46 protein-coding genes are annotated in these 48,444 nt (G+C 68.8%); 25 read left to right on the plus strand and 21 right to left on the minus strand.

The genetic code is table 11. The annotated features are described in order from the left end of the window. Window positions 1-124: 124 nt before the first annotated feature. The 4 genes from EJC77_RS08755 to EJC77_RS08770 all read right to left on the minus strand — a co-directional run bounded on the left by EJC77_RS08755 (window position 125) and on the right by EJC77_RS08770 (window position 5,275). Complete coding sequence (locus EJC77_RS08755; RefSeq protein WP_125611693.1) at window positions 125-1,036, minus strand: hypothetical protein; 912 nt, start codon at window positions 1,034-1,036, stop codon at window positions 125-127. Between the two features lie 101 nt (window positions 1,037-1,137). Further along, the gene (locus tag EJC77_RS21025) at window positions 1,138-2,592 is read right to left on the minus strand and encodes a C45 family peptidase (RefSeq protein ID WP_125611695.1); all 1,455 of its coding nucleotides are present in this window, start codon (window positions 2,590-2,592) and stop codon (window positions 1,138-1,140) included. A 9-nt stretch (window positions 2,593-2,601) separates the two neighbouring features. Continuing rightward, window positions 2,602-3,432, minus strand: a complete 831-nt coding sequence (locus tag EJC77_RS08765) for a polysaccharide deacetylase family protein (protein ID WP_125611697.1) — start codon at window positions 3,430-3,432, stop codon at window positions 2,602-2,604. 79 nt (window positions 3,433-3,511) lie between these two features. Next, window positions 3,512-5,275, minus strand: coding sequence for an ABC transporter substrate-binding protein (locus tag EJC77_RS08770; RefSeq protein WP_164520361.1), 1,764 nt, complete (start codon window positions 5,273-5,275; stop codon window positions 3,512-3,514). A 199-nt stretch (window positions 5,276-5,474) separates the two neighbouring features. Here EJC77_RS08770 and EJC77_RS08775 point away from each other — a divergent pair, with 199 nt between their 5' ends. Both EJC77_RS08775 and EJC77_RS08780 read left to right on the plus strand, forming a co-directional pair. Continuing rightward, complete coding sequence (locus tag EJC77_RS08775) at window positions 5,475-5,933, plus strand: SRPBCC family protein (RefSeq protein ID WP_125611701.1); 459 nt, start codon at window positions 5,475-5,477, stop codon at window positions 5,931-5,933. A 44-nt stretch (window positions 5,934-5,977) separates the two neighbouring features. Beyond that, window positions 5,978-6,364, plus strand: a complete 387-nt coding sequence (locus EJC77_RS08780) for a cupin domain-containing protein (RefSeq protein ID WP_125611703.1) — start codon at window positions 5,978-5,980, stop codon at window positions 6,362-6,364. On the opposite strand, the gene EJC77_RS08785 is transcribed toward EJC77_RS08780, so the two are convergent. Beyond that, the gene (locus EJC77_RS08785; protein ID WP_125611705.1) at window positions 6,348-6,953 is read right to left on the minus strand and encodes a dihydrofolate reductase family protein; all 606 of its coding nucleotides are present in this window, start codon (window positions 6,951-6,953) and stop codon (window positions 6,348-6,350) included. The two genes, EJC77_RS08780 and EJC77_RS08785, sit on opposite strands and share 17 nt — an antisense overlap. 242 nt (window positions 6,954-7,195) lie before the next feature. Between EJC77_RS08785 and EJC77_RS20345 the strand changes: the two genes are divergently transcribed. The 3 genes from EJC77_RS20345 to EJC77_RS08805 all read left to right on the plus strand — a co-directional run bounded on the left by EJC77_RS20345 (window position 7,196) and on the right by EJC77_RS08805 (window position 9,864). Beyond that, a complete protein-coding gene (locus tag EJC77_RS20345; RefSeq protein ID WP_164520362.1) occupies window positions 7,196-7,351 on the plus strand; it encodes a hypothetical protein in 156 nt (51 codons plus the stop codon). Window positions 7,352-8,539: 1,188 nt separating this feature from the next. Continuing rightward, window positions 8,540-8,905, plus strand: a complete 366-nt coding sequence (locus EJC77_RS08800; protein ID WP_125611707.1) for a nuclear transport factor 2 family protein — start codon at window positions 8,540-8,542, stop codon at window positions 8,903-8,905. Window positions 8,906-9,246: 341 nt separating this feature from the next. Then, the gene (locus EJC77_RS08805; RefSeq protein ID WP_205787011.1) at window positions 9,247-9,864 is read left to right on the plus strand and encodes a DUF998 domain-containing protein; all 618 of its coding nucleotides are present in this window, start codon (window positions 9,247-9,249) and stop codon (window positions 9,862-9,864) included. 108 nt (window positions 9,865-9,972) lie between these two features. Here the strand turns inward: EJC77_RS08805 and EJC77_RS08810 are convergent, their stop codons facing one another. The 4 genes from EJC77_RS08810 to EJC77_RS08825 all read right to left on the minus strand — a co-directional run bounded on the left by EJC77_RS08810 (window position 9,973) and on the right by EJC77_RS08825 (window position 13,094). Continuing rightward, the gene (locus EJC77_RS08810) at window positions 9,973-11,373 is read right to left on the minus strand and encodes an NAD-dependent succinate-semialdehyde dehydrogenase (protein WP_125611711.1); all 1,401 of its coding nucleotides are present in this window, start codon (window positions 11,371-11,373) and stop codon (window positions 9,973-9,975) included. Between the two features lie 133 nt (window positions 11,374-11,506). Next, window positions 11,507-12,076 carry a dihydrofolate reductase family protein gene (locus EJC77_RS08815; RefSeq protein ID WP_125611713.1) on the minus strand — a complete coding sequence of 190 codons (570 nt, stop codon included), beginning with the start codon at window positions 12,074-12,076 and terminating at the stop codon, window positions 11,507-11,509. Window positions 12,077-12,083: 7 nt separating this feature from the next. Further along, window positions 12,084-12,704, minus strand: coding sequence for an L-threonylcarbamoyladenylate synthase (locus EJC77_RS08820; protein WP_125611715.1), 621 nt, complete (start codon window positions 12,702-12,704; stop codon window positions 12,084-12,086). A gap of 48 nt (window positions 12,705-12,752) precedes the next feature. After that, window positions 12,753-13,094 (minus strand): hypothetical protein, encoded by a 342-nt coding sequence (locus EJC77_RS08825; protein WP_125611717.1) that lies wholly within the window; start codon window positions 13,092-13,094, stop codon window positions 12,753-12,755. 208 nt (window positions 13,095-13,302) lie between these two features. On the opposite strand from EJC77_RS08825, the gene EJC77_RS08830 reads away from it, so the two are divergent. Next, on the plus strand, window positions 13,303-15,498 hold the full coding sequence (locus tag EJC77_RS08830; RefSeq protein WP_125611719.1) for a transglycosylase domain-containing protein: 2,196 nt from the start codon (window positions 13,303-13,305) through the stop codon (window positions 15,496-15,498). Between the two features lie 119 nt (window positions 15,499-15,617). Here the strand turns inward: EJC77_RS08830 and EJC77_RS08835 are convergent, their stop codons facing one another. After that, window positions 15,618-17,354: an MFS transporter gene (locus EJC77_RS08835; protein WP_125611721.1), complete on the minus strand. Its 1,737-nt coding sequence runs from the start codon at window positions 17,352-17,354 to the stop codon at window positions 15,618-15,620. A 154-nt stretch (window positions 17,355-17,508) separates the two neighbouring features. On the opposite strand from EJC77_RS08835, the gene EJC77_RS08840 reads away from it, so the two are divergent. The 11 genes from EJC77_RS08840 to EJC77_RS08890 all read left to right on the plus strand — a co-directional run bounded on the left by EJC77_RS08840 (window position 17,509) and on the right by EJC77_RS08890 (window position 27,417). Then, entirely contained in the window at window positions 17,509-18,432 is a 924-nt protein-coding gene (locus EJC77_RS08840; RefSeq protein ID WP_125611723.1) for an ABC transporter ATP-binding protein, read from the plus strand. Continuing rightward, window positions 18,429-19,940 (plus strand): hypothetical protein, encoded by a 1,512-nt coding sequence (locus tag EJC77_RS08845; RefSeq protein ID WP_125611725.1) that lies wholly within the window; start codon window positions 18,429-18,431, stop codon window positions 19,938-19,940. The genes EJC77_RS08840 and EJC77_RS08845 overlap by 4 nt, the downstream gene beginning before the upstream one ends. A gap of 122 nt (window positions 19,941-20,062) precedes the next feature. After that, window positions 20,063-20,365: an urease subunit gamma gene (locus tag EJC77_RS08850; protein WP_125611727.1), complete on the plus strand. Its 303-nt coding sequence runs from the start codon at window positions 20,063-20,065 to the stop codon at window positions 20,363-20,365. Between the two features lie 32 nt (window positions 20,366-20,397). After that, the gene (locus EJC77_RS08855; protein WP_125611729.1) at window positions 20,398-20,745 is read left to right on the plus strand and encodes an urease subunit beta; all 348 of its coding nucleotides are present in this window, start codon (window positions 20,398-20,400) and stop codon (window positions 20,743-20,745) included. Next, entirely contained in the window at window positions 20,742-22,454 is a 1,713-nt protein-coding gene (gene ureC, locus EJC77_RS08860) for an urease subunit alpha (RefSeq protein WP_125611731.1), read from the plus strand. The genes EJC77_RS08855 and ureC overlap by 4 nt, the downstream gene beginning before the upstream one ends. 16 nt (window positions 22,455-22,470) lie before the next feature. Continuing rightward, window positions 22,471-22,965: an urease accessory protein UreE gene (ureE, locus tag EJC77_RS08865; protein ID WP_125611733.1), complete on the plus strand. Its 495-nt coding sequence runs from the start codon at window positions 22,471-22,473 to the stop codon at window positions 22,963-22,965. Between the two features lies 1 nt (window position 22,966). Beyond that, window positions 22,967-23,683 (plus strand): urease accessory protein UreF, encoded by a 717-nt coding sequence (locus EJC77_RS08870; RefSeq protein ID WP_240630010.1) that lies wholly within the window; start codon window positions 22,967-22,969, stop codon window positions 23,681-23,683. 109 nt (window positions 23,684-23,792) lie between these two features. Then, window positions 23,793-24,407 (plus strand): urease accessory protein UreG, encoded by a 615-nt coding sequence (gene ureG / locus EJC77_RS08875; protein ID WP_125611737.1) that lies wholly within the window; start codon window positions 23,793-23,795, stop codon window positions 24,405-24,407. After that, complete coding sequence (locus tag EJC77_RS08880) at window positions 24,404-25,285, plus strand: urease accessory protein UreD (protein WP_338069469.1); 882 nt, start codon at window positions 24,404-24,406, stop codon at window positions 25,283-25,285. Before ureG ends, EJC77_RS08880 begins: the two co-directional genes overlap by 4 nt. Beyond that, window positions 25,285-26,316, plus strand: a complete 1,032-nt coding sequence (locus EJC77_RS08885) for a HoxN/HupN/NixA family nickel/cobalt transporter (RefSeq protein ID WP_125611739.1) — start codon at window positions 25,285-25,287, stop codon at window positions 26,314-26,316. The genes EJC77_RS08880 and EJC77_RS08885 overlap by 1 nt, the downstream gene beginning before the upstream one ends. A gap of 153 nt (window positions 26,317-26,469) precedes the next feature. Beyond that, window positions 26,470-27,417, plus strand: a complete 948-nt coding sequence (locus EJC77_RS08890; protein WP_125611741.1) for a hypothetical protein — start codon at window positions 26,470-26,472, stop codon at window positions 27,415-27,417. 59 nt (window positions 27,418-27,476) lie between these two features. On the opposite strand, the gene EJC77_RS21340 is transcribed toward EJC77_RS08890, so the two are convergent. Further along, window positions 27,477-29,189, minus strand: coding sequence for a PucR family transcriptional regulator (locus EJC77_RS21340; protein WP_125611744.1), 1,713 nt, complete (start codon window positions 29,187-29,189; stop codon window positions 27,477-27,479). Window positions 29,190-29,317: 128 nt separating this feature from the next. Between EJC77_RS21340 and EJC77_RS08900 the strand changes: the two genes are divergently transcribed. The 5 genes from EJC77_RS08900 (at window position 29,318) to EJC77_RS08920 (ending at window position 36,031) form a co-directional block, all read left to right on the plus strand. Then, window positions 29,318-30,802, plus strand: a complete 1,485-nt coding sequence (locus EJC77_RS08900; RefSeq protein ID WP_125611746.1) for a CoA-acylating methylmalonate-semialdehyde dehydrogenase — start codon at window positions 29,318-29,320, stop codon at window positions 30,800-30,802. A 28-nt stretch (window positions 30,803-30,830) separates the two neighbouring features. Beyond that, entirely contained in the window at window positions 30,831-32,225 is a 1,395-nt protein-coding gene (locus EJC77_RS08905) for an aspartate aminotransferase family protein (protein WP_125611748.1), read from the plus strand. Between the two features lie 167 nt (window positions 32,226-32,392). Beyond that, window positions 32,393-33,832 carry an aminobutyraldehyde dehydrogenase gene (locus tag EJC77_RS08910; protein WP_125611750.1) on the plus strand — a complete coding sequence of 480 codons (1,440 nt, stop codon included), beginning with the start codon at window positions 32,393-32,395 and terminating at the stop codon, window positions 33,830-33,832. A 51-nt stretch (window positions 33,833-33,883) separates the two neighbouring features. Continuing rightward, window positions 33,884-35,551, plus strand: a complete 1,668-nt coding sequence (locus EJC77_RS08915) for an amidohydrolase (protein WP_125611752.1) — start codon at window positions 33,884-33,886, stop codon at window positions 35,549-35,551. A gap of 9 nt (window positions 35,552-35,560) precedes the next feature. Further along, window positions 35,561-36,031, plus strand: a complete 471-nt coding sequence (locus tag EJC77_RS08920) for an Lrp/AsnC family transcriptional regulator (RefSeq protein WP_125611754.1) — start codon at window positions 35,561-35,563, stop codon at window positions 36,029-36,031. 51 nt (window positions 36,032-36,082) lie between these two features. Here EJC77_RS08920 and EJC77_RS08925 read toward each other — a convergent pair whose 3' ends face one another. From EJC77_RS08925 to EJC77_RS08960, 8 genes are all read right to left on the minus strand, one after another. Next, window positions 36,083-36,370, minus strand: coding sequence for a protealysin inhibitor emfourin (locus EJC77_RS08925; protein WP_338069470.1), 288 nt, complete (start codon window positions 36,368-36,370; stop codon window positions 36,083-36,085). Between the two features lie 51 nt (window positions 36,371-36,421). Then, the gene (locus EJC77_RS08930) at window positions 36,422-37,381 is read right to left on the minus strand and encodes a M4 family metallopeptidase (protein ID WP_205787013.1); all 960 of its coding nucleotides are present in this window, start codon (window positions 37,379-37,381) and stop codon (window positions 36,422-36,424) included. A gap of 210 nt (window positions 37,382-37,591) precedes the next feature. Continuing rightward, window positions 37,592-38,515, minus strand: a complete 924-nt coding sequence (locus EJC77_RS08935; protein WP_125611760.1) for an ABC transporter permease — start codon at window positions 38,513-38,515, stop codon at window positions 37,592-37,594. Further along, window positions 38,512-39,447, minus strand: a complete 936-nt coding sequence (locus EJC77_RS08940) for an ABC transporter permease (protein ID WP_125611762.1) — start codon at window positions 39,445-39,447, stop codon at window positions 38,512-38,514. The genes EJC77_RS08935 and EJC77_RS08940 overlap by 4 nt, the downstream gene beginning before the upstream one ends. Next, window positions 39,444-40,619: a polyamine ABC transporter substrate-binding protein gene (locus EJC77_RS08945; protein WP_125611764.1), complete on the minus strand. Its 1,176-nt coding sequence runs from the start codon at window positions 40,617-40,619 to the stop codon at window positions 39,444-39,446. The genes EJC77_RS08940 and EJC77_RS08945 overlap by 4 nt, the downstream gene beginning before the upstream one ends. 1 nt (window position 40,620) lies before the next feature. Further along, window positions 40,621-41,745 (minus strand): ABC transporter ATP-binding protein, encoded by a 1,125-nt coding sequence (locus EJC77_RS08950; protein WP_125611766.1) that lies wholly within the window; start codon window positions 41,743-41,745, stop codon window positions 40,621-40,623. A gap of 17 nt (window positions 41,746-41,762) precedes the next feature. Beyond that, complete coding sequence (locus EJC77_RS08955; protein ID WP_125611768.1) at window positions 41,763-43,217, minus strand: NAD(P)/FAD-dependent oxidoreductase; 1,455 nt, start codon at window positions 43,215-43,217, stop codon at window positions 41,763-41,765. 3 nt (window positions 43,218-43,220) lie between these two features. Beyond that, the gene (locus EJC77_RS08960) at window positions 43,221-44,603 is read right to left on the minus strand and encodes an aspartate aminotransferase family protein (protein WP_125611770.1); all 1,383 of its coding nucleotides are present in this window, start codon (window positions 44,601-44,603) and stop codon (window positions 43,221-43,223) included. Window positions 44,604-44,921: 318 nt separating this feature from the next. On the opposite strand from EJC77_RS08960, the gene EJC77_RS08965 reads away from it, so the two are divergent. Then, window positions 44,922-45,467: an AMIN-like domain-containing (lipo)protein gene (locus tag EJC77_RS08965; RefSeq protein ID WP_125611772.1), complete on the plus strand. Its 546-nt coding sequence runs from the start codon at window positions 44,922-44,924 to the stop codon at window positions 45,465-45,467. A gap of 90 nt (window positions 45,468-45,557) precedes the next feature. On the opposite strand, the gene EJC77_RS08970 is transcribed toward EJC77_RS08965, so the two are convergent. Then, complete coding sequence (locus EJC77_RS08970; protein ID WP_125611774.1) at window positions 45,558-45,992, minus strand: nucleoside deaminase; 435 nt, start codon at window positions 45,990-45,992, stop codon at window positions 45,558-45,560. A gap of 99 nt (window positions 45,993-46,091) precedes the next feature. Here EJC77_RS08970 and EJC77_RS08975 point away from each other — a divergent pair, with 99 nt between their 5' ends. Then, entirely contained in the window at window positions 46,092-46,793 is a 702-nt protein-coding gene (locus EJC77_RS08975; protein WP_125611776.1) for an SDR family NAD(P)-dependent oxidoreductase, read from the plus strand. A gap of 15 nt (window positions 46,794-46,808) precedes the next feature. Here EJC77_RS08975 and EJC77_RS08980 read toward each other — a convergent pair whose 3' ends face one another. Beyond that, window positions 46,809-47,444, minus strand: coding sequence for a uracil-DNA glycosylase family protein (locus tag EJC77_RS08980; RefSeq protein WP_125611784.1), 636 nt, complete (start codon window positions 47,442-47,444; stop codon window positions 46,809-46,811). Window positions 47,445-47,653: 209 nt separating this feature from the next. Here EJC77_RS08980 and EJC77_RS08985 point away from each other — a divergent pair, with 209 nt between their 5' ends. After that, entirely contained in the window at window positions 47,654-48,268 is a 615-nt protein-coding gene (locus EJC77_RS08985) for a TetR/AcrR family transcriptional regulator (RefSeq protein ID WP_240630013.1), read from the plus strand. Window positions 48,269-48,444 lie beyond the last annotated feature (176 nt).

The following is a 48,444-nucleotide window of genomic DNA, read 5'->3' on the forward strand; positions in this document are numbered from 1 at the left end:
GCGGCAACCGCGCCCTGTGCTACAAAATCAGTCGCCCTCTTGTGCCGAACCGACTGCGTGGAAATCCGCGTTAGGGAAAGCATGGGCCCACCAGGAGGGCATGGCAAGCGTTACGGAGGTGGCGTCAGCCGCGTGCTTCCCGGGAGAAGACTTCGCCCAGTTCCGGCGGGACATTGATCGAGGGGCGGTGGGCGTCGTCGAACGCCGTGATGGCAATGATGTCCGTGCGGTCCCACCAGTAGAGGTGCGGGCTGAGGGGTCGCGGTTCCCGCGCATATTGCCGTAGGCTCGCGGCGAGCATCGCGGCTCCGTCGGCCTGGGTGGTCCCGTCCCCGATCAAGTGGATGTTCAGGGCCGTGGACGCCGGCGCGGACAGCAATGCCCCAAAGGGGCCGGGCACGAAGCCCAGCCGCCCAGCGAGTTCATTCGGATAGGCGAGCCAGCTGCCCTGGAACACGGAGTCGGATTCAAGGGCGAAGTACGATCCGCCACCCAGGACCACCTGTTCGGGCCTTCCGGGACCGGATTCCAGCAGGTTTGCCCGGGCCGTGGCCCACAGGACGTCCCGATCGACCCGGGCCACGTCGCTGTCGCGGAGGTACGCCACACTCGTGGACGAGTCAACGACGATGGCCAGGTCAAGGTCCGCCACGGACCTGCGATACGTGAAGTGCTCCTGGGGGCTGTCCGCCATGAGGTCCGGCGGGCACAGCTTCACCTTGCACCGGGCCAGCAGCTCGGCCACCGCCAGTTCGGAGGGGCTCGCTTCCTGCAGGGCAGCCACCATCTGCGCGAAGTGGTCACGGATGACCGTGTGCCACCGCCGTTCGGGTACGGCGGCCAGCCTCCGGTGGACATTGTCGAGACCGAACTCCAGGCCATGACCGTCCTTGAGGACGTCTCCGAACGCCTGCGTGCGAATGCCGTGTCTGGCCAGCGCCTCGACCGAAAGACGGCGCAGGCGCTCGGCCTGCCGGACAGTCAACGACGGGAAGAAAGCGTCATGTTCCTTCGAACGGTTGGAGCGAATTCCCATCGGACAATTCCGTTCCTGTCGGTTGGAGCGATGGTCGGAAGCTGCTAGGCGCCAGTTTAGTAGGCCATGTCAATCACCGGAACGGCCGAACGCGGGGGTCCTCAGCTTTCGAGCTCGAGTTCCGGCGGCGCCCCTTCGTCAGGAAGGCCAGGTACACGGCACCCACGCCGACCTAGACCAGGCCCACCGTGAAGGACTCCGCGGACAGGCTGGTTCACAGCCACCGCGACACCAGGATGAACAGCACCCCGCCGCACCGCGTCACCAACATGATGGTCCGCGGGATGGTCCGCTCCGCGTTCCTCGTCTCCTCCGCCAGCGAGGCGACCGAGTCGAAGCCCAGGAACGAATGGCACAGGATGGCTGCGCCGGCGAAGATCACGCCGGCGCCCGGCCCTGTCCGGCAATCGTGTCAACCAGGCCGAACGGGCGGCCAGGAAGGCCGAGTAGTCGACGGCGTGGCGCTGGACCTGGCAGGGGCTGCCCTCGGTCAGGTGCAGGACGCGGCTCTCCAGGTCCATGACCACAGACATCGCCGTGATCCACTGGGATGCTTCCGGGTGGCGTTCGTCCGGATGGCAGCAGATGGACCCCGGCGCATCCGTATGGTCCCGCAGCGCCGCATCAAGTGACCGAATCGTGGCGGGTGCCGCAGCCTCGACCACCAGGTCCCGCATGCGGCCCAACCGGACGTAGCTGTCCGCCATGGCCACGGGAGCCAGGTCGTGGCCACCGGTGACGGGGCCCAAGAAGTGGTTGGTGTGGGCCAGTGCGCCGCGGTCGGGGATCAGCGGGCTGACGGTCCGGGCGTCGCCCGGGGCGGTCTCGATGTTCAGCACGGCGCCGCCGGGCGCCCCGACCAGGTAGTTGCCCGAGGACGCCCGGCCATGGGCGGACAGCGTCTCGAGCACGTCGTAGACATGGTGGGCGTCGGCGAGGGCCCGGATCATCAGGTGGAACGGCACCCCGCCGGCGCCGCCGTCGAGCGAGCTTACCAGCGTGTTGACGGCCACGCCGACGCCTTCGGCGTTCACCATGGTCTTGGCCAGCAACCCGGCCTCGACGATCGTGACGAAGTTCGGCGCGTCGTCGCGCTCCACCTCCAGCACCACCACCGAGTCCAGGCCGTGCAGCAGCCAGTCCCAGTTCTGACCCACGTAGGTGTTCCCCGATGCGGTCCGGGACGGCATGAGAGCGAACGAGCTGCACTCCCCGCCCGGCGTCGGGGCAACGGCGCCGGCGCGCGCCACGACGGCCGACCACAGGATCTCCGTGCGGCAGTTCATGGCAAAGACGTCGGCAAAGGGCAGCCCCGCGCCCTCCGCGATGCTGCGGATCTCGTCCACCAGCTCCGGGAACGCCGCCTTGGACGCGGCCAGGTGCCGCTCGGCCAGGGCAATGGCCTGCGGCCAGGCGATCCCGGACGCGGCAAAGGACCGCTCGTAGCCGTTGCGGGCATGGTGCACCCGCTCGCGGGCCTGGGCGCCGTATTGGCGGCCACGTTCGCTGGGAGTGCCGCTGACGCGGATGCGGGGAAAAGTCGTCGTGATGTTCATGGGATTCTCCTACTGGCCCTTCGGCTCATTCTCGGGCTCACTCCTGGCCGTGTTCTTGGCTACCAGGCGTGCGGTCTCGCGGGCGGTGCCGATCCACGCCCCGCCGGTGGCGAGTTCGCCCAGCACGGCGTCCAGCATGGCCAGCCGGGACGGGCGGCCGATGATCATCGGATGCATGGTGAGCATGACGTGCCCGCCCAGGGCGGCGATGCCACGGATCTCGGGCAGCCACACGTCCAGCACCTCCCGGGGGGATCGGATGGTCTTCTCCCACGTGTCGTTGGCGAACCAGAAATGCGGGGCGTCATCGAGGATCCAGGACACCGGCAGTTCCACCAGGTCGTGGCCGGCATGCCGGTACGGGACGATGTCGTTGAGCAGGTTGGAGCTGTACTCGAAGCCGCGGGACTGCAGCAGATCGAGGGTGTGCGCGCTGAAGTCCCAGGACGGCGAGCGGTAGCCGACGACGTCGGCGCCCAGCGCGCGCAAGGCGGCCAGGCCGTCGTCGAGCTCGGCCTGTTCCTGCTCCAGGGTGAGCAGCGTCGGGGAGGTGTGCGAGTGGCCGTGGTGGGCGATCTCGTGGCCGGCGGCCAGGATCCGCAACACCGCGGCCGGGTGGCGGGCGGCGTCCCTGCCGCAGGTGAAGAACGTCGCCGTGATGCCGTGCTTCTCGAGCAGATCCAGGATCAGCGGCACGCCCACCTTCGGGCCGTACGCGCCCTGGGACAGGACGCCGGGGCTGTGGGCGTTGGCCGGGTTCTCCCCGATCCACACCTCCTCGGCGTCGAAGTCGAAGCTGACGGTGGCCCCGTGGGTGCGCCCGTCGGGCCATTGGAACATGCCCTCTCCCTCCTGCGGAGGCGCCCCGAACGGGCGCCTGCGGTTGAGAGACCATTCTCCGGGCCGGGACGGCACCGCGTCATGGGTCAAATGGCGTATTCCCCGCTTGCCGGCCCGGGCGCACCCACGGGGGCGTGCGCAGGTGCGCCTCGGCGTAGGGGGCCGGGGCCAGGGCGCGGTGGCGCCCGTCCTGGACCTGCAGCACCAGCTGGGCCTGGCCGAACGACGGGTCGGCCGTCTGGTCCGGGTAGCTCAGCGACGTCTGGTTCCGCGGGGAGAAGATGTAGCTGCCGTTCACGCCGCGGTGCCGCGTCTGGCGCAGCGCGTCCAGGGTCCCGGCAATGTCCCGGGTGTCGGCGGAGGACCGCCACGCCGAGGCCAGGATGTGCGCCATGTCGTACCCCAGCCCGGCCTGCGACAGCCCGGGGGAGCTGCCGTACCGGCGGGCGTACTCCGCCACGAAGTCCTTGCCGAACGAATCCGGGTACGTGCCCGAGACCGTCGACCACACGAGACCCTCGGCGCGCTCGCCGACGAGCTGCTCGAAGACCGGGATGGACGGGGCGTAGATGCAGTAGATGAGCGAGTTGCTGCCGGTGTCCAGCAACTGTCCGAATGCGTCGGCCAGCCGGCGGGGAAGGAATTCGCTGACCACGATCACCGACGGATCGCGGGCCACCACCTGCCGGGCCAGGTCGCCGTACGCACCGGGCGCGTCGGGCGCCGGGTCGACCGAGAGCACCCGCCAGCCGCGCCCGTGCAGGAGGGCGAGCGTGGGATCGTCGGCGACCTGGCCGGCGTCGGCCGGGGTCTCGATGAAGGAGATGGTCCGCGCCGCGCAGAGCTCCGGCTTGTCCGCCTCCAGCAAGTCGAGGAAGCGGACGATGCCCGTCCCGTAGTTGGTTTCCGTGGGCACGCACTGGAACACGTTGCGGTACCGGCCCGGGTTCGCGTCCGTGGCCAGCACCTGCCGCTGGGACGTCATGGTGTGGATGACGGGGATGGCCAGGTGCGCCGCCTCGTCCAGCGCCGTCGCCTCGTCGAACACGTACGACATCATGACGGCGTCGGCGTCCAGTGCCCGGATCCGGGCAAACGTCTCCTGGATGCCGTTCCGGGAGTAGATGTTCGAGTCGACGGTGAACGGATCGATGCGGCGGCCACGGATCCCGCCCCTGCGGTTGAGCTCCTCGACGGCCAGCAGCGCCCCGCGCAGCGACTGCAACCCGTCGTCGGCGGCGGCGCCTGACTGCGGGTACGCCAGCACGAGCCGGATGGGCGAGGCGCCGGTGGCGTCCGGGAGGGCCCGGCCGGTGCCCGGTTCCAGCTCGAGCGCGGCGATGGCCAGCGCCGCGCAGTCCTCTGGTGGCGCGGAGAGGGGCAGCTTCAGCCAGCCGTTCTGGGCGGCCAGGACACTGGCGGCCGTGCGGCTGATGGCACCCAGCTTGGCCCGGATGGTCTCCACCTGGGTCGAGACGGTGCGCGGACTGGTGAACAGGTACCGGGCGATGGCCGGATTCGAATGCCCTGCCGCCAGCAGGGTCAGCACCTCCATCTCGCGGCTGGTCAGCTGGTGCGGGGCGGTTGCGAGCGTGCATTCGACCACGGTCAGCCGGCTGGGCCCGTGGACGTCCTTGGCCAACGTGACCCGGGCCATCCGCCGGCTGGCGGGCAGGTCGAGGAAGAACGACAACCGGTCATTGCCCGTGCCCCACAACCTGTGCGCGTACTCGAGGATCCGGGTGGTGTCCAGCAGCTCCGCGTAGAGCGACGCCGGATCGACGGGTTCCGGCGGCGGCTGCGGGCCGACCACCACGAAACGCACCGCGGTGTTGGGCTCCACCATCACGTCCTTTGCTCGCTATCGACCGTGAGCGGCAGTTGTCCTGCCGCACTGGGGGAATCTTACCGGTCGCGCGGGGACGCGGCGCCTGCCCGGCCATGCGGAGTGGGTAGAGCCGGAGTTTGCCGTGCGGGCGGTTCATCAAGCGCCCGGCATGTGACGACTATCACCCAATCTTTCAATCGCCTACGATGGGCATATGTCAACTTTCTCCGTCACCCGAAACGTCCTGATCCCGGCGCCGGCCGGGGCCGTGTACCGGCTGGTCATTGATTTCCACGAATGGACCAAATGGTCGCCCTGGGAAAATCTCGACAGCACCATGAAGCGTGAATATTCGGGGAGTGAATCGGGCGTCGGTGCCAGGTACTCCTGGAACGGAAACCGCAAGGCCGGTTCCGGGACCATGGAGATCGCCGGCGTCTCGGAGCCCGACCGCATCGACATCCGTCTTGAATTCACAAGGCCCATGAAAGCCGTCAACCCCACCACATTCACTTTTGTCCCCGAGGGGGACGGCACCCGTGTCACGTGGACGATGACCGGGGAATCGAAGGGAATCGGGAGGGTCTTTGCCATGTTCATGAATATGGATAAGATGGTGGGCGGCGATTTCGAGAAGGGCCTGGCGGCGTTGTCTGCGGCGGCCGCGGCGTAGGCATTGCCACCACCCGAACCATCCCAGACCCAGGAGGGCACCGCATGGGCGCCGACATCACCGCATCCAACCATCTGACCCCCGGCCTGCCGCTGGACGTCAATGCGCTGCCACTGCACCATGGGGCCGTTGCCGCCGGCCAGGTCGCCGGCGGTGCGCCGACGACGGCCGCCCTGGAACTGGGGGTTTTCGGCGGTCTGGAGTTCGGCGCGTGGGAGATGGGTGCCGGAGCCATGTTCGACGTCGAGGCAGACGAGGTTTTCATCGTCACCGCGGGCGCGGCAACCGTCCGCATCGAGGCGTTCGGAGATTCGCCGGAAACGACCGTCGTGCTGGCGGCGGGTTCGCTCATGCGCCTGTCCGCCGGCATGCGCACCGAATGGACCGTCACGGACACGCTGCGGAAGCTCTACCTCACCCCGGAACGGTAGGCCTCCGGTACACCAGGTGGGTCACGTGCGGGGTCTGCCGGACAGACACAGGCTCCAGCGTCAGCTGGGGCGACACCGGGAACAGCCGCTCACCGACGCCGACCGTGATCGGCACCACGTGCAGTCGCAGCTCGTCGATGAGCCCGGCGGCCAAGTACTGGTTGATGGTGGACGCACCGCCGGCGATCGCCACGTCCTGGTCGCCGGCCGCGGCGCGCGCCCGCGCCAAGGCGGAGTCGATTCCGTCGGTGACGAACTCGAACGTCGTCCCGCCGTCCATGGCGACGGTGTCCCGAGGGCGGTGCGCCAGCACGAACACCGGGGCGTGGTATGGCGGGTTCGGGCCCCACCAGCCTCGCCAGTCCAGGTCCCAGGCGCTGCGGTCGGGACCGAACATGTTCCGGCCCATGACGTAGGCCCCTGCGGATGTCAGTGCGGCCACTTCAGCGGCGTTCTCATCCGCGTGGTCGAACATCCACGTGTGCAGCCGTCCGTCGATGCCGTCACCGAATGGCTTCTCGCGGGTCTGGTTGGGGCCGGCGGCGAAGCCGTCCAGCGAAATGGCGATACCTGCGGTCACGATGCCCATGGGTTTCCGCCTTCCGTCCCCTGAAGTGAACAGCGCCCACGCTAGCAATGCACGGCTTCGCCGCACAAGGGTTCCGCCGGACCGAGTGGGCCGGATTCCCACCGGGCACTTTCCCACCGCCGTCGCAGGAGCATGATGGAACCACCGGTCGCCGCCGCCTTCTACACCGAACTGTTCGGGTGGGACATTGTCGACGCCGGAGAGGAGGTGGGCATCGGTCCGAAGCCCGAGGGCCCGGATCTATGCCGTCGACCTGGAGCACCCACCTGTTCGTTGACAGCGCCTCCGACAGCCCGTTCGGGCGCATGGCCATCATCGCGGCACCGCAGGGGGAGATTCTCGGCCTGCTGCAGCCGCCGGAAACCCCGATGCCCGTGATCGCCACCGGGCGCCGGTAGAACCGGGAGGCCGACGACGACGGCGACCCGCCTGCGCGACGTGGGTCGCCGTCGTCGGGTCTCACGCATTGGTGGGGCTTGCGCCGTCCACGATCCTATTCTGAGAATGACTGGGGGCCGCCCGCGCCATCGGTTGGCAGGCGACAGTCCCCGCTCTACCGAGTCGTCTCGGCGGCTCGGTAATCGGTGAGTGGCCAGCCGGCCCAACGTGGTCAATGCAACAAGTGTCCCCGGGCACAGTACGGGCCAGCGCCTGACGCAAATTTGGGGGGGGATCGCCGATGCAGAATCGTGGGCCTCTGCGTGGTTCACCACGCCGTACCGACGAGTCGTGTATGTGGGTGGAACGGGAATGTCGCCGCAGTGGCAGGCTGAACAGGTCAGGGCCATGGCCGACGGTGGGGGCCTATTCAAACCTCTCGCGGCATTTCTTTCCGTTGAGCGTTCCCGCTTCGTGTGACTGCGCGCGCGGGGGACCTATGCGGACTTGAGCCAGGCTTGAAGTGCTTCGCGGACTACTTTACTGCGCTACTTTACTGCGGGTTGAATGCTCCTTTTCGGCACGCTGAGAGAGGGCGGCGCTAAGTTCCGGGTCCAACCGGATCGCTGCAATCTCAGCAATTTCAGAACCAATTCGGGGACGCCCGCGTTTCTTGAGGGCCGCCACGTCATACCCGGCCGCGGCCTCGTCGACTCACCGGCCGATCTGCGCGTCAGTGACCGGCTTGCCGTTCATCATTTCGTTTTCACTCATTGCTGCTGCTCCTCTCATGGCAGTAAGTCCAGATACTCGGCCTGTGCCTTCATTGCGTGGATGACCAGTTCCCTCCCGCTGTCGAAGGTGAGAACCACCGTCTCCAGCAGCTGGCCTGTGTTGTTGAATCCGAATCGTTGCTGAATCCCAATCGTGGTTCCCGTCCGGGGTTTTCCACGTCCAAATCACGTCCAAGTCAATGGCTACCAGGTACTCGGTCGCCGCCAGCATCGCGTCTTCGGCGCGACTGCCCGGCGTCCTCGGGGTGGGCGAGGAGGGTATTGAGATGCCGGCGGCCACCGCACACCTCCAACGTGAGGTTGATCGGGCAACCCGAGCGCCAAGAGTATAGTCCAGGTACCCGCAACTACGGCGTTGGAGGAAATCATGAGTCGGGCAAACCTCATCCCGGAGCCATCCCAGGAGGCCACGTGATGTCAGAGAACAAGAAAACGGTCGAGAGGTACATCGACGGTTTCAACAAGTCCGATCACGGGCAGGTCCTGTCGTGTCTGACCGACGACATCCAGTGGACGGTGTTCGGGGCCTACCGGCTCAGCGGCAAGGAAGCCTACGACAACGAAATCGAGAACCCGGCCTTCGCCGGCAGCCCCGCGCTCACCATCACGCGGATGGTTGAAGAGAACGGCGTCGTGATGGCGGAACTGACCGGCGAGGTACGCCGCGCCAGCGGTGAACTCATGAAGATGGCCATGGGCGAAGTCTTCATCATGCGCGACGCCAAGATCGCTGAACGCCGCGCCTACGTCATCGAGCTCAAGGAGAACGACTACATGTGACCACACCACGGGTTCGGCCGCCGGGGCCCAGTTGCACCGGCAGGACGGCGTCGATCACGGCAAGACCGGCGGGAGCCGAGCCTCGGGCCGGGTACGGATGGCAAGTACCCATCCAGGATGGCACTGCGTGGGATAATCGGTGTGGGCCGCGTCGGGATTCTTCGGATCGCGCCGCGGGCCGGAAGAGAGCCGTGATGGCCGACAATCATCCACATCCCAAGGAACCGAGCCGCCACGGTGTGACGTCGGGCCCGTCCCTACCGGCCGCCGCCCGGGCCTCGCCGGAACGCGGCGGATTCGATGGCGCGTCCCGTTCCCCGGGGATTGTGCGGCTGCTGGCCGTGATCGCCGTCGCCGAACTGGCGTTCACCGCCGCGTACTGGATCGAGGGCTTCACCCGGCCTGGCTACAACTGGCCGGCGGAGTCCATGAGCCTGCTCAGTCTCGGCCCGGGCGGATGGATGATGCAAATCAACTGCGTGGCACTGGGGGTGCTGAGCCTGGGGGCGGCTCTCGTGTGGCGGAGGATTCTGCGGCCCGGACGAGCGGCGGCGGCCTTCCCGATCTGCCAGGCGCTGCTCGGGATCGGCCTGCTCGGCATCGGGCTCTTCTCCCAAGACCCGACAGCGGCGTATCCACCCGGCGGCCAGGTGCCGGTCATCCCCAGCCTGCACGGCGATCTGCACAATGTGTTCGCCGGAATCGCGGTCACGGCCATCGCGGTGTCGGCTTTCGCACTGGCCAGGCGCCTCGCGGTCGAACCCGGTTGGGGCGCACCCTGGGCGGCCTATGCGGTGGCCACCGGGATCATGACCGTCGGCTTCATGACCGGCTTTGGGGTAGCAGGTGGCCAGGGCGGGTTCGCCGGCCTGTTCGAGCGTCTGGCCATCGGCGTTGGCCTCCCGCTGCTCGGCGCCGTCGTCACCGCCCGACTGCTCTGGCAGGCCCGCGGCCGTTGACGCGCACGGGCCCACGCCCCCCGGTCGAGCTGGAACGGTTCCCGGGTGCCGGATGAAGGCCCCAACCTGGACAGGGGCCTTCATCCGGCAAGTGGGACGGCGTGGGGATTACTCGCCGATGTAGAACAGGCGCTTGTTGACGAACTCGTCCATGCCCAGCGGGCCCAGCTCGCGGCCGAAACCGGAGCGCTTGACACCGCCGAACGGCATGTCGGCGCCCTCGCCGGCGTACGCGTTCACGTTAGACATGCCCGTTTCCAGGCGCTCGGCCACCTTGCGGGCGCGTGCCTCGTCGGTGCTGAACACGGCGCCGCCGAGCCCGTAGGGGGTGTCGTTGGCCAACGCGAGCGCCTCGTCGTCGCTGGTCACCTTGTAGACCACGGCAACCGGGCCGAACAGCTCCTCGTAGTAGGCGCGCATCTCCTTGGTGACCCCGGAGAGCACGGCCGGCTCGATATATGCGGCCGGGCCGTCCATCAGGCGGCCACCGGCGTGCAGCGTGGCGCCCTTGTCAACGGCGTCCTGCAGCTGGGCGGCCAGGCCCTCGGCCGCGACCCGCGAGGACAGCGGGGCGAACGTGCCCTCCGCCTCCTCGGACGGGCTGCCCGGGACCAGGCCCTGGGCCTGGTTCGCGAGCTCGCCGACGAACTCGTCGAAGATGTCGTCCATGACGATCATGCGCTTGTTGGAGTTGCAGGCCTGGCCGGTGTTCTCCATGCGCACGCCCCACGCGTCGGCCGCGGCGGCCTTCACGTCGGCGGCATCGAGGATCACGTACGGGTCGGAGCCGCCCAGTTCCAGCACGGCCTTCTTCAGGTTGCGTCCGGCGATCTCACCGATCTTCGACCCGGCCCGCTCGGAGCCGGTCAGCGACACGCCCTGGAGGCGCGGGTCGGCGATGATGTCGGCGATCTGGTCGTGCGTGGCGAACAGGTTGATGTAGGTGCCGGCCGGCACGCCGGCGTCGTCCATGATCGACTGGATGGCCAGTGCGGACTTCGGGCACGACTCGGCGTGCTTGAGGATGATGGTGTTGCCCAGCATCAGGTTGGGCGCGGCAAAGCGGGCCACCTGGTAGTACGGGTAGTTCCACGGCATGATGCCCAGCAGCGGCCCGACCGGAAGCTTCTGGATCACGGCCCGGCCGCCGCCGATCGGCGTGATCGGCTGGTCCGCGGCCAACTCGGGGCCGTTCGTGGCAAAGTACTCGAAGATGTCCTCGCAGAACTCGGCCTCACCCTTGGCCTGGGAGGCCGGCTTGCCCATCTCCTCGGTGATGATGGCGCCCAGCTCGGCGGCACGTTCGCCGAAGAGCTGGCCGACGCGTGCGACGATCTTGGCGCGGTCGGCGATCGGCACTTCCTTCCACAGTGCATAGGCCTGGTGGGAGGACTCCAATGCGGCCTGGATCTCCGCGTCGGTGGCGGTGGGGAACGTCTGCACAACTTCGCCGGTGGCAGGGTTCAACACGCGGTAGCCCAATGGCTGAGATGCGGCGGTGGTGGTCACGGCCGTGCTCCTTACGTGGTCGTCGGATCGGCGGACGCTCAGTGTCGCGCCGGTTACACCCTCATCATGTCGCGAAGTTGCCCCAGCATGAAATCACCACGCGGAAATTGGTGTTCCGCGCGGATTCCACCGGTCAGTGCCGCCGCTCCCCGCCCAATCCGTAGTGCAGGTGGACAGTTCCGTTGGAAAAACGTTGTTCATCGAACAGTTGCAAATTCAGCCGGACACCCTGCGGCAGCCACGGCGTGCCGCCGCCGACGATGACGGGACAGACGAATACATGCACGTCGTCCACCAGGCCGGCCGCGAGCGCCTGTCCGGCGAGCCCCGGCCCGCTGACGGACACGTTCGCCGCCGCGGACTCCACGAGGCCGGCGACGAGAGCCGGGTCGAAGCGCCGCTCCAGGCGGGTGCGAGCCGTGGCCACGGACGGCAGCGTCGTCGAGAACACCACCTTGTCGGCGGCGCGCCAGATCCGCCCGAAGTCCCGCGCGACCGCCGGCTGCCCGTCGTCGTCCATCGTCTCCCAGGCGCTCATCACCTGGTACATGCGCCGACCGTACAGGTGCGTGCCGATGCCGCGTACCAGGTCGTTGACGAACGCGTGCACCTGCGCGTCGGGGGCGCTCCAGTCGAAGCTGCCGTCAGCGTCCGCGACGTAGCCGTCCAGCGACGTGATGGCCGCGTACACGAGCCTGCCCATGGCGCCCCTATTCAAACCGGGACGGGTCGCCGGCGCCGCGGCGAACCACCTCGGCCTCGCCGCTGGAAAAGTCGACGACGGTGGTCGGCTCGGTGCCGCAGTCACCGGAATCGACGACGGCGTCAACCACGTGGTCAAGCCGCTCCTTGATCTCCCAGCCCTGCGTCAACGGCTCCTCCTCGTCGGGCAGCAGCAGCGTGCTGGAGAGCAGCGGCTCACCGAGTTCGGCCAGCAGCGCCTGCGTGGTGCGGTGGTCGGGGATGCGCACGCCGACGGTCTTCTTCTTCGGGTGCAGCATGCGCCGCGGCACCTCGCGGGTGGCGGGCAGGATGAACGTGTAGCTGCCGGGCGTGACCGCCTTGATGGCGCGGAACACGTCGTTGTCGACCATGACGAACTGGCCCAACTGGGCGAAGTCGCGGCACACCAGGGTGAAGTGGTGCTTGTCCGTCAGTGCCCTGATGCCGCGAATCCGGTCCAGCGCGTCCCGGTTGCCCATTTGCGCCCCGAGTGCGTAGCACGAGTCCGTCGGGTAGGCGACCAGGCCGCCGGCGCGGATCAGCTCGACGACCTTGCCGATGGTGCGCGGCTGCGGGTCGTGCGGATGGACATCGAAAAACCTGGCCATGTGGCCTCCTTGCGCTCACGCCGCCGGGCCGGCACGCCCGGTGCCGGGCTATTCGTGGTGGACGAGTTCGTGATGCACGGCGGACAAATAGACCTCATTGCCCTCCACCCGTTCCACGTCGGCCAGGCTCACATACCTGGCGCCACGGCCCGTCACGCGCAGGTAGCCGTGCCGGAACAGGCGCAGGGCCACCACCTCGGGGACCTTCGGGCTCGGCCCGAAGATGGCATTCAACGTGAGGTTGATGACGTCCTGTGGCGACGCCGCCGCGCGCTCCTCGAAGGCCGCGGCCCGCGGGTTCGCCGGCTCCACCTGGCTCACCTGGCCGACCGGGTTTCCGTGCGCGTCCAACACCCGCATGCCCTTGGTGACGCTCTCGAAATTGATCATCGTGCCAACCTCCTCGTGCCTGATAAATGCACTATAGCCACCCATCCCGAAAAACACTCAAGACTTGCCGGGAACGGCGAACCGGTGGCCGCTCGGTGGCGTCCGCGCATCCAGCACCCAGCTTTCTCCCAAGCTCGTTTGGCATAGTCCAACACGGCACCGCCGACGGCAGACGGGCCAACGCGAGTTGAAGGGTGCTATTTCGATCATGGCGGACAGATCCACAGGACCACTCGGGTTGGGCGCCACGGCGCGCCGGTTCCTGCAGCTTTTCGCCGTTTGCGGCCTGTGCGGGGTACTGGTAGCGGCGCTCTTCGTGCCAGCCGTTGCCGTGGTCGGCGTGACGGCCTCGGACACCTCGAACCTGCTCAACACCCTGCCGGACACTTTGACCGTCACGCCGCCCGCCCAGGCGACGAAGGTGCTGGCGAACGACGGCTCGGTCATTGCGTCGTTCTATTCGCAGAACCGCCAGGAAATACAGCTGGCGGACATGTCCCCGTACATCAAGAACGGGATCGTCGCCATCGAGGACGCCCGGTTCTATGAACACGGCGGCATCGACCCGACGGGCATCCTGCGCGCGCTGGCCGCCACGGTGAGCGGCGGCCGCGAGGGCGCCTCCACCATCACCCAGCAGTACGTGAACAACGTCATCATCGAACAGCTCGTCGCCGAGGGCAAGGGCGACCAGGCGAAGCTCGGCAGCCAGAAGACCCTCGTGGACAAGCTGAAGGAGATGAAGCTGGCCATCGGGATGGAGCAGAAATACTCGAAGGACCAGATCCTGCAGGGTTACCTGAACATCATCTACTTCGGCAACGGCGCCTACGGCATCCAGGCGGCCGCCAAACTGTACTTCAACGTCTCCGCCAAGGACCTCACCCTGCCCCAGGCAGCCGCCCTGGCCGGCGTGGTGAACAGCCCCGGCTACTACGACCCGTTGACGCAGCCGGCGCACGTGATCGCCCGGCGCAACGACGTCCTGGCGAAGATGCTCCAGCAGGGCAAGATCACCACGGCCCAGGAGAAGCAGGCCGCCGCCGCGCCGCTGGCCCTGCACGTGAACAAGCAGGCCCAGGGCTGCGTGGCCGCCAGCACGGCCCCGTACTTCTGCGACTACATCCAGCAGCTGGTCCTCAACGACCCGGCCTACGGTGCCACGGTCGATGCCCGCACCAAGTTCCTGTACCAGGGCGGGCTGACCATCCGGACCACGCTGGACCCAAAACTGCAGGCCGTGGCGCAGCAGCAGGTCGATTCGACCATGGGCGCCACCGACCCGCTGCAGCGCGGCGCCGCCCTGGTCAGCGTCCAGCCGGGCACCGGCAAGGTGCTCACCATGGCGCAGAACACGAAATACAACCCGGCCGCGGCGCCCGGGAACTACATGGGCAACTTCGCGCTGCCGGTCAATGACGTCAACGGGCAGCCGCTGCACGGATCCGGCGGGTTCCAGATCGGGTCCACGTTCAAACCGTTCGTGTTCGCCGAATGGCTCAGGACAGGGCACTCGATGATGACGCCCATCAATGGCGCCGTGCGGCTCTACCCGTGGGGATACCCGTGGCAGAACTCCTGCGGCGTGACCACCGGCGCGTACGATCCGGCGCTGCCCGACTCGCACCTGCTGCCCAATGACGAGCCGAACTACTACTTCGAGCAGAGCGCCATGGAAGGCCTGTACAACTCGATCAACACGGTCACCTTCCAGACGGCCACCCAGCTGGACTTCTGCAACATCCAAAAGATGGCCACGGCCGCCGGGATCCTGGACGGCAAAACGAACAAGCCCTATGACCTGTCCGCAATCGCCAACCTGATCGGCACGCAGGATGTGGCCCCCATCAACATGGCCACGGCGTTCGCCACCTTCGCCAGCGGCGGCATCCGGTGCGAGCCGATCGCCCTGGCATCCATCACGGACGGCACCGGCAAGTCCTACCCGGTGCCGAGTGCGAACTGCCAGCGCACCATGAGCCAGGACGTGGCCGCCGGGGTCACCTACGCGCTGAAGAATGTGCTGACGCGCGGCTCCGGGTACAAGATCCCGGTGGACAAGTCCACCGACATCTTCGCCAAGACCGGGACCAGTGACGGGAACATCGAGACCTGGACGGTTGGCGCGACGTCGGGCATCGCCACGGCCTCCTGGTTCGGTAGCTACCAGGGCAACGACGCCAACTGGGTCAACCAGGACATCATGATCAACGGCCGGTTCTACACGGTGGTTGACGGCGCCGACCTGGCCGGCGGGCAGTGGGCAGCCCTCATGAACGCCGCGGGCGGCACCTACCCGGGCCAGTCGTTCGCGCAACCGCCAGCGTCCATGCTGGCCAACACCCCGCCGCTGGTCGCGTCCCCGAACGGGCCGACCCCGGTCCAGTCGAGCCCCGGCGGATAGGCCGATCCCGGCCCGGTGATTGAGCCCGTCGAAATCCCGGTGATTGAGCGCGTCGAAATCACCTCGGGTCTCGACAAGCTCGACCACCGACAAGCTCGACCACCGCACCCGAGAACTCGCTATTTGGCACCCGCCGACTTGCCGTCGTCGTACGCATACTTGCCGCCGCGCAGGGCGGAGGCGACGGCGGCGACCAGACAGGCCAGGATGGCGAAGCCGAACGCGACGGCCAACCCGTCGGCGAACGGGCCGGAGATCAGGGTGGGGAAGAACCCACGTCCGGTCAGGTACGCCGCGTCGGACGGCGGCAGGCCCGCCAGCACCTGCGGCCCCAGCAGCGTCTGGACCGGGTTGTAGCCCAGCAGCGAGGCGAACAGCACCGCCACGGGCGGCAGCGCGGCCACGCGGCCGGCGTCGGCGGGGGAGACCCCGTGGGCGGTCAGGCCCGTCATGAGCGTGTGCGGCAGCGTCGCGGCCAGGCCCGTGAGCATGAGCGAGAAGAAGATGCCGATCGAGAGCACCATGGCCGAGTTCTGGAACGTGGTGCTCATGCCCGCCCCCACACCGCGCCGGTCCGGCGGCAGCGAATTCATGATGCCGGCCCGGTTCGGCGCCGCGAACAGGCCCATGCCCAGGCCGTTGAGCAGCAGCGCCAGCGCGAACGTCCAGAACTCGAAGTCGACCGGCAGCAGCAACAGCCAGCCGAAGCTGAGCGCCGCGACGACCATGCCCCCGGTGGCCAGCAGGCGGGTCCCGTGCCGGTCCGACAGCCAGCCGGAGAGCGGCCCGGCCACCAGGAACCCCAGCGTCAGCGGCAGCATGTAGATCCCGGCCCACAGCGGCGTCGACGCGAAATCGTAGCCGTGCCGCGGCAGCCAGATGCCCTGCAGCCAGATGATCAGGATGAACATCAGCCCGCCGCGCCCGATCCCCGACAGCAGGCTGGCCAGGTTGCCGGCCGTGAACGCCCGGATACGGAACAGCGCCAGGTGGAACATCGGCTCGGGCACGCGCGACTCGACCACGCAGAACAGCAACAGCACCGCGACGCCGCCGACCAGCGCCGCCAGCACCCACGGGTTCGTCCAGCCCATGGTGTGCCCGCCGTAGGGCTGGATGCCGTACGTGATGCCGACCAGCACGGCCACCAGGCCCACCGCGAACGTGACGTTGCCCGGCCAGTCGGGCTTCGCCGGCGCCCGCACGCCCGTGTCGTGCAGGCTCAGGTACGCCCATACCGTGCCGGCCACGCCCACGGGCACCGAGACGAGGAACACCAGGCGCCAGTCGATGGGTCCCAGCAGGCCGCCGATCACCAGGCCCAGGAACGATCCGGCGATTCCGGCCACCTGGTTCAGGCCCAGCGCCAGGCCGCGCTCATGGACGCCGAAAACATCCGTGATGATGGCGTTCGAGTTCGCCATCAGCATCGCCCCGCCCACGCCCTGCAGGATGCGCATGACGATCAGCCACAGGACCCCGGCCGTGCCCTGCAGCCACGTCACCGACAGCAGCACCGAAAACACCGTGAACACGGCGAAACCGGCGTTGTACATCCGGATCCGGCCGAACATGTCGCCAAGCTTGCCGAACGTGACCACCAGGACGGCCGTGACGACCATGTAGCCCATGATCAGCCACAGCAGCAGGCTCGTGTTGCCGGGGGCCAGGGGGTTGATGCCGACGCCGCGGAAGATGTCCGGCAGCGCGATGAGCAGGATCGAGGAGTTGATGGTGGCCATCAGCATGCCGAGCGTCGTATTGGACAGCACGACCCACTTGTAGTGCGGCCCCGCCGCCCGCGGCCGGTGGCGACGTTCGCGTTGTTGTCGCTGGGCGTTCCTGGAGAGCACCATGGGCCCGTGACCCCCTTCCGGCGGACCGTGCGTCGCGGCCCTGGGGAACGAAAACGGTTACCTTCGTCAACTATTCACACTAGACCCCTGGAGCGCGCGGGAGTCTGTGAAAACCCCCTTAACAGTGCGGGCGCCCGGGGGTAGCGTCACCATCATGAACGACGTCATCGAGACCCGCGGGCTGGTCAAGCGGTTCGGTACGGTCACCGCGCTGGACGGCCTGGATCTGGTCGTTGCCGCCGGTCAAATCCATGGGTTCCTCGGCCCGAATGGGGCCGGGAAGTCCACCACCATCCGCATCCTGCTCGGCCTGGCACGCGGCGACGCCGGCACGGCCACCGTCTTCGGCGCCCATCCCTGGACCGACGCCGTCGCCCTCCACCGCCGGATCGCATACGTGCCCGGCGACGTGAGCCTGTGGCCGAACCTCACCGGGGGAGAGGCCATCGACCTGGTCAGCCGGTTGCGCGGCGGCACGGCCGACAAACCCGGCTACGCCGCCCGGAAGGCCCGGCTCATGGAGGCGTTCGAGCTCGACCCGGCGAAGAAGGGGCGCACCTACTCGAAGGGCAACCGGCAAAAGGTCGCGCTCGTCGCCGCGTTCGCCACCGAGGCGCAGTTGTACATCCTGGACGAGCCGACCAGCGGCCTGGACCCGCTGATGGGGGCCGTGTTCGAGCAGGAGATCGGCCGTGTCGCCGCGGCCGGGGCGACCGTGCTGCTCTCCAGCCACATCCTCTCCGAGGTGGAGCAACTGTGCGGGAAGGTCAGCATCATCCGGGCCGGCCAATGCGTGGAAACGGGGACCCTCGACTCGCTGCGGCACCTGACCCGCACCGAGGTGTCGTTCGCCGCCGACGGGCTGGGCCCGGCCCAGCTGGCCGCCATCCCGGCCGCCCACGACGTGAGCGTCAGCGGCGGGCGCGTGCGGTTCACGGCGGACAGCGACCAATTGAACGCCGTGCTGCCCGTGCTGGCCACGCTCAACGTCGCCGGGCTGACCATCAACCCGCCGTCCCTCGAGGAGCTGTTCCTGCGCCACTACGGCGACGGCGCGGCTCCGGGGGGCGCGTCATGAACACCGTCGGCATCCTGTTGCGCCAGCGGCTGCGGCGCGACCGCTGGCAGCTGGCCGCGTGGGTCCTGGGCGTCGGGCTGCTGGCCCTGTTCGCCGCGGCCGCCATCGCCCAGACGTTTGGCAACGACGCCGACCGGGCACAGATCCTGGCCCTGGCCATCGCCACGCCGGCCATCCTCATGCTGCGCGGGCTGCCCGAGGGCAGCCCGGTCGGCGCGTTCACGTACTTCTCTGTCTTCGCGTTCCTGGCCCTGCTGGCCACGCTCATCCACGGCGCCATCGCCAACATCCTCATGGCCCTGGCGGTGACGGTCGGGTTCATCATTGGAAAGCTCGACGCCGGCGGGAGCCTGTGCGCGGGCGTCGCCGTGGGTGCCGTCGGGTTGTCCTTCCTCGGCGTCGGGTTGGTTGCCGCCCAGTTCATGCGTACCTCGCGCGGCGCCAACGGCACGGCCGCCGCACTGGTGGTCGCGGCGTACATCGTCCGGGGGATCGGTGACGCCGCATCCACCGCGGGTAGCGACCCGCTCCACCGCGTCGCCGGCTGGCCGAGTTGGCTGTCCCCGATCGGTTGGGGCCAGCAGACGGGTGCCTTCGTGCGGAACAACTACGCGCCGCTGGCCATCAACGTTTCTTTCGCGGCCGCCTGCGCCGCCGCGGTGTTCGCCCTGCAGGCGCGCCGGGACACGGGGGCCAGCATGCTGCCGGTCCGGGCCGGACGTGCGGATGCCAGGGCCTCGCTGCGAACGTCGCTGGCCCTGGGCTGGCGGCTGCAGTGGCCGTCCATCGCCGGCTGGAGTGCGGCCGGCGCGGCCACCGGCCTGTTGGCGGGGTCGCTGGCGAACATCCTGCAGGCGGCCGGCGGCGGCAATACCTCGCTGCTCAACGCCGTCAGGTCGATCGTGCCCGGCACCACCCAGACGCCCACCCAGCTGATCATCGCCGCCATGTTCAGCGTCGTCGGTGTCCTGGCGGCCGCCTGCGCCACGCAGGCGGTGATCCGGCTGCGCCAAGAAGAGGTCCGCGGCACGGCCGAGGCGGTGCTGGCGGCCCCGGTGCACCGGGTGCGCTGGTTCGCCGACTACCTGGTACTCGGGCTGGTCGCCGTCGTGCTGGTGCTGCTGGCCGCCGGGGTCGCGTCGGCCGCGTCGGGACTGGCCGCCGGCGCCGGCGGCACGGTCGTGGGTGACTCGTTCGCCGCCGCCGCGGCCCAGCTGCCAGCGGCCCTCGTGTACCTGGCCGTCGTGTCGCTGCTGTTCGTGCTGGTGCCGGAGGCCACCGTGGCGGCGGGCTGGGGCCTGCTGGTGCTCGGCATGATCCTCGGCATCTACGGCGGCATGGTGGGCCTGCCCCAGTGGGCGCGCAACATCTCCCCGTTCCAGCACACGCCCGTCCCGTTCGGCGTCAACACGCAGTGGGCCGGGGGGATCTGGATGCTCGTCATCGCGGCCGTGGTCGTCGCCGCGGCGACGCTGTTGATGGGCCGGCGCCCGCTGCATAGCGGGTAGCCGCCGACCTCCGCCCGGCGTCTGATAATCTAGCGCTATCCACGGACCTCCCGGCCCATTCTCTGGCCGGTTGCAGATAACGGGTGGACACATATTATCCGTTGGGCACTGAGGAGTTCTTGATGCATTTGACGCCCCGTGAGCAAGAGAAGCTCATGATTGTCGTGGCCGCCGACCTGGCCCGCCGGCGGCAGCAGCGCCGGCTGAAGCTGAACCATCCCGAGGCCGTGGCCATCCTCACCTACGAGCTGATCGAGGGCGCCCGCGACGGGCGCACCGTGGCCGACCTGATGAGCTACGGCAGCACCATCCTGTCCCGGGCCGACGTCATGGACGGCGTGGCCGACATGATCAAGGACGTCCAGGTCGAGGCCACGTTCCCGGACGGCACCAAGCTCGTCACCGTCCACAACCCCATCCGCTGAACAGGCCCACCGAACAAGGGAGCGTCCCGATCATGAAACCCGGCGAATATGTTCTTCGGACGGAACCGGTCAGCTGCAATGCCGGTCTCATCCCGCAGTCGCTGCGGGTCGTCAACCGCGGCGACCGGCCCATCCAGGTCGGCTCGCACTATCATTTCGCGGAGGTCAACGATGCGCTCGAGTTCGATCGCGACGCCGCGTACGGCTTCCGGCTGGACATCCCCGCCGGCACGGCCGTGCGCTTCGAACCGGGGGACGCCAAAACCGTGAACCTGATCGCCCTGTCCGGCAGCCGCGAGGTGTACGGGCTGCGAAACCGCGTCAATGGCCCGCTGCACGCCTCGCGCGGGCTCGTCCGGCTGGAGGATGACACCAAATGAGCTTTGAGCTGAGCCGCAAGCAATACGCGGACCTGTACGGGCCCACCACGGGCGACGCCGTCCGGCTGGCCGACACCGAGCTGTTCGCCCAGATCGAGCACGACCGCACGAACTACGGCGAGGAGGTCGTGTTCGGCGGCGGCAAGGTGATCCGCGACGGGATGGGCCAGAACGGGTTGAAGGTCCGGGACGAGGACATCCCCGACACCGTCATCACGAACGCCATCGTGTTCGACTACACCGGCATCTACAAGGCGGACGTGGCACTGCGCGACGGGCACATCTTCAAGATCGGCAAGGCCGGCAACCCGCAGATCTCCGCCGGCGTGAACATCACCATCGGTGCCGCCACGGACATCATCGCCGGCGAGGGGAAGATCCTCACGGCCGGCGGCATCGACACGCACGTGCACTTCGTCAGCCCGGACCAGGTCCCGGTCGCGCTGGCGTCCGGGGTCACCACGCTGATCGGCGGCGGGACCGGCCCGTCGGAGGCCAGCAAGGCCACCACGGTCACCCCCGGTCCCTGGCACATCTCCCGCATGCTGCAGGCCGTGGACAACCTGCCGATCAACATCGGCCTCCTCGGCAAGGGCCACGCCGGCGCCATGGAACCGCTGGCCGAGCAGATCCGGGCCGGCGCCATCGGGCTGAAGGTCCACGAGGACTGGGGCGCCACCACCTCCTCCATCGACATGTCCCTGCGCGTCGCCGACGAATACGACGTGCAGGTCGCCATCCACTCCGACACGCTCAACGAGTGTGGCTTCGTCGAGGACACCATCGCGGCCATCGCCGGCCGGGTCATCCACACATTCCACACCGAGGGCGCCGGCGGCGGGCACGCCCCGGACATCATCAAGATCGCCAGCCTTCCGAACGTGCTGCCCGCGTCGACGAACCCCACACTGCCGTACACCGTCAACACGATCGACGAGCACCTGGACATGCTGATGGTCTGCCACCACCTCAGCCCGGACATCCCCGAGGACGTGGCGTTCGCCGACTCGCGCATCCGCAAGGAAACCATCGCCGCCGAGGACGTGCTGCACGATCTGGGCGTGTTTTCCATCACCAGCTCCGACGCGCAGGCCATGGGCCGGGTCGGGGAGGTGGTGTTGCGCACGTGGCAGGTCGCCGACGCCATGAAGCGCCAGCGCGGCAAGTACGACGACGACCCCGAAGCGGGCGACAATGCGCGGCTGAAGCGGTTCATCGCCAAATACACGATCAACCCGGCCATCGCGCACGGCATCGCCGATTCGGTGGGCAGTGTCGAGGAAGGCAAGTTCGCCGACCTGGTGCTGTGGGACCCCATGTTCTTCGGCGTGAAACCCGAGCTGGTGCTCAAGGGCGGGCAGATGGTCATGAGCATCATGGGCGACCCCAACGGCTCCATCCCGACACCGCAACCACGCACGCTGCGCGGCAATTTCGGTGCCCTGGGCTCGGCCGTCCACTCATCCTCCATCACGTTCCTCTCACAGGCGGCCATCGACGACGGCGTGCCGGGGCGGCTCGGCCTGCGCCGCGAGTGCCGGCCCGTGCACGGCATCCGCAACCTGACGAAGGCGGACATGGTACTGAACGGCGAGACGCCGGAACTTCTCGTCGACCCCGAGACGTACGAGGTCCGGGTGGACGGGACCGTCATCACCGCCGAGCCGTCCGCCGTGCTGCCCATGGCGCAGCGCTACTTCCTCTTCTAGACCCGAAAGGGGTCCCATGATCATCGAGTCCATCCTCGGCAACAAGCATGAGCCGGCGACGGCCGAATTCGACCCCGCCGGCCTGGCCGGGCTGCACGAGGAACGCGTCGTGCTGCCCTCGGCCGAACTGGTCAAGCGCATCCAGCGCGTCACGACCGACCACGGCCGGGAACTGGGCATCCGGCTCACCGGGGACGCCGTGGCCGACCTGCGCGACGGCGACGTGCTGTACCGCGACGCCACCGACGTGATCGTCGTGGCCGTCGAGGCCACCGACGTGCTCGTCATCGCCCCGCGCACCATCACCGAAATGGGCGTCGTGGCGCACAACCTGGGCAACCGGCACATGCAGGCCCAGTTCTTCGAACCCGAGTCCGAGTACGGGGCCGCCGTGATGGTGCTCGCCTACGACCACACGGTCGAGGACTACCTGCGCCATGTCGGGGTCCCGTATTCGCGCCAGGACCGCGTCATGCCCGTGCCGTTCCGGCACGCCGGGCACACCCACTAGCGTGGCCGGCACACCCGTCGCCGGGGCACCCGCCCAGGCCCCGCCGTCGTACGCGCTGGCGCTGGCGCAACTGTGCGACTCCGCGCTGCCCACCGGCGCCTTCAGCCACTCGTTCGGACTGGAGCGCCACCTGGCCCGTGGGCTGGTGCACGACGAGGCGTCGTTCACCGACTGGCTGGTCCAATTCATCCGGATCCAGTTGTGCCACAGCGACGGGTTCGCCATCCGGCTCGTCGTCGAGGCGGCCGACGCGGCGGAACTGTACCGGGTGGACCGGATGCTGGCGGCCGCCACGCTGCCGCGCCAGGTGCGTCGGGCCGCGGCGACCATGGGCGCGCGCATGCTGCAGATCGCCGCCACGGTGTGCCCCGGCCCCGAGCTGGACGGATACGCCGCCCAGGTCGCCGCCGGCCACTGCGCCGGCCACCCCGCCGTGCCGTTCGCGATCGTCGGCAGGAGCCTGGGCGTGCCGCTGCCGGAACTGTTGGCCGGGTACCTGTTCGCGACCGTGACCCAGCTGACACAGAACGCCATCCGCGGCATCCCGATCGGCCAGAACGCCGGCCAGCGCGTGCTGCGCGCCGTCCACCCGGAGGTGGCCGGCGCGGTCATGCGCATCCAGACCCTGGCGCCCGAGGACTTCGGCGTGAGTGCGCCGGGTCTCGAGATCGCCCAAATGCAACACGAACGGCAACGGGCACGCATGTTCATGTCCTGATTTCGGCAGGCTCAACCACCGGGGTCTCGACAGGCTCGACCACCGGTGGTCGAGCTCAGTCACCGGTGGTCGAGCCTGTCGAGACCAACAATCCCACGAAGGAGCACCCATGAAACCCATCAGGATCGGCATCGGCGGACCGGTCGGCGCCGGGAAGACCCAACTTGTCGAGCGGCTCACGCGCGCGCTCGACGGGGAAATCTCGATGGCCGCCATCACGAACGACATCTACACGATCGAGGACGCGAAGATCCTGGCCGCCAACGGCGTGCTGCCGCTGGACCGGATCATCGGCATCGAGACCGGCGGCTGCCCGCACACGGCCATCCGCGAGGACACGTCCATGAACGAGGCCGCCGTCGCGGAACTCGAGGCCCGGCACCCGGACCTGCAGGTCATCTTCATCGAATCCGGCGGCGACAACCTGTCCGCCACGTTCAGCCCGGAGCTGGTCGACTTCTCCATCTACATCATCGACGTCGCGCAGGGGGAGAAGATCCCGCGCAAGGCCGGCCAGGGCATGATCAAATCGGACCTGTTCATCATCAACAAGACCGACCTGGCCCCGTATGTGGGCGCCGACCTCTCCGTGATGGAGGCGGACTCGCGCGAGTTCCGCGGCAGCAGGCCGTTCTGCTTCACGAATTTGAAGACCGACGACGGCCTGCCGCAGGTGATCGCCTGGCTCAAGCACGACGTCCTGATGCTCGACCTGGCGCAGTGACGGCACCCGTTGACGACCGGCCCGCGGGCGCCCCGTCCGCGGGCGTCCTGGGCGCCACGCCGGACCTGGCCGGCGAACTGGACCTGGCCATCGGCGTGCGCGGGGACCGGTCGATCGCCACGGCCCAGTTCCACCAGGGCGCGTTGCGGGTGCTGCGACCGCACTACCTCGACGACTCCGGGCAGGTCTGCTACGCCGTCGTGAACCCCGGCGGCGGGTACCTCGGCGGGGACCGGTACCGGATCACGGTCGACGTCGCGGCCGGGGCACGCCTGCTGTTCACCACCCAGTCGGCCACGAAGGTGTACCGCACCCCGGGCAGCCGGGCCGAGCAGCACGTGCACGTGCGCCTTGGTCCGGGCAGTGCCCTGGAATCCGTGCCGGACCAGCTCATCGCGTACCGCGACGCCTCCTACACCCAGGTGACGACCGTCGACATGGACCCGACGGCGTCGGTCGTGTTGGCCGAGGTCGTCACACCGGGCTGGGCACCGGACGGCGGGCTGTTCCGCTACGACGAGATCAGGCTCCGCAACGAGATCAGTGTCGGCGGCCGGTTGACCGTCCTGGACAACCTGCTGCTGCGTCCCGACGCGGGGTTGTCGGGCATGTGCTCGCTCGAGCGGTACACGCACGTCGGGTCGCTGCTCGTCATGGATTCGCGTGTCGACGCCGCACTGGTGGACGAGTTGCACGACCTGCTCGGCCCGATGGACCCGGACGGGCAGCTGGGCCTGACCCTGCTGGACGGGCCGGGCGTGGCCCTGCGGGCCTTGGCGAACGCCACGGAACCGCTGGACGCCATGATCCGCGCCGCGGTCGACCTGTTGCGCCGGCGCTGGCATGGGCAGGGACCCCTGAATTTGAGGAAGTACTGATGACCAGCGTGGCCCGCACCCGCTATCTGGAACGCGAAGGGCTTCCCCTGGCGCACCGCATCGGTGCCACGTTCGGCGCCGTCGCCCTGCTGCATCTGGTTGTGGCGGCCCTGCTGGTGTACTCGCTGTTCACCGACGCCCACCCGCTGGCGCTCGGGCTGATCGTCACCGCCTACCTGGCCGGCGTGAAGCACAGCTACGACTGGGACCACATCGCGGCCATCGACAATTCGAGCCGGAAATTCGCCGCCGCCGGACGGTCGCCGGTCAGTGTCGGATTCGCGTTCAGCTTGGGACACAGTTCCGTGGTGATGCTGGCCGGGGTGCTGGTGGTCAGCGGGGCCGGGATCATGGCCACGGTGCTCTCCGATGGGTCGGCGGCCCACACGGCCCTGTCCGTGTTCGGCGCGGGCGTCTCGGCACTGTTCCTGCTGACCATCGGACTGTTCAACGGGGCGTCTTTCCGACGGGCCAATGTCCTCTTCCGCCGGGTGCGCAACGGCGGGACGGTGGCCGAGGACGAGCTGGCGCCGACCGGCGTCGTCGCCCGACTGCTGGACAAGCCGTTGTCCCGGGTCAGGCGCCCCCGCGACATCTTCGTGCTCGGTTTCCTGTTCGGGCTGGGATTCGACACCGCGTCGACCATCGCCTTCCTGCTGTTGACCGCCTCCGCGGCGCTGGCCGGCATCTCACCCGTGGCCCTGTTGGCCCTGCCAATCTCGTTCGCTGCCGCCATGACACTGTGCGATACGGCCAACGGCATGGCCATGATGCGCATGTACCGGTCCGCGCTGGCCAAACCGGCCCGCCGCCTTGGTTTCAACATGGTGGTGACGGGGATGTCGGCCACGTCGGCCCTGTTCATCTCGCTGCTGACCATTGCCGGCCTGCTGCACCAGCTGCTCGGCCGCACCGACCCGGTCACCACCTGGCTGGCCGGGCTGGACCTGGGCCACGCCGGGCTGTTGCTCGTGGCGCTGTTCCTGGCCGTGTGGGGTGTCGCGGCGCTTTCGTGGCGCCGTCGCCGCTGACCGGTCGGTGGCCACCGGGGCCTGTCCCAACTGTGACGCAGTAGATGCTGAAATTCCGCGTGTTTTCAGCACCTACTGCGTCACAGTTGGGTTCTACGGGTCGGGTTGTGGATAACTTCTGCGACCGCGAACCGAAACTGCCATGCTGGACGGATGTTCCAGCCACGACGCATCCCCGACTCGCTGTTCGCCGGCCCGTTTACGGTGGCCGAGGCGTGTGCCGCCAACATCAGCTATGGAAAGCTGCGGCACGCGGACGTCTTACGGCTCAGTCGGGGCATCAAGTCCATGAAGACCGAGGGCGATACGTCACTGGCGCTGTTGACCCGCCCCTACACGCTGGTCACCGGCTACTCCACGGCGTCCCACGCGACAGCGTTCGAGATCTGGGAATTCCCGGGATTCCTACCCGGTGCCGGGGATCCTGGCATCCATATCGCGCGGCAGTTCCCGCACACCACGCCACGCAGGGTCGGCGTCGTTGGCCATCGAACCCAATTCTGGGATGACGAGGTCGAATTCCTGGACGGGTTGTGGATCACCACCCGGGTGCGCACCTGGCTGGATTGTGCTCGAAAAATGAGCATCGACGAACTCGTGGTGGTCGCCGACCATCTGTTGCGCATCCCCCGCCCCGCGTTCGAGGGCAGGACCCGCCCATACGCCACCTCCGACCAGCTGGCGGCCATGCTGGACCGGCACTGGGGAACCCCCGGCATCCGAAAAGCGCGCGAGGCCCTCGCCATGGCCCGGGTCGGCTCCGATTCCGCTCCTGAAACCCGGCTGCGCCTGGCCGTCGTGCGGGCCGGGCTGCCCGAGCCGGAACTGAACGTACCCACACGACTCGCCAACGGCGTCGAGCGTTCCCCCGACCAGGCGTTCCGCGACTACCGCGTGGCCGTCGAATATGAGGGAGACCACCATTCGGGCGCCGACCAGGTGGTCCGCGACATCACCCGCGACGAGGACTACCTGCATTCCGGCTGGTTGGTGGTGCGCATCTCCAAACGACACATGGCCAACGAGGCGCGACCGGCCGTCGACAAGATCGGCGAGGCGCTCCGCAGTCGCGGCTGGCCTCGCCGCGCGACCCATCTGTGACGCAGTAAGTGCTGAGAATCAGCGAAATTTCAGCACTTACTGCGTCACAGATGGGTCGGTCAGCGGGAGCGTGTGGCGTCCCACGCCATGAGGGCCGCGTGCAGCCCGGCGATGACCTCGCCGTCAGCCAGGTCCAGGGCCAGCAGACCGGAAATGGTGTCCAGCCGCTCATAGAACACGGACCGGGACACGTGGCTGGCGCCGGCCGCGAGGGTCCTGTTCCCGGGGTGGGCCAGGTATGCGCGCAACACGGCGACCAGGTCCGTGCTGTGCGCCGCGTCGTGGTCCAGCAGCACGCCCAGGCTCTGCTCCAGGAACTGCTGCAGCCTTGGGTCGTCGCGTAACTGGCCCAGCAGCCGGCGCAGCCGGTGCCCTTCCAGCCGGCCCACGACGCCGTTCGCCGTGGCGGCCCCGCCGCCGCTCGGCAGCACGTCGAGGGCCTCCTGCAGTGACCCGGCCAGTCCGGCCACCCCGGCCACGACCGCCCCCACGGCCATTTTCCAAGTGACAATATTGCCGGTGACAGTCTTCCCGCCGGGAGCGGGTTCACTGCCGGCCAGGGTCCACAGCCGGTCGCCGAACGCGTCCACGGCCGCCTCGGCGGGCGGCCGGCCGGGTCCGGGCGCCGGCACCGACAAGGCCACCAGCAGGACGGTTCCGCCGCCGCGCACGGCCACGCTCGACACCGCACCCAGCCCCATCGACCGGGCCAGGCGTGTCACCTCGGCCGGTGTCATGCGACCGGACGAGGCGCCGCCGTCGCCCGGGACCGACATCGCGAGGCCGCACAGCCGGCGTCCCGTGACCGGCAGCCCCATGGCTTCGAAGCGCGAGCGCAGCGCCGATTCGCTGCGATAGCGGCCCTGCAGCAGGGACTCGATGAGCCAATGCTGCCCGGCGCGGATCCAGTGGTCGGCGCCGCCGTCGGCCAGCCTGCTCAGGGAAAGCGCGACGGCGGCCTGCTCCAGTACCAGCGCCCGTCCCGCCGGGTGGGGGTCGCCGGCGAACGCGACCAGGTGCCCCCACCGGGTGCCGCGCGCCTCGACGGGCGTGACCAGCCACCCCTCGGGTCCGAGCAGGACCGTCCGGGCGCCGGGGTCCACCGGGCGGGCCCGGTGCGCCGCGCGCGACCTGCCCTCCCAGCCGTCCAGGAGGGCGTCCTCGGCGCGGCCGACGGCCTCGAATGTGACGACCTGGTGCGCCATGTCCTCCAGGACGACCGGGCAGCCGAGGACCTGGCCCAGCTGCGCCACGATGTAGTCGGCGGGCGCGCCGCGCAGGCTCAGCCCCGTGAACAGTGCGTGCACCTCGTCGCGGGCGCGCAGGGCCGCCAGCTGGTCGGCCATGATCCGCCCGTGCACGGCCTCGGTCACGGCCACGAACTTCACCCGGTGCGCCAGCACGACCAGGGGCAGGCCGTGGCGCGCGCAGTGTTCCACGAGTGGCGCCGGCACGGTCTGGTACCGGGTGCCGAGTTCCAACACCAGGCCGGCCACGTCGGCGGCGGCCAGCTCGGCGATGTACCCGGCCATCCAGCCCTCGCCGGCCGGCCAGCCCACCCCCGTGGCCAGCAGCAGCTCCTGCCCGTCCAGCAGTCCGGCAATCTCCCGGGCCTCCACGACATGCACCCACCTGACGGCCCTGTCCAGGTTCCCGGCGCCGGCCAGCACGGTGGCCCCCGCCAGCACGGGCAGGGCCAGCACCTCGGCCACCGTGGGCAGCGCCGGACGATCTGTCCGGAAATCCGCCGAATTCCGGTTGGCTGTCCTCATCCTGCCTCCTTGAAACGGTGCGAGTATCGGTTGTGGAAAGCCTATCGCGCCGACCGGACGGAATGTCCGGCCGTACCACCACGGCCGTACCACCACAGCCGCACCAGCACACAGGAGAGCATCAACCTATGGAACTGATCCCGCACTTCATCGCCGGCGCCGAGAACCCGTCCGGCGAACGCCGCGGACCCGTGTTCAACCCCGCCACCGGGGAACAGCACCGCGAGGTGGCGTTCGCCTCGACCGCCCTGGTCAACGAGGCCATCGCGGCCGCCGCGGCGGCGCTGCCGGCCTGGCGGGCAACGTCGCTGACGAAGCGCGCGGACGTGTTCTTCAACCTGCGCACGCTGTTGAAGTCGCGCACCACCGAGTTGTCCGCCATCGTCACGAGCGAGCACGGCAAGGTCCTCTCCGACGCCGCCGGCGAGGTGGCCCGCGGCCTGGAGAACGTCGAATTCGCCGCCGGCCTCATGCACCTGCTCAAGGGTGAGCGGGACGAGCAGGTGTCCACGAACATCGACGTGCACAGCATCAAGCAACCCGTCGGCGTCGTCGGCGCCATCACGCCGTTCAACTTCCCCGTCATGGTGCCGCTGTGGATGATCGCCAGCGCCATCGCCTGCGGCAACACGGTGGTCCTCAAGCCCAGCGAGAAGGACCCGTCCGCCGCCGTGTTCCTCGCCAAGCTGTTCCAGGAGGCCGGGCTGCCCGACGGGGTGCTCAACGTGGTGCACGGCGACAAGGAGGCCGTCGACGCGATCCTCGACAACCCCACCGTCAAGGCCGTCAGCTTCGTCGGCTCCACCCCGATCGCCCGCTCCATCTACCAGCGGGCCGCCGCCAACGGCAAGCGCGTCCAGGCCCTCGGCGGCGCCAAGAACCACATGATGGTGCTGCCCGACGCCGACCTCGGCGCCGCGGCCGACGCTGCCGTGTCCGCCGCCTACGGCTCCGCCGGCGAGCGCTGCATGGCCGTGAGCGTCGTCGTCGCCGTCGGCGACATCGCCGACGACCTGGTCGGGGCCATCAAGGAGCGCCTCGGCGGCCTGAAGATCGGCGCCGGCACCGAGTCCGACACCGACATGGGCCCGCTGATCACCCGCGAGCACCGCGACAAGGTGGCCGGCTACGTGGCCGGGGCCGCCGCCGAGGGCGCCGTCGTCATCGCCGACGGACGCGAGACGCTCGTCGACGGGGACGGGTTCTTCATCGGCGTGACGCTGCTTGACCACGTCCTGCCGCACATGGACGTCTACAAGGACGAGATCTTCGGCCCGGTGCTCTCCGTGGTGCGCGCCGAGACGTACGACCAGGCGATCGAGCTGATCAACTCGAACCAGTTCGGCAACGGCGCCGCGATCTTCACGCGCGACGGCGGCGCGGCCCGCACGTTTGAATTCGACGTCGAGGCCGGCATGGTCGGCGTCAACGTGCCCGTCCCGGTGCCGGTCGGCGCGTTCTCGTTCGGAGGCTGGAAGGACTCGCTGTTCGGCGACGCGCACATCTACGGCCCGGAAAGCGTGCACTTCTACACGCGCAGCAAGGTCGTCACGACCCGGTGGGCCGACCCGTCCACGTCCCGCATCGACCTCGGCTTCCCGAGCAACTCCTAGCCCCGGCCAGTAGAAGGAGCACCACGCCATGACCGAGACCATGACCCCCGACACGGCGGCCGCCGTGGACCAGGCCGCCGTAGACCCGGGCGCCGAGGCGCGCGTCCGGCACAACGACCGCGCGCACGTGCTGCACTCCTGGTCCGCCCAGGCCGCCATCAATCCACTGCCCGTGGCCGGCGGCGCCGGATCCACGTTCTGGGACTACCAGGGCAACAGCTACCTGGACTTCGGCGCCCAGCTGGTGAACCTGAACCTGGGCCACCAGCACCCCGACCTGGTCCGCGCCATCACGGAGCAGGCCGGCAGGCTGGCCACGATCGCGCCGGGGTTCGCCAACGACGTGCGCGGCGAGCTGGCCGCGCTGATCGCGGCGAAGGCGCCCGGCACGCTGAACAAGGTGTTCTTCACCAACGGCGGCGCGGAGGCCAACGAGAACGCCGTCCGCATGGCGCGCGCCTACACGGGCAAGTCGAAGATCCTCTCGCAGTACCGCTCGTACCACGGCGCAACGTCCACGGCCATGGCGCTCACGGGCGATCCGCGCCGTTGGGCCAACGAGCACGGCGGCGCGAACGTGGCGCACTTCTTCGGCCCGTACCAGTACCGTTCCGCGTTCCACGCCGGGACGCCGGAGGAGGAATGCGCCCGGGCGCTGGAGCACCTGGAGAACGTGATCGTGCTCGAGGGCGCGTCCACGATCGCGGCCGTCATCATCGAGACGGTCGTGGGCACCAACGGCATCCTCGTCCCGCCGGCCGGTTACCTGCCGGGTGTGCGGGCCCTGTGTGACAAGTACGGGATCGTGTACATCGCGGACGAGGTCATGGCCGGGTTCGGCCGCATCGGCGAATGGTTCGCCGTGGACGCGTTCGGCGTCGTGCCCGATCTCATCTCGTTCGCGAAGGGCGTCAACTCCGGCTATGTGCCGCTGGGCGGCGTCGTCATCTCCGACGCCATCGCCGCCACATTTGACGACGTGGCGTTCCCGGGCGGGCTGACCTATTCCGGCCACCCGCTGGCGTGCGCCCCCGGCGTGGCCACGTTCGAGGTGTTCGAGCGGGACGGCATCCTGGCCCACGTCCGCGACCTGGGCTCCCGGGTCATTGCCCCGACCGTGGCCCGCTGGGTCGAGGAGCACCCCAGCCTCGGCGAGGCGCGCGGCGTCGGGCTCTTCTGGGCACTGGAGCTGGTGCGCAACAAGGAAACACGCGAGCCGCTGGTGCCGTTCAACGCCGGCGGCGCGGCCGCCGCGCCCATGGGCGACGTCGTCGCGGCCTGCAAGGCCCGCGGTGTGTGGCCCATGACGAACAACAACCGCATCCACCTCTGCCCGCCGCTGGTCATCACCGAGGACGAGCTGCGCCGGGGCCTGGCCGCGATCGAGGAAGCCATCACCGTGGCCGACGGGTTCGTGCGCTAAAACCCTTTACAAGTTCGAAATACGTTGTAGACTCGAATTACTACTTCGTATTCCGTGGCAGTGTATCTTTTTGCAGTGGCCCGGAATCCCCAGGATTCCGGGCCACTGCCGTCCTGCGGTCGTTTCCCGGCGTTTCGACGGCGGCCGCCCCACTCCCGAAGGCACCCATGACTCCCACCATGCTTGACAACCCCGGCCTGTTCATCGACGGCGTGTTCACCCCGGCCGCGGCCGGGCGCACGTCCGCGGTCATCAACCCGTCGACCGGGCGCGAGATCGCCCGGGTCGCCGTGGCGGACGCGGACGACGTCGACCGCGCCTACGCCGCCGCCCGCACCGCCGCGCGCGGCTGGGGCCGGACGACCCCGGCCGAGCGGGCGACGGCGCTGCTGCGCCTGGCCGACCTGCTCGAGGAACACGCCGAGGAGCTCATCGAGCTCGAGGCGGCCCAGACCGGCCAGCCGTACGAGATGATCGCCACCGAACAGGTGCCGCCCAGCGCCGACCAGCTGCGCTTCTTCGCGGGCGCCGCCCGCACCATGGACGGCTCCGCCGCCGGCGAGTACGTGGCCAACCGGACCTCGTTCATCCGGCGCGAGCCGATCGGCGTCGTCGGCCAGGTCACGCCGTGGAACTACCCGCTCATGATGGCCGTGTGGAAGATCGGCCCGGCCCTGGCCGGCGGCAACACGATCGTGCTCAAGCCCTCCGACACCACGCCGTTGACCACGCTGAAGCTGGCCGAATTGGCCGGCCGCGTGTTGCCGGCCGGCGTGCTGAACGTCGTCACGGGGGACCGGGACACCGGACGGGCCGTCGTCGAACACGCCGCCCCCGAACTGGTGTCCATCACCGGCAGCGTCCGGGCCGGCATGGAGGTGGCCAAGTCCGCCGCCGGCGACCTCAAGCGCACGCACCTGGAGCTCGGCGGCAAGGCGCCCGTGCTGGTCTTCGCCGACGCCGACCTGGACAAGGCGGTGGCGACCATCGCCATGGCGGGGCTGTTCAACGCCGGGCAGGACTGCACGGCCTCCACCCGCGTGCTCGTCGCCGCGGAGATCCATGACGAGTTCGCCGCCGCGCTGGCCGCCGAGGCCGCCCGCTACACGGTCGGCGGGCCGGACGAGCGCGCCGATATGGGCCCGTTGAACAACGCCGCCCAGCTGGCCCGCGTGGCCGCCGTCGTCGACGCCCTGCCTATGCACGCCCGCGTGCTCACCGGCGGCAAGGCGATCGACCGCGAGGGTTACTTCTTCGAGCCGACGGTCGTCGCCGGCCTCAAACAGTCGGACGCGGCCGTGCAGGAGGAGATCTTCGGCCCGGTCATCACGATCCAGTCGTTCGACTCCGAGGAACAGGCCGTGGAGTGGGCCAACGATGTCGCCTACGGGCTCTCCTCCAGCGTGTGGACCCGCGACGTGGCCCGGGCCATGGACATCAGCCGGCAGCTGGACTTCGGTGCCGTGTGGATCAACGACCACATCACCATCAGCGCCGAACTGCCGCATGGCGGGTTCAAGCATTCGGGCCACGGCAAGGACATGTCCGTGTATGCCGTGGAAGACTACACGCGCATCAAGCACGTCATGGTGAACCTTGAACGGTAGCGACCCGGCAATGCACTGCTCCCCACCCAAGCATCCCTCTGGAAGGACCCCATGACCGCCGACCTGCTCATCCACTCCGCCCGCATCTTCGACGGGCGCACGCTCCTCGGGGATGCGACCGCCGTCGCCGTCGCCGACGGCGTCATCACGGCCGTCGGCAGCACCCGGGATCTGCTGTCGTCGCACGGGGACGCGGCCCGGGTGCTCGACGCCGGCGGGAACCTGCTGTGCCCCTCGTTCACGGACGCGCACGTGCACCCGATCATGGGCGGCTACGAGATGGGCCAGTGCGACCTGTCCGGGGCGGCCGACGCGGACGCATGCCTGGCCCTCATCGGCGCCTACGCCACCGCCAACCCCGACCTCGACTGGATCTCGGGCGGCGGCTGGCGCATGCCGCACTTCGACGGCGGCAACCCCACGGCCGACCTGCTGGAGCGTGTTGCGCCGGACCGGGCCGTCTACCTGATCAACGCCGACCACCACGGCGCCTGGGTCTCGCCCGAGGCGCTGCGCCGCGCCGGCATCACCGCCGCCACGCCGGATCCGGCCGACGGGCGCATCGACCGGGACGCGGACGGCCGCCCCACGGGCACGCTGCAGGAGGGCGCCATGGACCTGGTCGGCTCGCTCCTGCCGGCGCCCACGGACGGGCAGTACACCGCTGCCCTGCACCGCGCCCAGGCCTACCTGCACACGCTGGGCATCACCGGCTGGCAGGACGCGATCGTGGGCGCCTACGCCGGCCACCGGGACACCACCGACACGTACCTGGCCGCGCAGGCCGACGGGTCGCTTGACGCCCGCGTCACCGGGGCGTTGTGGCTGGACCGCGGCCTGACCCTCGACGGGGTCCAGGACGCGGTCGCGGCGCTGGTGGCCCGGCGCGAGCGGATCGCCGCGGCGCCATCGGGCCCCCGGGGCCGGTTCACGGCGAACACGATCAAGATCATGGTCGACGGCGTCGCCGAGTCGGAGACGGCGGCGCTGAAGGAGCCCTACCTGGATCGCTGCGGCCATGCCGGTGACCACAGCGGCACGTCCCATTTCGCGCCCGAGGTGCTCACCGCCGTCGTCCGCGCCCTGGCGCTGGCCGGCTTCCAATTGCACTTCCACACGATCGGCGACCGGGCCCTGGCGGAGGCGCTCGACGCACTCGAGGCCGCCCGGGATGCCGGGGACGACGGCGCGGCGCGGCACCACATCGCGCACCTGCAGCTCGTCGACCCCGCCGACGTGGCCCGGATGGCCGCGCTCGGCGTGACCGCCAACCTGCAGGCGTTGTGGGCGTGCAACGACGACGCCATGACGGAGCTCACCGTTCCGATCCTGGGCGCGGAGCGGGCGGGCCACCAGTACCCGTTCGGGGACTTCCTGAGGGCCGGGCTGCCGCTGGCCATGGGGTCCGACTGGCCGGTGTCCACGCCGGACCCGTGGCAGGCCATCCATGTGGCCGTGAACCGGACGCCGCCGGGGAAGGACTCGGCCGCGCCGCTGCTGCCCGCGCAGGCCCTGACGCTGGGGCAGGCGCTGGCCGCGTACACGTCCGGCTCGGCGCGCGTCACGCACCACGACGACGCCGGCGGCATCGCCCCGGGCCGGCGGGCCGATATTGTGGTGCTGGACGCGGATCCCTTCGCCCTGCCCGCGCGGCGGCTGTGCGAAGTGGCCGCCCGGATGACCGTGTTTGCCGGAAAAGTGGTGTATGCCAAGGAATAGGAGCCGTTCGTGGCCGTGAGTCCGGACCAGAACCAGACCGAGCTGGATGACATTTCCAAGAAGATCATCGAGCAGCTGCAGGAGGACGGGCGCCGCTCCTACGCGGCCATCGCCGAATCCGTGGGACTCTCCGACGCGGCCGTGCGCCAGCGGATCAAGCGGCTGATCGACTCGAAGCTGCTGGAGATCGTGGCCGTCACCGACCCGCTGCGCGTCGGCTTCTCCCGCCAGGCCATGATCGGCGTCCGCGTGCAGGGCCGGTTGGAGGACGCGGCCGAGGCGCTCGACGAGTTCCCGGAGGTCAGCTACGTGGTGCTCACGGCCGGCACGTTCGACCTGCTCGTCGAGGTGGTCTGCGAGGACGACACCCACCTGCTGCGGCTGTTGAGCCGCATGCGGGAGTTGCCGGCCGTCGTCACCACCGAGACGTTCATGTACCTGAAACTGCACAAGCAGCGGTACGACTGGGGCACCCGGTAGGCTCAAAGGCGATCCGGATTCAATCCGTGAAGCATGTGCGGTCGTCCGCTGTCACGCCGGGTGCGCGCGCCGACGGAGTTCTTCGATCAACGGCCGCAACCCGTGCGGGATCTGCGCCTCCGTGAGCTCCACGATCTGCGGGCCGGCTGGGCGGGAGACCGCCAAGCGGTACCGGGGCTGCGTGGCGGCACCCGATGGAAGGGATTGCACGGCTCCCGCAAGCCCTTCCAGAGCCCCCAGCACCTCGGCGGCCAGTGCCGGCGCCAGGTCGTCGGTGTCCATGGCGGCGCCTAGGCGTTGGCCTGTATAACCGCCGCTGATGGTAAGAGACACATGCATCCGGCACCGCCCAAACTAGTCCAACCGCTGGATCTTCGGAGTCTATCGCGGCTACCAGAAGCCCTGCTGCCGCGCTGCCGAACGCACAACCTGTCCGGCGTTGGCAGGCACCTGCCTGGCGCGGGCAAGAATTCGTGCCTGGGCGGCCGCGACCACGGCGGCATCATTGAAAACCGCGGTGGGCCACAGGTTTTGCAACGTCTGGTACATGATGAGCGCGCCGGCATCGATCCCGATCTCCTTGCAGATCAGGTAGAACCAGCGGTTGGGAATGCCGGACATGACGTGCGGGTCGGCCGGAGCGTAGCCGCTCATGTCCCGGGGTTGCGGATCGCGTCCAAGAATCGGGTCGTCGTAGGCGGTGCCCGGTTCAGCCATGCTACGCAACGCCTCACCATAGAGGTCATCGGCCATGATGTCCTCCCCGATGAGCCAGTTGTGGGTGCCGGCATCTCGGTTGTTGGCCCAGGCGTCGATCGCGGAACCGAACATGTCGCTGAATGACTCGTTGAGGGCCCCGGTCTGGTCGGGGGTGTAGTTCAGCCCCGCGGTGTACTGGGTGACACCGTGGGTCAGTTCATGGCCCGGGACGTCGAGGTCATTGGTGAGGTCCTTGAAGATCGTCCCGTCACCGTTGCCGAACACCATCCGCGTGCCGTCCCAGAATGCGTTGTTGAAGCTGACGCCGAAGTTGACGTTGGCGATGAGGTTGAGTCCGGCGTTGTCGATGGAGTTGCGGCCCAACTTGTCTTTGTAGTACTGCCGGACCAGGCCAAGGTAGTCGTAGGCCCGGTCCGCGTTCTCGCCGGCCACGGCGGGGTCTCCTTCGCCGCGAATAAAGTTCACGTCGAAGGTCCACTGGTTCTGGTCGTCATAGATGAGCCTGCCCGCAGTCGCGGGCTGCGGGAATTGCAGGCCGGCGGTGATGCCCTCCGCGCCCGGCACGTCGGACGCCGGCCCCGTCAGGCCGGAGACCAAGTTCTTGCGCTGGCGCCGGATCTGGGCCGACACGACGGACGAACGCTGGGAACTTGACGGTTCAAGGTGTTCCCGCGCGTGGACGCGAGCGATGTTGTCGAGGATGTGTGGTGGGACGAACGAGCAACGGTGAGACATGACGCAACCCCTTGATCAGCTACCGACTCGCCGGGCACGAGCCGGTAGCCACCAGTACATCCCGGCCCGCGTTACCCGGGTGTTATTCGGCGGACGTGCGGAAGGTCAGGAGCCGGCCATGGTCTTGGCGATGTCCTCGGTGCTCTCCCCGAACCGGCGCAGCACGAGCGCCACCACGGCCAGGGCCGCCAGCGTCAGCAGCAGCATGATGGTGGACACGGCCGCGATCTCGGGCCGCAGCGACACCTTCAGCGCGCTGAAGATGTAGACGGGCCACGGCGTGTTGCCGGGCACCTGGACGAAGCTGGACACGATCGTGTTGTCCAGGCTGAGCGTGAACGACATGAGCGCGCCGGCGAGGATGCCGGGGAACGCGATGGGCAGGGTGATCTGGCGGAACCGGTTCCACGGCGTCGCGTACAGGTCGGCGGCCGCCTCCTCGAGCGCCATGTCGGCCCCGGACATGCGCGCCCGCACAATGAACGTGACGACGGCGATCGACATGACCGTGTGCGCCACGACCAGGCGCACCATGCCGTTGTTGATCGGGGCGAAGCCGAAATCCGTGCCGAGGCTGACGAACCAGGGCAGGATGGAGATGGCGTCGACGATCTCCGGCGTCACCAGCGTGGTGGCCAGGACGGCCGTGAGGATGAGAGCCCACTTCGCCTTCTTCTTCGCCCGGGCCAGCGCCAGCCCGCCCAGGGTGCCCAGCACGGTCGAGAGGATCGCCGCGCCCAGGGCCGCCTCGAGCGAGGTGAGCACCGATCCGCGGATCACCGCGTTGCCGGCCGCCCGGGTGTACGCGGTGAAGCCGAACCCCTCCCAGGCGGCCAGAAGGCGCCCGGTGTTGAACGAGTAGATGACAATGACGACGATCGGCAGGAACAGGAACGCGAACACGAGGATGCCGAACACTGCCATGCCGAGGTTGATCGGGTCGCGGCGCCTGCGCCGGGCCCGGACGATGGGAGGTACGACGGCGGCCTCGGTCCGGGCGGGCGGGTCCAGCAGGTCGGTGGTGCTCATGCGGCGGCCTCCTCGATGACTGCGCTTTCAATGTCTGTGCGGTCCATGACAACGCGGCGGTTGTGGCGAAGCACGGCGCGGACGGCCAGGATGACCGCGCCGACAATCGCCACCGTGAGCAGGATGAAGATCATCAGCACCACGGCCATGGCCGAGCCGAGCGCCCAGTTCTGCGCGGAATTGAACTGGTTGGCCACGAGCTGGCCCACCATGTTGCCCTGTGCGCCGCCCAGCACCGAGGCGGTGATGTAGTCGCCCATGAGCGGGATGAACACGAGCAGGCAGCCGGAGGCGATGCCCGGGGCGGCCAGCGGCAGCGTCACCTGCCACAGCGTCCGCCACCTGTTCGCACCCAGGTCCCGGCTGGCCTCGCGCAGGCTGGCCCCGGCCCGGTCCATGGCGACGAACAGCGGCATGACCATGAGCGGCAGGTAGTTGTACACGACACCCAACTGCACGGCGGCCCGGGTGTACAGGATCGACAGCGGACCGGTGGTCAGGTGCATGGTCTGCAGGGCATCGGACAGGAACCCCTCCGGGGCCAGCAGGATCTGCCAGCCGAGCGTGCGGACCAGGAAGTTCGTCCAGAACGGCACCAGCACCAGCGCCAGCAGCAGGGCCCGCCACCGGGAAGGCACCTTCACGGCCAGCCAGTACGCGAACGGCACGCCGATGAGCAGGCAGATCAGCGTGCCGACGCCGGCGATCTGCAACGTGTTCCAGAACGTCGACAGGAACGTCGGGTCCGCCGTCTCGAAGTACCTGTCCAGCGAGAGGACGGAGTTGTCGTGGGCCGTGAACAGGTCGGGCTTGAAGCCGAAGCTGTACCACAGCACCAGGGCGACCGGGATGATGAAGAAGAAGGCCAGGTAGGCCCACGTGGGGAACGCCAGGGCGGCAACGCCCACGCTGTTCCGGGATAGTTTGCTCATGCCCCCGCCTTCGATTCCATCCGGTTGAGGATCTGCACCCGGCGCTCCTGCGCCTCGTTCAGCACGGCCGACTTCAGCCGGTCCAGCACGTCGTGCGGCGGGAACACCAGGTCCGGCAGTTCCATCTTGTCGGCCAACGCGGCCTCCTTCAGGCCCTTCGCGCCGGTGTGGTAGCCGATGTACTGGACCTCGCGCAGCGCCGCCTCCGGTGTCAGCATGTGGTTGATGAACGCGTACGCGGCGTCCGGGTGCTGGGTGCCGGTGGCCACCGCCCAGTTGTCCATCCACAGGTTCGCCGTCGGTGTCGGGAACACGAACTTCCAGCGCTCCGGGTCGCTGCTGGAGAGCATGCCCTGCCGCGCGTCGCCGTTGAACGCCTGCATGAGCGCGAACGTGCCCTGCGGGATGCCCGTGGACACGATCGTGGAATTGAACGCCCGGATGTTCTTCGCCAGCGTGTTGACCAGGTAGTCCTCGGCCGCGTCCAGCAGCGTCGGGTCCTCGGTGTTCATGTCGTGGTGCTTGGCGGCCAGGTAGATGGCCACGACTTCCCACGAGTCCTCCAGCACGGCCGTCTTGCCGGCCGCCTCCTTCGACGCGGCGTCCAGGAAGTCCTGCCACGAGGTGAGCTCGCGCTTGATGATGCGGGTGTCGTACACGTACCCGGTGGTGCCCCACGCCTTGGGCAGGCTGTACTTGTTGCCCGGGTCCCACGCCTGGTCCAGGTATTCCGGGTCCAGGTTGGCCATGTTCGGGATCAGTGCGTGCTCCAGTGGCTGCAGCAGACCGTTGGCCGCCATCTGCGGGATGTACACGCCGGTCGGGACGATGACGTCGTAGCCGCTGGTGCCGCGCGTCGCCGCCAGCTTCGCGATCAGTTCCTCGTTGGAACCGAAGCTGTCCAGCTGCACGCGCACGCCCGTGGCCTCGAAATCGGCGATGTCCTCCGGATCCTCGTAGTCGCCCCACGAGTAGACGTTCAACTGGTTGCCGACCTCGCCGTTGGGCACGGCCGAGGCGGCGAAGCCCTGGCTGCGCCCGCAGCCGGACAGACCGGCGGACGCGGCGATGGACAGGCCGACGACGCCGAATCCGCCCAGCAGGGCACGCCGGCTGATCCACGGCACGGCGTCGGCCGGTGCCAGCACCTTCAACGGATTGTTCCCGTGCATCTCACTGGCCGCCAGTACTCGGGTGCGGGTTCGGGAACACCTGCACGTGCGCCGGGGCCCAGCTGCACCACACCGTGCTGCCGGCCGGCAGCAGCTCCCCGTGCAACGGTGGGACGCGGGCCAGCAGTTCGTGCCCGGAGCCGGTCGTGAGCTGGTACTGGATCGTCTCGCCCAGGAATGATACGGCGCCGACCGCCGCCTTGACCACGTTGACGTCCGTGTCCGGACGGACCGTGGAGACGGTGATCGACTCGGCCCGGACCGCGGCCAGCACGGCCGAGCCCGCAGGCGCCGCGTCGGCATCCGCCGCCGCGATCTCGCCGTCGGCCGTCACCAGCCTGCCGTTGCCGGCCACCGTGCCGGCGATGAAGTTCTGCTTGCCGATGAACCCGGCCACGAACGACGTGGCCGGGTTCGTGTAGATGTCCTCGGCCGTGCCGACCTGTTGCACGCGCCCGTCCAGCATGACGACGATGCGGTCGCTCATGGACAGCGCCTCGGCCTGGTCGTGCGTGACGAAGACGAACGTGATACCGAGCCGGCGTTGCAGCAGTTTCAGCTCCAGTTGCATCTCCTCGCGCAGTTTGCGGTCCAGCGCGGACATGGGCTCGTCGAGCAGCAGCACCTTGGGACGGTTCACGATGGCACGGGCCAGGGCCACGCGCTGCTGCTGGCCGCCGGAGAGCATCTTCGGGTTGCGGGTGGCGAACGTGCCCATCTGGACCAGGTCCAGCGCCTCGGTGACTCGTGCGCCGATTTCGGCACGGGATGTGCGCCGCTGCCGCAGGCCGTACGCGACGTTCTCCGCCACGCTCATGTGCGGGAACAGCGCGTACGCCTGGAACACCGTGTTGACGGGCCGCTTGTGCGGCGGCACGCCCACCACGGAGGACCCGGCCAGCACGATGTCGCCCTCGTCCGGCTCCTCGAAGCCGGCGATCATGCGCAGCAGCGTGGTCTTGCCGCAGCCGGAGGGTCCCAGCAGGGACAGGAACTCGCCGGATCGCACGTCCAGGTTCACGCCGGCCACGGCCGTGGCCGTGCCGTATCGCTTGACCACGTTTCGCACCTGGACCGAACCGGCCTCGGTGGCGACCGGCGGTGCCAGTGTTGATTGTTGAGTCACGTATTTTCCTTCAACGGTTAGGAGTCGAAGCCGAGCCCGACAGCATCGAGGGTTTTCAGGAACAGATTGCGTTTGCCGCCGTTATGGTCCGCCCGGTCCAGCGACCAGCGCGTGGCCTGGATCCCGGCGGAGGCGAACGGCTCGGGCGGGAACGGCAGTGGCTTGCTGCGCACCATCTTCAGCCGGGTCCGTTCGGTGTCCCGCCCGGCCAGCTGGTCGAGCATCACCTGGGCGGCGAACCGGGTGGCACCCACGCCGAGTCCGGTGAAGCCGGCCGCGTAGGCGACGCGGCCGCCGCGGGCCGTGCCGTAGAACGCGCAGAACCTGGTCGAGGTGTCGATGGCGCCGGCCCAGCGGTGGCTGAACCTCACGCCCTCCAGTTGCGGGAACGTGGTGAAGAAGTGGCCGGCCAGCTTCCGGAACGTCTCCGGCCGGTCCTCGTACTCGCTGCGGACGGTGCGCCCGAAGTTGTACAGCGCGTCGTAGCCGCCCCACAGGATGCGGTTGTCGGCGCTGATCCGGTAGTAGTGGAACTGGTTCGCCACATCGGACAACCCGGCCCGACCCTGCCAGCCGATCGACGCCAGCTGCTCGTCGGTGAGCGGCTCGGTCATGAGCACGTAGTCGTAGACGGGCACGGTGTAGAGCCGGTTGCGCTTGAGCAGCGACGGGAACACGTTGGTCGCCAGCGCCACCTGGCCGGCGCGCACGCGGCCGCGGTCTGTGTGCACGACGACGGCGCCCGTGCTCCGGGTGCCCGGCACAGCATCCGCGTCACGCCTGTCCGAGTCGAGGGACGTGGCGGCCGAGTTCTCGAAGATCTCCACGCCCGCCTCGCGGCAGGCTCGCGCCAGTTCCCGGGCCAGCTTGGCGGGGTGCACCATGGCCGTGCCGGTCTTGTGCCAGAGCCCGGCCAGGTAGGTGGGGGAGTTGACTTCCGCGCGGACGGCGTCGGCGTCCAGGAACACCGACTCCGTCCCGTCGGCGGCTTCCCGCAGCCACTGGACCTGGTGCGGCTCGATCGCGACGTCGATGGCGCCGGTGCGCTCGAAGTCGCAGTCCAGGCCCAGATCGGCCACGGTCTTCTCGATCTCGTCCAGGTTCTGCAGGCCTTGCTCGTCCAGCCGGTCGATCTCGTCCGGGAACCGGCTGGCGCCGTTGTCGTGCCCGTGCGTGAGACTGGCGTCGACGAATCCGCCGTTGCGGCCCGACGCCGCCCAGCCGACGGTGTGGGATTCGAGCACCATGACCCGGCGGGCCGGGTCCTCCTGCTTGGCCAGCAACGCCGTCCACAGCCCGCAGTAGCCGGCACCGACCACCACGAGGTCGGCGCTGTGCTCGCCGGTGAGCGGGACGCCCGGGGTGATTGGGCCGACGTCGTCAATCCAGAACGGGACGTTCCGGGTCCCGGCAAGGGAGGCGTCGATGACGGCGTCCGACGGCTTGGCGCGTTCAAAGATGGTGCGCGCCATGGGCTAGAGCAATTCCTGTGCGCGGGTGAGGGAGGAGCGCAGGATCTGCTCGATCTCGTCGAACTCGCCCTGGCCGAGGATCAGCGGCGGCGAGAGCTGGATGACGGGGTCGCCGCGGTCGTCGGCGCGGCAGTACAGGCCGTTGGCGAACAGGTCCTTGGACAGGAAGCCCTTGAGCACGCGGTCGCATTCCTCGTCGGTGAACGTCTCCTTGGTGGCCTTGTCCTTGACGAGTTCCAGCCCGTAGAAGTAGCCGTCGCCGCGCACGTCGCCGACGATCGGCAAGTCGGTGAGCTTCTCCAGGGTGCTGCGGAAGGCCTGTTCGTTGCCCCGGACGTGCTCGTTCAGGTGTTCGCGTTCGAAGATGTCCAGGTTGGCGAGGGCGACGGCGGCGGAGACCGGGTGCCCGCCGAACGTGTACCCGTGGCTGAAGACGTTGCGGCCGTCGGCGAACGGCTCATACAGCCGGTCCGAGGCGATGAGCGCGCCCATGGGGGAGTAGCCGCTCGTCAGGCCCTTGGCGCAGGTGATCATGTCCGGGAGGTAGTCGTAGCGTTCGGCGCCGAAGTAGGTGCCGAGCCGGCCGAAGGCGCAGATGACCTCGTCGCTGACGAGCAGGACGTCGTACTCGTCGCAGATCTCGCGCACACGCTGGAAGTACCCGGGCGGCGGCGGGAAGCAGCCGCCGGCGTTCTGCACGGGTTCCAGGAACACGGCGGCCACCGTGTCGGGGCCCTCCTGCAGGATGACGCGTTCGATCTCGTCCGCGGCCCAGCGGCCGAACGCCACCGGGTCGTCGCCGTGCAGCGGGGCCCGGTAGAGGTTGGTGTTGGCGGCCCGGAACGTGGAGGGCACCAGGGGCTCGAAGTTGACCTTCAGCTCGGGGATGCCCGTGATGGACAGGGCGCCGTGCGTCGTGCCGTGGTAGGCGGTGGTGCGGGAGATGACCTTGTGCTTGCCGGGCTTGCCGGTGATCTTGAAGTACTGCTTGGCAAGCTTCCACGCCGATTCGACGGCCTCCGAGCCGCTGTTCGTGAAGAACACGCGGTTCAGGTCCCCGGGGGCCAGGTCGGCCAGCCGGCCGGCCAGTTCCGCGGCGGGCTCGTTGGCGTACGACCATAGCGGGAAGTAGGCCAGTTTCTCGGATTGGCGGGCGGCGGCCTCGGCCAGTTCGCGCCGGCCATGGCCCACCTGCACGGTGAACAGGCCCGCCAGTCCGTCGAGGTAGCGCCTGCCGTGGTCGTCAAAGACGTATGCGCCCTCCCCACGGACAATCATCGGCAGGTCTGCGGCGTCGGCCGGCTGGCCGGAGAAGTGCAGCCACAGGTTCTCGTGGGCCTGGCGTTTGGTCAGTTCGGCGCCTTGGGCGGCCAGCAACTGGGACATCATGTGCTCCTCGGATCAGGCCGCAACATCGAGTTCGATGCGCGGTCTGTCCAGTCTGCCGTCGGGGGCACGGTTTTTACAAGTGAATCAGTGGAATTCTTTTTATCTGACTTCAGATTCCGTTGTGATGACGAGCGATTGCTTGAAATGCGTTGACTTGATCCGAAAATGTGATATGGAGCACAGGCGTGCGGGGGTGGGTGGCCGCGGCGGGTTCGATCAAGATTCGGCGCCAACTTCCCGCCGGCCGCCGCTTACGTGACCTGCGTCACATACCATGGATCCACCATTATCGCAACTTTCAAGGGGTTGTTTTCCATGAAGAAACTTCGTTCGTTGCTGGCGGTCCTGATCCTGGTCGCCGGCTTCGGGCTCGTGGCACCCGGAGCCGCCAGTGCGGATGCGGTCTGCCCGATCACCTGGGGATCGCTGCCCAAGGCCAGCGGAACCACCTCCAGCGCACCGCTGGTCAACGTGCGGGCCGGGTGGCATCTGTGCTTCGACCGCCTGGTGCTTGACGTCAAGGGCGGGGCGCCCGGCTACAACGTCAGGTACGTCAGCGCCGTCCTGGCCGAGGGCAGCGGGAAGGTCGTGCCGCTGCGCGGCGGGGCGTTCCTCAGCGTGACCGCGCTGGTGCCGGCCAACTACCCGAACGGCACGCCCAGCTACGTGCCGGCCAACCCGCGGGAACTGGTCAATGTCACCGGATTCCTGACGTTCCGCCAGGTCGCCTGGGCCGGCAGCTTCGAGTCCCACACGACGATCGGCCTCGGCGTCCGCGCGCGTTTGCCCTTCCGGGTGTTCACGCTGGCCGGGCCGGGGAACCTGTCGCGGCTGGTGATCGACGTCGCCCATCACTGGTGAGTTCCCGGCCCCGCCCATCCGGGGCGCAGTTGCGCACGAAAACCGGCGGGTTTTCGTGCGCAACTGCGCCCCGGTTCCGCTTGTGCCGGGTTATTCGGCGATGTCCTCGGCCCACAGCGACGGGTGGTCCTGCTGGAACCGCTCCATCAGGCCCACGCACCGCTCGTCGTCGAGCACATCCACCGTGACGCCCCGCGAGCGCAACACGTCGAGCTCCCCCGGGAAGGTCCGGGCTTCACCGACCACCACGCGCGGGATCTTGAACAGCAGGATGGCCCCGGTGCACATGGCGCATGGCGCCAGCGTGGTGTACAGCACGGTGTCACGGTACGTCTGTTGCCGGCCGGCCGCCCGCAACGCGGCCATCTCGCCGTGCGCGATGGGGTCGGCATGCTGGACGCGGCCATTGTGGCCGACGGCGATGATCTCGCCATTGCGCGCCAATGCCGCGCCGATCGGGATGCCGCCCTGGGACAGGCCCTGCCGGGCCGCGGCCACGGCGGCCTCAAATGCTGCGTCAGTCATTGGAACTCCTCGTGCGCTCGGATACGTTGCACGATACCCGCCGCGGACCGTGTGCCGGTAGCACTTTCGGCCGAGCCCGCCGTGGGCCAGACTGGGGGCATGGCAATCATCCTGGTCACCGGGGCCTGCCGCGGCCTCGGCTATGAAACCGCCCGGCAGCTTCTCGCGGCCGGGCACACCGTCTACGTCGGCGCCCGCGACCCGCAACGCGGCCGGGCCGCCGTGGCAAGCCTGGCCAGTCCGCAGGCCCACCTTGTGGCGTTGGACGTCACCAGTGACGAGTCGGTGGCCGCCGCCGCGGCCCTGGTCCGGCGGGAGGAAGGGCGCCTGGACGTGCTGGTCAACTCCGCGGGCATCTCCGGCGGCTTCGTCCCGGCCGAGCAGCTGACGGCAGCGCACATGCAGTCCGTCTTCGACGTCAACGTGTTCGGCGCCGTCCGCACCATCACGGCGTTCCTGCCGCTGCTGCGCGAAACGGCCGGGGCCGTGGTCAATGTCAGCAGCGGAATGGGCTCGCTGGGCCTCACCACCGACCCGGACCGGCCGGAGTCGACGCTGGCGTCTGTGCCGTACCCGTCATCCAAGGCCGCGCTGAACATGCTCACCACGCAATACGCGAAGTTGTTTCCCGAACTGCGCTTCAACGCGGTGGACCCCGGCTACACGGCCACGGACTTCAACCGGCGCCGCGGCACGCAAACGGTCGCCGAGGGGGCGGAGATCATCGTGCGCCTTGCCGCGGCCGGCCGCAAGGCGGGCACCGGGGCGTTCGTCTCCCGTTCCGGCCCGGTGCCCTGGTAGGCCCGTGGGTGACGTTTACCGTCCACCGATCGGCAGCCCGCAACGCTTCATGGACTCGCCGTAGGCCTTGGCGGACTCCAGCAGCCACTGTTCCTGGCGCGCGGGCGAACCGGCGAAGCTGCGTCCGCTCAGGGACCGGACCTTATGGATGCCGAAGCCGCGCTTGTACAGCATGTGTCCCTGCGCCTTCTGCAGCTGGTCGGCCAGCCGGTGCGCTTCCGTGCCATGGGCCACGAGGGCGCTGGCGCGGGGGACGAGCGTCAACAGCTTGACCAGGGGGCGCAGGCCGGCTTCGATCTGCGCCGGTGCCAGCCGGCCATTCGGCTCGCCGGGCGTGAACCACGGATGCACGTTCCACGGCATGACGTAGGAGGGGCGCAGGCCCAGCTGCCAGTGGACGCCCAGCAGCCGGGTGGCCGCCTGCTCGTCGCCGGCCGTGACGAAGCCCGACGGGTCGATCTCACCAACATTGGAGAACAGTGCGATGATCCGGCATTCGTCGACATCGTGCGCCGGGTCGACGTAAGCCACCCGCTGGTCGGGGCGGGCTTCCTGCAGCGCGTCGCAGAGCTCCGTCACCGGCGCGATATTCGCCTCGTAGCGGGCGTTCCAGAGCTGTTCTTGGTGCGATTCGGCGGCCACGGATGTCATTAGGGGCATGCTCTCCTTCAAAGGCGGGGGCGGGGCGGCGCGGCGCCTCCCCACAGGCCCGTTTCCGGCCGTTCAGCTTACCAATTTTGGGGTGGCACCGGACGGTCCCGGGCTGTGCTAGACGCCCCGCCACCATGTTTTTGTGAGAAATCCGACACCGACTCCAGACACGTGTTGAACAAGTGTTCAACATATTAAACCTGCGTTCAATGGAGCGGGATCTGACCACCCGGGCCCGCATTCGGGATGCGGCCATCGCGGCGTTCGGCGCCAACGGGTTCACCCGCACCACGGTGCGCACCGTCCCGGCCGCCGCCGGCGTGAGCCCCGGCCTGGTCATCCACCACTTCGGCAGCAAGGACGGGCTTCGCGCGACGTGCGACGAGCATGTCCTCTACAACAGTTCGAGCCGGGCGATCGACACGACGGACGCTGAGCGCATGCGTGCCGGACTTCTCGAGTACCTGGGCCACCCGGAGCGCTACGTTCCCGAGGTCGCCTACATCCGCCAGTCCGTGGTGGACGAGTCCGACGTCGAGGACGCGTTCTTCGATGCCCTGGTGGACCAAACCGTCATGATCCTGGAGGAGGGGATGGCGAAAGGCGGCGTCCGCGCGCTCGAGGACGTCCGCGGCGTCGCCGTGCTGCCGGCCACCAACAGCATGGGCGTGCTGGTGCTGGGACGGCACATCGCCCGCAGCCTGGGTACCGGGGACGACGTCATGGACATGGTCCGGCGCATCGGCGTCCCGGCCGCTGTCCGTGTACATCAACCCGCTGTACACGGACAGCGGCATGCCGGACGCCACCCGGGCCGCCTTTGAACAAGCCGGTGAACAGGCGAGCGCGCCAACAACCGCCCACCCAGGCACTGAAGAACCCCGGGACACATCGGAAAACTGCGAGAGGTGCACCATGAACACAGCCATCGAGGCGATCGGCCTCACTGTTGACCGTCGCGTTATTTGACGATGGCGGCGTCGCCTTGGATGCCGATGGG

The organism is Specibacter cremeus (genome assembly GCF_003946885.1).
Taxonomy (GTDB): Bacteria; Actinomycetota; Actinomycetes; order Actinomycetales; family Micrococcaceae; genus Specibacter; species Specibacter cremeus.

Coding starts and splice junctions, on each gene's coding strand:
- EJC77_RS08755 (WP_125611693.1), bottom strand. CDS start 1,036: ATGGGAATTCGCTCCAACCGTTCGAAGGAACATGACGCTTTCTTCCCG.
- EJC77_RS21025 (WP_125611695.1), bottom strand. CDS start 2,592: ATGAACATCACGACGACTTTTCCCCGCATCCGCGTCAGCGGCACTCCC.
- EJC77_RS08765 (WP_125611697.1), bottom strand. CDS start 3,432: ATGTTCCAATGGCCCGACGGGCGCACCCACGGGGCCACCGTCAGCTTC.
- EJC77_RS08775 (WP_125611701.1), top strand. CDS start 5,475: ATGTCAACTTTCTCCGTCACCCGAAACGTCCTGATCCCGGCGCCGGCC.
- EJC77_RS08780 (WP_125611703.1), top strand. CDS start 5,978: ATGGGCGCCGACATCACCGCATCCAACCATCTGACCCCCGGCCTGCCG.
- EJC77_RS08785 (WP_125611705.1), bottom strand. CDS start 6,953: ATGGGCATCGTGACCGCAGGTATCGCCATTTCGCTGGACGGCTTCGCC.
- EJC77_RS20345 (WP_164520362.1), top strand. CDS start 7,196: ATGCCGTCGACCTGGAGCACCCACCTGTTCGTTGACAGCGCCTCCGAC.
- EJC77_RS08800 (WP_125611707.1), top strand. CDS start 8,540: ATGTCAGAGAACAAGAAAACGGTCGAGAGGTACATCGACGGTTTCAAC.
- EJC77_RS08815 (WP_125611713.1), bottom strand. CDS start 12,076: ATGGGCAGGCTCGTGTACGCGGCCATCACGTCGCTGGACGGCTACGTC.
- EJC77_RS08820 (WP_125611715.1), bottom strand. CDS start 12,704: ATGGCCAGGTTTTTCGATGTCCATCCGCACGACCCGCAGCCGCGCACC.
- EJC77_RS08825 (WP_125611717.1), bottom strand. CDS start 13,094: ATGATCAATTTCGAGAGCGTCACCAAGGGCATGCGGGTGTTGGACGCG.
- EJC77_RS08830 (WP_125611719.1), top strand. CDS start 13,303: ATGGCGGACAGATCCACAGGACCACTCGGGTTGGGCGCCACGGCGCGC.
- EJC77_RS08835 (WP_125611721.1), bottom strand. CDS start 17,354: ATGGTGCTCTCCAGGAACGCCCAGCGACAACAACGCGAACGTCGCCAC.
- EJC77_RS08840 (WP_125611723.1), top strand. CDS start 17,509: ATGAACGACGTCATCGAGACCCGCGGGCTGGTCAAGCGGTTCGGTACG.
- EJC77_RS08845 (WP_125611725.1), top strand. CDS start 18,429: ATGAACACCGTCGGCATCCTGTTGCGCCAGCGGCTGCGGCGCGACCGC.
- EJC77_RS08850 (WP_125611727.1), top strand. CDS start 20,063: ATGCATTTGACGCCCCGTGAGCAAGAGAAGCTCATGATTGTCGTGGCC.
- EJC77_RS08855 (WP_125611729.1), top strand. CDS start 20,398: ATGAAACCCGGCGAATATGTTCTTCGGACGGAACCGGTCAGCTGCAAT.
- ureC (WP_125611731.1), top strand. CDS start 20,742: ATGAGCTTTGAGCTGAGCCGCAAGCAATACGCGGACCTGTACGGGCCC.
- ureE (WP_125611733.1), top strand. CDS start 22,471: ATGATCATCGAGTCCATCCTCGGCAACAAGCATGAGCCGGCGACGGCC.
- ureG (WP_125611737.1), top strand. CDS start 23,793: ATGAAACCCATCAGGATCGGCATCGGCGGACCGGTCGGCGCCGGGAAG.
- EJC77_RS08885 (WP_125611739.1), top strand. CDS start 25,285: ATGACCAGCGTGGCCCGCACCCGCTATCTGGAACGCGAAGGGCTTCCC.
- EJC77_RS08890 (WP_125611741.1), top strand. CDS start 26,470: ATGTTCCAGCCACGACGCATCCCCGACTCGCTGTTCGCCGGCCCGTTT.
- EJC77_RS21340 (WP_125611744.1), bottom strand. CDS start 29,189: ATGAGGACAGCCAACCGGAATTCGGCGGATTTCCGGACAGATCGTCCG.
- EJC77_RS08900 (WP_125611746.1), top strand. CDS start 29,318: ATGGAACTGATCCCGCACTTCATCGCCGGCGCCGAGAACCCGTCCGGC.
- EJC77_RS08905 (WP_125611748.1), top strand. CDS start 30,831: ATGACCGAGACCATGACCCCCGACACGGCGGCCGCCGTGGACCAGGCC.
- EJC77_RS08910 (WP_125611750.1), top strand. CDS start 32,393: ATGACTCCCACCATGCTTGACAACCCCGGCCTGTTCATCGACGGCGTG.
- EJC77_RS08915 (WP_125611752.1), top strand. CDS start 33,884: ATGACCGCCGACCTGCTCATCCACTCCGCCCGCATCTTCGACGGGCGC.
- EJC77_RS08925 (WP_338069470.1), bottom strand. CDS start 36,370: ATGCATGTGTCTCTTACCATCAGCGGCGGTTATACAGGCCAACGCCTA.
- EJC77_RS08935 (WP_125611760.1), bottom strand. CDS start 38,515: ATGAGCACCACCGACCTGCTGGACCCGCCCGCCCGGACCGAGGCCGCC.
- EJC77_RS08940 (WP_125611762.1), bottom strand. CDS start 39,447: ATGAGCAAACTATCCCGGAACAGCGTGGGCGTTGCCGCCCTGGCGTTC.
- EJC77_RS08945 (WP_125611764.1), bottom strand. CDS start 40,619: ATGCACGGGAACAATCCGTTGAAGGTGCTGGCACCGGCCGACGCCGTG.
- EJC77_RS08955 (WP_125611768.1), bottom strand. CDS start 43,217: ATGGCGCGCACCATCTTTGAACGCGCCAAGCCGTCGGACGCCGTCATC.
- EJC77_RS08960 (WP_125611770.1), bottom strand. CDS start 44,603: ATGTCCCAGTTGCTGGCCGCCCAAGGCGCCGAACTGACCAAACGCCAG.
- EJC77_RS08965 (WP_125611772.1), top strand. CDS start 44,922: ATGAAGAAACTTCGTTCGTTGCTGGCGGTCCTGATCCTGGTCGCCGGC.
- EJC77_RS08970 (WP_125611774.1), bottom strand. CDS start 45,992: ATGACTGACGCAGCATTTGAGGCCGCCGTGGCCGCGGCCCGGCAGGGC.
- EJC77_RS08975 (WP_125611776.1), top strand. CDS start 46,092: ATGGCAATCATCCTGGTCACCGGGGCCTGCCGCGGCCTCGGCTATGAA.
- EJC77_RS08980 (WP_125611784.1), bottom strand. CDS start 47,444: ATGACATCCGTGGCCGCCGAATCGCACCAAGAACAGCTCTGGAACGCC.
- EJC77_RS08985 (WP_240630013.1), top strand. CDS start 47,654: ATGGAGCGGGATCTGACCACCCGGGCCCGCATTCGGGATGCGGCCATC.